Here is a 57,671-nt window from a genome sequence, read left to right as displayed (position 1 = left end):
ACGTCCGCGGTGCGGAGGACGAACACCGGCGCCTCACAGGGGTGTCCGGACTGGAGGCTCCCCACCGGGCCGGTGGGGAGCCTCCAGTCCGTCTCGTGGTGCGTCAGCCGGCCAGCGCGGCGTAGCGCTCGGCGACCGTCGCGCCGAGCGAGGCGCGGACGCTCCGCGTCAGCTCGTCCGCGAGGACCTCGTGCTCGCCGTGCTCGACGCCGTCCCAGATCGCGGTGACGACGGCCTCGGGGGTGTTCTTCGGCGCGTCGACGCCGGTCGCCATGGCCGTGTCGGTGTACCCGAGGTAGGCACCGAGCACCTGCACGCCGTCGCTCGCCAGCTCGAGCCGGATCGAGTCCGTCGCCGCCCACAGCCCCGCCTTCGAGACGCCGTACGCACCGCTGCCGCCGAGCCAGCTGAGCACCGAGGCGACGTTGACGACGGCTCCCTGCGCCACGCGGAGTGCCGGGGCGAAGGCGCGGGTGACGAGCAGCGGGCCGACCAGGTTCGTCTCGATCTGTGCGCGGACGTCCCCGAGGTCGCCGTCGACGAGCCCGCCCGGGCGCAGCAGTCCGGCGTTGTTGACGACGATCGTGACGTCCGGTGCCTCGGCGGCAGCGCGGGCGACGGAGGCCTCGTCGCTGACGTCGAGCACGAGCGGCACGATGCGGGCGTCGTCCCAGTCCTGCGGGCGTCGGGCGGCGGCGTAGACCTTCGTGGCGCCGCGTTCGAGGGCCTGGCGCACGAACTCGGTGCCGAGTCCGCCGTTCGCGCCGGTGACGAGCACGGTCTGTCCGCTGAGTCCGGTCATGGTGGATTCCTTCCGTCGGGCACCTGGTGGCACCGTGTTCTTTCGACAGCAATATGACCGGTCGTCTCATTCCCGCGGTGAGAGGATCGGTGCATGCCGAAAGCCAGCCTCCGCGATGCGATCGTCGACGCCGCCCTCGTCGAGTTCCACCAGCACGGGTACGCCGCCACCGGTGTGGCCGCGATCACCGGGTCCGCGGGGGCACCGAAGGGGTCGTTCTACAACCACTTCCGGTCGAAGGCGGACCTGGCGATGGAGGTCGCTGACCGCTTCGCCGCCGCGTCGCCGATCGGGGTGCTCGAGGACCCGTCCGTCCCCCGCGCGGTGGACCGGATCACGGGGTACTTCGACGTGATGCTCGAGCAGTTGGCTGGCATCGACTTCCGGTACGGCTGCCTGCTCGGCAACCTGGCCGTCGACACGGCGACCGACGAACCCACGGTGGCCGCGCACGTCGACGCGGTGTTCGACGTGTGGATCGCACGGCTGGCCACGGCGGTCCGGGCTGCGCAGGACGCCGGCGACGTGGACGCCGCGCTCAACGCCGACCTGGTCGCGGCCCAGCTCGTGGACCTGTGGGAGGGCGCGGCGCTCCGGGCGAAGGCCCGCCGGGACGGCGAGCTCACCCGCCGCGTGGTGACGGACGGGGTGCGCCGGCTGCTCGGGGTCTGAACCGCCCCGGGTCAGGGCGAGTCGAATCGCGCGCAGGAGGTCGAATCGCGCGTAGGGGGTCGTTCCTTCCGACCTCCCACGCGCGATCCCGCTTGCCATTGCGGGCGGTGTGGGTGGGAACCGACGGACAGGAGGCCCCCCACCGGACCGGTGCGGAGCCTCCAGTCCGTCTCGTCTGGACTCAGGCGGGGACGCCGGTGCGGCGGTGTGCTGCGGCCGGGTGCGATGCCGGGAGCCGTGCGGGGCCTCCGGTCACACGCTCGCGGAGGGTCTGGCCGGGCGTGTAGCGCTCGGGCAGGCGGCCGCGCTCCTGCAGCAGCGGTGTGACGTACCGGCCGAAGTCGCGGACGGTGTCGAACGAGTGGTACTGGCGCAGGTTGATGCCGTCGATCCCGTCGTCGTCGAGCCAGCCCTCGATCTGCTCCGTGACCGCCTCGGGGACGCCGGCTGCCCAGAACGCGCCGTGCCAGGCCTCGTTGACCCGGTCGAGCAGCTCGCCGACGGTGGCGTCGAGCGCGACTCGGCCGACCAGGCGTTCGCCGCCCTCGACCCCTTCGGCTTCGAGGGCGTCGCGCACCGTGCGGCTGCGCGGGTGGGAGAGCGCGTCGAAGGGGACGCTGCCGTGCACGAGCGGGCCCTCCTCGCTCGCGAAGGCGCGGTACTGCGCGACCTTGTCGTCGACCTCGCGCTGGGTCGGCGCCGTGATCACGGCGGCCTGCGTGACGAACCGGACGTCGCCGCGGTCCCGTCCGGCCGCCTGGGCTGCGTCGCGGACGGCGTCGGCGGTCCGCTGCACGCCGTGCCCACCGGTGAAGACGACCTCGGCGTGCTGGCCGGCGCGGGCGATGCCGGCGGGGGAGCCGGTCGCCAGGAACAGCGCCGGGGTGCGCTGCGGCGACGGCTCGGACAGGTGCGGGCCGGCGACGCGGAAGTGCTGGCCGACGTGGTCGATCGGGTGGACCTTGTCCGGGTCGGTGTAGATGCCGCGCTCGGCGTCGCGGAGGACGGCGTCGTCCTCCCACGAGCCCTCCCACAGCTGGTAGAGCACGTCGAGGTACTCGTCGGCGATCTCGTACCGGGTGTCGTGCGGGATCTCCGCGGCCAGGCCGAAGTTCCGCGCCGCGTTCGGCAGGTAGCTCGTGACGACGTTCCAGCCGACCCGGCCGTTCGTCAGGTGGTCGAGCGTGGACATGCGTCGGGCGAACGCGAAGGGCGGCTCGTAGCTCGTCGAGAAGGTGATGCCGAAGCCGAGGTGCTCGGTCACGGCGGCCATGGCGGGCACGACGAGCATCGGGTCGTTGTTCGGGATCTGCAGGCCCTCGCGCAGGGCCGGTGCGGCCGATCCGCCGTACACGTCGTAGGCGCCGAGCACATCGGCGATGAAGACGGCATCGAACTGTCCGGCCTCGGCCGACCGGGCGAGTTCGGTCCAGTAGCGGATGTCCGTGTAGCGGTGCCGGTTGTTCCCGGGCAGGCGCCACAGGCCGTGGGTGATGTGCCCGACGCAGTTCATCTCGAAGACGTTGAGCAGGAGTCGCTTCGGCATGCCTCCGACGGTACGGGGAAGGCCCACGAGGCACGCGTTCGTGACCTCGTGTTTCCCCGGGGGAGTGGCTAGCGCTCGTCCCGACGGTGTCGGCGGTCCTCGGGCTCCTCGGCGCCGACACGGCCGTCGTCCCCGTGGCCGGCGTCGCGGCGGGTGTCCTCGCCGGAGCGCTGCCGCTGGTCGTCGGAGACCCGACGCTGCTCGGGCTCGACCTCGCGGTGCTCCGTGCCCGCGGCCTCGTCGACGGCAGCGCGGTCACGGTCACGGTCGGCCGCCAGGCGCTCCTGCCAGACGATGCTGCGCGCGGCGCCCTCGAGCACATCCTCGACCGGACGACCCGTCTGGGCCGCCAGGGCGCCGCTGAGCCCGGCGGTCAGGGTGCCACCGGCGGAGGCGAGCCGTTCGACGACCTCCTCCTGCCGTGGGGTGAGGGGTTCGTCGATCAGGTCCTCGATGGTCTCGCGGATGTTCTCGACGCTCGCGTCCAGAGCAGCCTCGTCACCGGACTGCAGCGCTGCTGCTTCGCCGACGACGACGAGTCCCAGCCGCGCGGCGTCCTCTTCGGGGCGGTGGCGTGCGTTCTCGTCAGTCATGTCGCGGACCGTACGCCGGGGACTGCCGCGCCTCCTGGACATTCGGGGGACCTGCTGCTCGCGCTCGGCGTCTGCCCGGCCCAGCAGTGCGCCGAGACTCGGCCAGGCGGGCACTTCGCGCCGTCACCAGCGCGCAGGACGTCCGCCCCGACGAGACTCGGCCTGCCCATCCCGCGGCGGGTCAGACCGACCCGCGCCGCGCCAGACGTGTCGACCCGACCCCACACCGGACGGGAGGCTCGTGGCGGGGCCCGCCACGAGCCTCCCGTCCGGTCCGGTGCCAGCGCGCGCACGGTGCGCGGTCGTCCGCCCCGTGCGAGCTTGCGCTCCCCGTGCGCCCTCGCGCCCTCGCACCGAGTGCGCAGCCGCGCACCACACCATCGCGCGAGGTCACCCCGGAACGGCCGACGGGGGCGTGCCGTGGTCATGTGACCACTGCACGCCCCCGTCGGGCACTGCTCCTGCTGAGATCAGCGGCGCGAGCCCTTGCCCGCGAAGCGGGTGTAGAGGAACAGCACGATGATGGCGCCGATGACGGAGCCGATGATGCCGGCCGGCTGGAAGAAGCCGTCCATCGGGTCGTGCTGGAAGATCAGGAACCCGAGGAACCCGCCGACGAAGGAACCGACGATGCCGAGGACGATCGTCATGAGGATCGACAGGTTCTGCTTGCCGGGGATGATCAGGCGCGCGAGCGCACCGGCGATCAGTCCGACGATGATCAAGCTGATGATGAGACCGAGCACGGTGTCCTCCTGGTGGAACGAACGAATCGGCACCGACGGGATCGTCGGTGCCGAGGTCAACCCCAGAGTCAACACGGTGGAGCACATCGGTGCCCATTTCCGCGTCTTCTGGCTGTTTGGTCGTCCCGGAACAACCGGACCGAGGGGTCTCAGACCAGGTTCGAGGCCTCGAGCTCGGCCTGCAGCTCCGCGTCGGAGGGCTCCACGAAGTGCGTGCCGTTCGGCAGCACCACGACGGGGATGCTCTTGCGGCCGCTGATCTCCTCGGCACGGGCGGCTGCGGACAGGTCGGCCTCGACGTCCACGTACGTGTAGTCCACGCCGAGCCGGTCGAGCAGCGCCTTGGAACGGCGGCAGTCGCGGCACCAGTCCGCGCCGAACATGGTCACCTGGTCGTACGTCACGTCGGTCATGCCGGGGAGAACCACCGCGGCGGTCGTGGACATTCCCGGCCCGGTCCGCCCGTCCGCGGAGCACGATGGGCGCATGGCCCTGCCCTCTGCCGTCCCCGTGGACCACCCGCACCACCGCCGAGGCTGGTGGTGGAAGACCCTGCTCGTCGGCTTCCTGCTCTGGGCGGTGACGATCGTCGTGACGGTGTTCACCAGCAACACGAACCTCGTCCCGACGATCATCCTGCTGGGCAGCTTCCTGGTGCCCTTCACCGTGGTGCTCTTCGTGATCGAACGGGTGACGGGGACGGTCAGCACGATGCAGCTCGTCACGGCGTTCTTCGTCGGCGGGATCCTCGGCGTGCTCGGGGCGTCGCTGCTCGAGTCGGACCTCCGACAGGGCGCGCTCATCTACGTCGTGGTCGGCTTCGTGGAGGAGTTCGTCAAGGGCGTCCTGCTCGTCGTGGTGGGGTGGCGCGTCCGCCCGAAGACCGCCAGGCAGGGGGCGCTCCTCGGCGCGACCGTGGGTGCGGGGTTCGCGGCGTTCGAGTCGGCCGGGTACGCGTTCAACGCGGCGATCACCGCCCGCGGCATCGACCTGGTGTCCCTGCTGCAGACCGAGGTGATCCGCGCGATCCTGTCCCCGGTCGGCCACGTGCTCTGGACGGCGATCCTCGGTGCCGTGCTGTTCGGCGCGTCCCACGGGCGGCCCCGCTTCCGCTGGACCTGGACCGTCCTGGTGACCTACGTCGGGGTGTCGCTGCTGCACGGGCTGTACGACTCGAACGCGACGATCTCGACGCTGCTCGCCTTCGTGTTCACCGGCACGCCGCTGTCCGCCGCGCGGAACGGTGCCGTGCCCCTGGCGATCTCCGGGCTCGCGTCGACGCTCTACGTGGTGGGGCTCGCGCTCGTGTCGGCGATCGGGGTCGCGGTGCTCATCGGCGTGCAGGTGCACTTCCGGAACCGGGCACGACGTCAGGGCCTCGACCTGACCGGAGTCGGAGCGGCGGGATCCGGGTGGTACGACGCACCCCACCCGCGCCCACTCGACTGACGACGAGGACGCCGACGGCAGCGGCAGCGGCAGCGGCGGCGACAGGCCCCGCCCTACGATTGACGCATGCCGCCAGGACCCGACGTCGCGACGCGCTCCTGGGCCTCGGCGGCCGTGCGACGCTTCGCCGCCGCCACGAACCTGCTCGTCGCCGCCCGCCGCTTCCGCCTGGTCGGAGGTGATGCCCGCGACCGCCAGGCCCTCCACGCGCTGCTGACCGCCCTCGGTGCCCGCGCCGCCGCCGACCACGAACCCGTCGACCAGCTCTGGTGCCTGGGCGACCCCGAGGAGAGCACCGCCGCCGTCGAGCGCGAGGCCGACCGCCCCCGCGGCGCGACGCTCGTCGTGGTCGACGCCGGACGCCACCTCCCCGCGGTCGACGAGGACGCCTTCGGTCCGGTCACCCCCGCCCGACCCGGGGTGCTGGCCGTGCCGATGCTCTCGGACGACGTGTTCCTCGTCTCCACGGGCCGCGACCCCGAGGACGACCCCGCCGCCGACGCCCGGCTGCGCTGGGCGCGACGGTCGATGCCGGTCTCCCGCGCGGTCGCCGCCGAACTCCGCGACGGCGGCCTGCTCCGCGGCACCCGCGTCGGCGTCGCCATGGTCCTCGAACCGAAGACCGCCGTGCTGAGCCTGCTCCTCCGTGACGCCGGCGCCGAGGTCGTCGTCTACGCCCACGCCGACGAGACCGACGACGCCGTCGCCGACGCGCTCCGACGCGCTGGCCTGCCCGTGTTCGCCGAGTCCACCGCGACGACGGCCCGGCAGAAGGACCTCGCGCTGGCGATGCTCGACACCCGCCCGCACATCCTGCTCGACGACGGCGCGCACGTGATCCGCCTGGCCCACCAGGAGCGCCCGGACCTGCTGCCGACGATGCTCGGCGCGGCGGAGGAGACCACGAGCGGCCTCCGCCCCCTGCGCGTGATGGCCGCCCGGGGCGCGCTCGGCATCCCCGTGGTCGCCGTGAACGACGCCCGCACCAAGACCTTCTTCGACAACCGGTACGGCACCGGGCAGTCGACGGTGTTCGCGGTCCTCGACCTCGTCGACGGGCTCACGTCCGGCGCACATCGGATCCAGCCGGGAGGCTCGGCGGTCGTCGCCGGGTACGGGCACGTCGGCGAAGGGGTCGCCCTGGTGCTCCGTGCGCTCGGGTTCACCGTCACGGTCGCCGAGACCGACCCGGTCCGAGCCCTGCAGGCGCTGTTCGCCGGGTACGCCGTCGCCCCGCTCGTCGACGCCGTGCGCGAGGCCGAGGTGGTGATGAGCGCCACCGGGGTCACCGACACGATCAGCCTCGACGTGCTGCGTGCCTGCGCTCCCGACGCCGTGGTCGCGGTCGCCGGTGGGGTCGAGCACGAGGTCGCGCTCGACGCCGCCCTCGCCGCGGGAGCCACGCTGAGCACCGTCGGGCGGAAGGCCGAGCGCCTGACCTTCCCCAGGGCCGCGACCGGGCCGGTCGTGCTCGACCGCGGCGGGTGCATCAACATCACCGCCGCCGAGGGCAACCCGGTCGAGATCATGGACCTCTCCTTCGCGGCGCAGCTCGGTGCCGTGCGGATGCTCCTCGAGCACGGCGACGAGCTCGAGCGCGCCGTCGTGCCCCTCGACCCCGCGGTGGACGAGGCGACCGCCCGCGCGGCGCTCGCCGCGTTCGGGAGCCGAGCCGAGCCTCCCGTCCGGGTTGCCGAACACCCGTCGGACCGCGAGCCGGACGTCCGCACCAGCCGCTTCGGGGACCCCGCGTGAGCGAGCTGACGGCGGCGACCACCGTGCACTCGGCCCGCATCGTGGTGCCGATGACCGCGCCGCCCATCGCCGACGGCGCCGTCGCGGTGCGGGACGGGCGGATCCTGCACGTCGGCGAGCGGTCCTGGGTCGTCGACCAGCTCGACGGCTCCGCGTTCACCGAGCGGCGCTGGCGCGGTGCCCTGCTGCCGGGACTCGTGAACGCGCACTCGCACCTGCAGTACACCGGCATGGACAGTGTCGGCTCCGGTCAGTACGACGGGTTCGAGGACTGGGCCGCCGCGTTCAACCGCGACTACGCCGAACCGCACGACTGGCGGGCCGAAGCCGCGGAGGGCGCGCACCGCTCGATCGCCGCGGGGGTGACGAGCATCGCCGACGTCGTGACGGACATCGAGGCCGCGACCGCGCTCGAGGACGCCGGCCTCGGCGGGATCGCCTACTGGGCGGTGATGGACTGGGAGAACGCGGCCTGGCAGCAGCACGGCCGCGCCCAGGTCCTCGACGAACTCGCCCGGATCCCGACCACGCCAGGGGCCGGACTCTCCCCGCACGCGCCGTACTCGCTCGACGTCGCGCCCCTGCTGGAACTGCCCGACATCGTGCGACAGCGCGGGCTGCGGCTGCACCTGCACCTCGGCGAAGCGGCCTTCGAGGGGGAGCGGCTCGCGGGGGCCGACGGCACCGACCTGCACGGCACCGACTGGCACCTGGCGAACGTGCCGTCGTTCCGGGCCATGCGCGCGCTCGGGTTCGGTGCGAGCGCGACGGCCTTCGTGGACCGACTCGGCGTGCTCGGGCCGGACTGCCACATCGCGCACGGCGTCTACATGACGGCCGAGGACCGGGCGCTGCTCCGCGCCCGCGGGACGGCCGTGGCGCTGTGCCCACGGTCGAACGCGGTCATCGGCCTCGACCCGCCGCCCGTCGCCGACTACCTCCGCGAGGGCAGCCCGATCGCGATCGGCACCGACTCGCTGTCATCGTCCCCGTCGCTCGACCTGATGGCCGACGTCACCGCACTGCACCGGATCGCCCGCGCGCAGGGGTACGGCGACCGCGACCTGCACGGACGGCTGCTCGCGGCGGCGACCCTCGGCGGGGCGCACGCGATGGGGCTCGCCGTCGGGCAGGACCGGATCGGGCACCTCGCCGTCGGGGCCCGCGCCGACCTGGCCGTGTTCGACGTCGACAGCCGCACGGTGCCCGACGCGCTCGCCGAACTCGTGGAGGACGGGGCCGGGCGCGCGGTCGCCACGGTGATCCGCGGGAAGATGGTCGCATGACGAAGCAGATGGCGCGACGGACCGTCGACGGCGCGGTCATCGAGTGGCTCGACGTGCCCCAGCGCGCCGCGGCCCTCGGGATGGAGCCCCACCCGGAGGGCGGCTGGTACGTCCGCACCTGGACCTCCCCGGCGACCGTGACCACGTCCGCGGGTGAGCGTCCCGCCGCGACCCTCATCCACTTCCTGCTGCCGCCGGGGGAGTCCTCCGCGTGGCACCGGGTCACGAGCGACGAGATCTGGATGTGGCACGGACCGGACTCGGTCGTGCTCGAGCTCGGCGGGTCCGGCGACCAGCCCGAACCCGGGGCGCAGATCACCCTCGGGCCGGACGCCGGCCGTGACCGCGTGAACGACGCGCAGGCGTTCGTCCGCGGCGGCGTGTGGCAGCGGACCCTGCCCGGCGACGGCGAGGTCCTGGTGAGCTGCCTGGTCTCCCCGGGCTTCTCGTTCGAGGACTTCACGCTCTCGTCCTGACGCCTTCGTGACGGCTCCGGTCGCGGTGGTGTACCAGTTCCCCGTACGATTCTCCCTGCCCCCACGCCCCCGCACGAAGGCCCGACCGTGACCCGTCCTCTCCGCCTGTCCCTCGCCGTCGCGACCGCCGCCGTCGCCGCGATCGCCCTGTCCTCGTGCAGCGCCGGCAGCTCGGGCGGTGCCGACGGCACCGTGACCGACGGCAAGCTCACGATCGCGACCGGGCAGCCCGCGTACTCCCCGTGGGTGGAGGACGACAAGCCGCAGTCCGGCAAGGGGTTCGAGTCGGCCGTGGCCTACGCCGTCGCGAAGGAGATGGGCTACGCGAAGTCCGACGTCGTGTGGAAGCGCTCGACCTTCGACAGCGCGGTCGCCCCCGGCCCGAAGGACTGGGACCTCAACGTCCAGCAGTTCTCGATCTCGTCGCAGCGCAAGAAGGCCGTCGACATGTCGTCGCCGTACTACACGACGACCCAGGCCGTCGTGACGACGAAGAAGTCCAAGGCGGTCGACGACACCACGATCGCGGCGCTCAAGCAGGACACGATCGGCGTCGCCGCCGGCTCGACGAGCATCACCAGCGTCAAGGACACCCTCGGCGTCACCCCGCAGGTGTTCAACTCGAACGACGACGCCGTGCTGGCACTGAAGTCCGGCCAGATCGACGCCATCGTCACCGATCTGCCCACGGCGTTCTACATGTCCGCCGCGCAACTCGACGACGGCACCGTCTCGGCGCAGTTCCCCGCGGACGGCACGGGCGACCAGTTCGGGTTCGTGCTGCCGAAGGACTCCGAGCTCACCAAGAAGGTCGACTCGGCCGTCGAGAAGCTCGACGACGACGGCACGCTGCAGGACCTGCAGACCAAGTGGCTGTCGTCCGAGACGAACACCCCCGTCCTGAAGTAGCACGTGACCCTCCCAGCAGGAGCCGGCGCGGGCACCCCCGTCGCAGCACCGGCACCCAGCCAGATCGAGCTCGAACGCCGTCTCTGGCGTCGCCAGCGCGGCCGTCGCTCCGTCGTCCTGTCCGTCGTCTCGACGCTCGTCGTCCTGGCCGTCGCGTACTTCGGCGTCGTCAACACCCCGGGCTGGGCCGCCGTCCAGCAGTCGTTCTTCGACCCGGGCGTCGCCGCCTCGACGTTCCCCGACATCCTGCTCGGCCTGTGGCTGAACGTGCGGATCCTGTTCTTCGCCTCGATCGGCGTCGCGGTGTTCGGCACCGTGCTCGCCGTCGTCCGGGGCCTGCGCAGCCCGGTGTTCTTCCCGCTCCGGATGCTGGCGACCGCCTACACCGACCTGTTCCGTGGCCTGCCGCTCATCATCGTGCTCTACCTGGTCGGCTTCGGCCTGCCCGGGCTCGGCGTCTTCCCCCGGCTGCCGCCGGAGTTCTGGGGCACGATCGCGATCGTGCTGACGTACTCGTCGTACGTCGCCGAGGTGCTCCGCGCCGGCATGGAGGCCGTGCACCCGTCCCAGCGCCTGGCCGCGCGGTCGCTCGGCCTGTCCCACACCCAGACGCTGCGGCTGGTCGTGCTGCCGCAGGCGATCCGCAAGGTCACCCCCGCGCTGATGAACGACTTCGTCTCGATGCAGAAGGACGTCGGCCTGGTGTCGATCCTCGGCGCGGTCGACGCCGTGCGCTCCGCACAGATCGCCCAGGCGGGGACCTACAACTTCACGCCGTACCTGGTCGCCGGCCTGCTCTTCGTCGTGATCAGCCTGCCGCTCATCCGGGTCACGGACGCGATCGCCCGTCGGCAGCAGCGGCGCGAACAGATCGGCGGCACCGTATGACCGACGCACCCGTCCTCGAGCTCCGCGGGCTCCGGAAGTCGTTCGGCGAGCACGAGGTCCTGCGCGGCATCGACCTGACCGTCGACCAGCACCAGGTCATCTGCGTCATCGGCGCGTCCGGCTCGGGCAAGTCGACGCTGCTCAAGACGGTGAACCTGCTCGAGGGCATCGACGACGGCCAGGTCCTGCTGCAGGGCACCGACATCTCCGACCCCCGCGTGGACGTCGACGCCACCAGGGCCCGCATCGGCGTCGTGTTCCAGCAGTTCAACCTGTTCCCGCACATCACCGTGCTCGACAACGTGACGCTGGCGTCGCGGAAGGTGCACGGCGTCGACCGGGCGACCGCGGAGCAGACCGCCCGACGGCTGCTCGACCGGATCGGTCTCGCCGACTTCGCGGGGTCGTACCCGGACCGGCTCTCCGGCGGGCAGCAGCAGCGCGTCGCGATCGTCCGCGCGATCGCGTCCGACCCCGAGCTGCTGCTCCTCGACGAGGTCACGAGCGCCCTCGACCCGATGCTCGTCGGGGAGGTGCTCGACCTGGTCACCGAGCTCAAGCAGCAGGGCTCCACGATCCTGATGACCACGCACGAGATGCACTTCGCGCGGAACGTCGCCGACCGCATCGTGTTCCTGCACCGCGGCGAGGTCGTCGAGCAGGGTGCCCCGACCGCGGTCCTCGACGACCCGCAGCACCCGGCGCTCGTGGAGTTCCTCGCCCGCGTCGGCGCGTAGCGACCGCGGCAGCGTGGAGGGCCGGTGTCGGCCCGCCGACGCGCCCCGGGCCTCCAGGCGGTTCCGTCCGCGTCCGCACGACGGAGGTGGGCTCGCGCCGCCTCCGTGCGCGGTTCGAGCCGACACCGGTGGTGCGGCGTCGTCTCGCGCTACGGCGTGAGCAGCAGCTTCCCGATGACGTCGCCGGACGCGATGCGGCGGTGTGCCTCGGCGGCCTCGGCGAGCGGCAGCACGGCGTCGACGACCGGGCGGACCCGACCGTCGACCACGAACGGCCAGACGTTGTAGCGGACGGCCTCGACGATCGCGGCCTTCTCGGCGAGGGGCCGGGCGCGCAGGGTCGTGCCGCTGATCGTCGCGCGCTTGCGCATGAGCACGCCGAAGGGCAGCGTGGCCTCGGTGCCGCTGCCCGACGCGATGACGGCGATGTGGCCGTTCGGCGCGAGCACGTCGAGGTTCCGCTCCAGGTAGTCCGGGCCGACGACGTCGAGCACGACGTCCACACCGACGCCGTCCGTGAACTCCTTCGCACAGGCGACGAAGTCCTCGGTGCGGTGGTCGATCACCAGGTCCGCGCCGAGTTCCCGCGACGCCGCGACCTTGCGCTCCCCACCCGAGGTGGCGATCACGCGGGCGCCGAGGGCCTTCGCCCAGAGGACCGCGTGCGACCCCATCCCGCCCGTGCCGCCGTGCACCAGGAGCGTCTGCCCCGGGCGGAGGCCGGCGATCATGCCGAGGTTCGAGTACACCGTGCAGGCCGCCTCGGGCAGCGCGGCCGCCTCGACCAGGTCGAGCCCGTCCGGCACCGGGAGCAGCTGCGTCGCGGGGACGACCACGAGCGAGGCGTACCCGCCGCCGGCGAGCAGGGCGCACACGCGGTCGCCGACAGCCCACCCGGTGACGTCGGCACCGAGGGCGCGGATCGTGCCGGAGACCTCGAGGCCGAGCACGTCCGAGGCCCCGGGCGGCGGCGGGTAGTTCCCCTGGCGTTGCTGCAGGTCGGCGTTGTTGACCCCGGCGGCGGCGACCTCGACCAGCACTTCGCCGGCAGCCGGCGTGGGGTCGGGGAGTTCGGAGAGGGTGAGGACGCGCTCGTCGCCCGGGGCGTCGAAGGTGATGGCCTGCATGTCCTCGACCGTACGCGACCGGTGCACGGACGCGTCGCGGTTGGCCGCAGCACGTCGACCGTTCCCGTTCGGAGCCGCTGTGTACGCTCGGGCACGCTCCGTGGTCCCGGTCGGGCCCACGGCTCGCCACGCGACCCGGGGGACCACCATGAAGAAGACCGCCGCACTCACCACCGCCGTCGTCACGGCCCTGTTGCTCGCCGGCTGCGCCTCGGGCGGCTCCGGCGGCGACGCGGCCGCGCCCGAGGGACAGTCCAAGGCGGCCGCGTGCAAGTCGCTCGAAGGTGACATGAAGTCCGTCGCGAGCCAGCTGCAGGAGCAGTCGGCGAACCTGCAGAGCGACCCGGAGAAGGCCGTCTCCGAACTGCAGGAGTTCGACAGCAAGCTCAAGTCCGCCACCGACGCCGTGACGAACGAGCAGGTGCACGCGGCGGCGTCCGAGTTCGAGCAGTCGTTCTCGAAGCTCGTCGGCGAGCTCGAGACGTACGCGAAGGACCCGGGGTCGGCCGACGCGTCGAAGCTGCAGTCGGCCATCATGGACGCGCAGTCCTCGACGAAGTCGCTCAGCAAGGTCTGCGGCTGAGCCGAGCACGGCAGGTCAGCGGCTGACCCAGCCCACACGTGGGACGCGCCCCGGTCCTCCTGTCAGGAGGGTCGGGGCGCGTCCCGTTGGGAGGACGGACTAGGCGGTCGCCAGCGACCGGTCGAGTCGGTCGACGTCCTCCGGACGGAGGCGGATGGTGGCCGCGGTCACGGAGTCGAGGATCGACTGCGGGCGTGACGCACCGGGGATCGGGATGACGACGTCGCTCTTCGCCAGCTCCCACGCGAGCGCGATGACCTGCGGCGTGACCCCACGGTCCCGCGCCACGGTGGCGAAGTCCTGGTAGGTCGTGCCGAGGTCCGACGCGCCGGCGATGCCGCCGAGCGGGCTCCACGGCAGGAACGCGATGCTCATCTCGTCGCAGAGCTCGAGCTCGGCCTCGCTCGACCGGAACGCCGGCGAGTACTGGTTCTGCACGGAGACGAGGCGTCCGTCGAGGACCTCGTTCGCCTGTCGGATCTGGTCGACGTCGGCGTTCGAGATGCCCGCCATCCGGATGACGCCCTCGTCGAGGAGCTCCGCGAGCGCCCCGATCGAGTCCGCGTACGGCACGGCGGGGTCCGGGCGGTGGAACTGGTACAGGTCGATCGTCTCGACGCCGAGGCGCTTCGCTGACGCCTTCGCCGCCTCCTTGAGGTACGCGGGGTCGCCGTTCTGCGTCCAGTTGCCGGCCTCGGGCCGCAGGTGTCCGCCCTTCGTGGCGATGAGCACGCTGCCGGCGTCGCCGTGGAACTCGCGGACCGCGCGGCCGATCAGCTCCTCGTTGTGGCCGACCTCGTCGTGGCCGCCCAGGTGGTAGGCGTCCGCGGTGTCGATGAGGGTCACGCCCGCTTCGAGCGCGGCGTGGATGGTGGCGATGGAACGCCGTTCGTCGGGTCGTCCCTCGATGGACATCGGCATGCCGCCGAGTCCGATCGCGCTGACGTCGGTGTCACCGATGGTTCGCTGCTTCATGGGCCCAGCATGCGCTGTGCCGCGCGGCGGGGTTCAGGAACGGGTCGTGCGTGGTCCGCACCCACCGGCCTGGAGGCTCGTGGCGGCCCGGCACCGAGCCTCCCGGCCGGTGGGTGGCCGGGTCCAGGGCCCGCAGCCTGCGTCCGCATCTCGTGCGTCCGCATGCTGCGACATCGTCGAAGTCGAACGACAGCGACGGTGTCGTTCCGAGTCGGGCGACCCGACCGACCCCGCTCAGGCGACGCTGCTGCTCGACCCCGTCGCCGCGCCGTCGTCGGATGCATCCACGAACATGACCGCGCCGACCGTGATGCACACGATCGCGAGCACGAAGCCGACCGCCGCGATCCACCACGACGTCCGCCGCCGCACCCAGGCACCGACAGACAGCACGACCGTGGCGACGCCGATCACGAACGCCCCGCCGACCGCGATCGCCGCGCCGCCGAACCAGCCACCGGGGGTGCACCCGGCAGCCGCGTCGCACGACGCAGTGGCCGAGGCGATCGCGACGACCGCCACGATCGCGGCGACGACCGTCAGCAACGCCCCGAACACCAGCAGCAGCACGGTGGAGGTCCGGTCCGCGAGCTTGCCGGGCGGGAAGAGCGTCGAGCCACCACGAGCCCAGGCGGCGGCCGCGTCGTCGGGACGGTGGGCGGGGTCGGGTGCTGACCAGGTCATCGTGTCCTCAGCGTGCTTCGACGCCGAAGGCCTCGGCGAGTCGTTGGATCTTCTGGGCGCGCCCGAGCCTCGGCAGGTCGGAGCCGTCGCGGATGACGCGGCCGCGGGCCTCGAAGTCGTCGAGGAAGTCCTGCGCCCACGCCACGTCGGTCGGGGTGGGGGAGATGACCTCGTTGATCACGGGCAGCTGCTCGGTGTCCAGGCAGAGCTTGCCGGTGAGGCCGAGCGAGACCGCCACCTGCGACTGCTCGCGGAGGATCGGGTGTGACGAGCCCACCGTGGGGCCGTCGATCGGCCCGGGCAGGTCGCCCACACGGGACGCGACGACGAGCCGCGACCGCGGGTACGCCATCGCCAGGGTGTCGGCCGAGGTGCCGGTGTCGCGGCGGTAGTCACCGCTGCCGAACGCCAGGCGGAACGCCCCCTGCGCCTTGGCGATCGACACGGACTCCTCGATGCCCACGGCGGACTCGACCAGGGCGATCACGGGGGTGTGCCCGCCGAGACGGTGCCACGTGTCGGTGACCTGCGCCGGGCTCTCGGTCTTCGCGAGCATCACGCCCTGCAGCCCGGGCAGGCCGCGGAGCTCCTCGACGTCGTCCTCCCAGAAGTCGGTCGTGACGTCGTTGATCCGCACCCAGGCGTCACCGCCGCCGGTGAGCCACTCGGCCACGGTGGACCGGGCCGCGGGCTTCGCGGCGGGGTCGACGGCGTCCTCGATGTCGAGGATCACCTGGTCTGCGCGGGACCGGACCGAACTGTCGAAGCGCTCGGACGCAGTGCCCGAGACGAGCAGCCACGAGCGCGAGATCTCGGCGGGGACCGATCGACGCCGGGACGGAGCGGCGGTGGGCGGGGCGGGTCGGTCGTCGATGGCCATGCCACGTTGGTACCACAGACGACGCCGCCGGAACCTGTCCAGGACCCCGCCGATCTTGCCGAAACCACGGTTCATTGCCGGAGTGGTGCCGCGGTTCCGCTTACAGTGGGCGTTGTGTGGCGTGCGGACAGGGTGACCGACGGCGAGGACGACGAGAACGACGTCCCCGTCACGGGTTCCGACGCGCCCGGGGGCCAGGCGCACGACGACCACCGCGACGATCAGGACGACACGACGAGCACTCCGGACGCCACCACCGGCGCAGACACCGAGCACGACGGCGACGACCTGGGCCGGTCCCTCCAGCCCGAACTCCAGGTGACGAGCCCGCACGCGATCTCCCTCGGCGACCCGCGGCTCACCGCGACGAACGCCGCCGAGCCCGTCTGGGACGCCTGGCGCGAGCAGCTCGCGGGCGTCGGCGGCGCCAGCCCCCTCGTGCACTTCGCGGACCACCCCCGCGCCAGGATCGAGCTCTCGACGACCCACCCCGGTGGCCTCGCGCAGTTCATCACCGGCAAGACCACCCTGCTCTCGAGCCTGATCCGCGACGAGGTCGCCCTGCGCGCGGCCCGCATCGCCGCCGGGCACGTCGAGGCCAAGGGCACCGAGCTCGCCACCGTGCGCGGCATCGACGCCGTGAACCTCGGCATCGGCATGGCCGACTGGAAGCACGCCGACGAGCAGTTCCGCGGCCCGGTGCTCCTGCGCCCACTGGCCATCCGCCGCCACGGCCGCGACTTCGAGGTCCGTCTGCTCGGCGAACCCGTGCTGAACCCGGCGCTCGCCGACGCCCTCCGCGAGCAGTTCGGCGTGACGCTAGACGCCCAGTCCTTCGTCGCGCTCGCGCAGCAGGACGGCTCCTTCACCCCGAACCCCGTGATCGACCGCCTCCGCGGGCTCACGGCGCACATCCCCGGCTTCTCCGTCCACGCCCGGCTCGTCGTGTCGACGTTCGCCGAGGTCGCGGTCGGCCTGGTCGAGGACACGAAGGACCTGTCCCACCCGGTGCTCGACGCCCTCGCCGGCAACCCGAGCGCCAAGTGGCAGGTCGAGCAGTCGTACCACCCGGTCGAGCAGACCCCGTCGGACGAGCGCAGCCCCGACACGGACACGCTCCTCCTCGACGCCGACGACGAGCAGGAGAACGTGATCGCACAGATCACGGCCGGCAACTCGATCGTCGTGAAGACCCTGCCCGGCACCGGCGGCACGCAGACCATCGTGAACGCGCTCGGTGGCCTCGTCGCCGCGAACAAGCGCGTCCTCGTGGTCAGCCCGCGCCGTGCGACCCTGCGCGGGATCGCCGCTCGCTTCGGCGAGGTCCAGCTGCCCGGCGTCGCGGTCACCCCCGCAACCCTCCGCCGTGACGTCGTCCGCGCGATCGCCCGCAACGAGAAGGCGACCCGGCCGAACCTCCGCGAGGTCGACGACGCCCTGGTCCGGCTCCGCAAGGTCCTCACGGACTACCGCGGTGCCCTGAGTCGCACCGACGCCGACTTCGGCGTCAGCGTGCTCGACTGCCTCGTCGAGCTGTCCCGGCTCTCGCTCCTGCCCGTGCCGCCGTCGACGACCGCCCGACTGTCGAAGCAGTCCGTCAGCGCCATGGTCACCGGCCGGTCCCGCGTCGCCGAGACGATGGTCAGCGCCGCGAACCTCGGCGAGTTCCGCTACGGCCCGGACGACTCGCCCTGGTACGGGGCGAAGTTCTCCTCGAGCGACGGCGCCCAGCGTGCGCACCGCATCGCGAAGGAACTGCACGGCGGGTCCCTGCCGACGCTGCTCCAGCGCGCGCACGAGCTCATCGCGACGACCCGGATGCGCCAGTTCACGACGATCAACGAGCTCGGCATCTACCTCCGCCTGCTCACCGAGATCCGTGACACGCTCGACCGCTTCCTGCCCGTCGTGTTCGACCGTTCCGTGTCCGAGCTCGTCGCCGCAACCGCCCCGCGCGGCGAGGGCGCTCCGATGTCGAGCACCAACCGTCGTCGGCTCAAGAAGCTCGCGCGTGAGTACGTCCGACCGGGCGTGCACGTGTCCGACCTGCACGAGGCCCTGACCCGCGTGCAGCAGCAGCGCGTCCTGTGGCAGCGCTACGTCGCCGCCGGCGTCGCCCCCGAGGTGCCCACGGGCATCGCCGACGTGCAGGTGCTCTACTCGAACGTCACCGAGGACCTCGCGCGCCTCGACGAGCCGCTCGGCCGCAGCAGCCGCGACGAGCAGCTCGCGAACGTGCCCGTCGACCAGCTCCTGCCGTACATCGGCACCCTCGCCGAGGAGTCCGACGTCCTGCACAACCTGCAGGAGCGCACCGAGCTCATGCAGACCCTGCGCGACCTGCAGCTCGAGCCCCTCATCACCGACCTCGCGAACCGCCACGTGCCGGACACCCAGGTGCCCGCCGAGCTCGAGCTCGCCTGGTGGCAGTCCGCGCTGGAGACCATGCTCGAGTCCGACCGGGCACTGCTCGGCGCGAACACCGACATGCTCGACCGGGTCGAGGCCGACTTCCGCCTCGTCGACGACGCGCACGCGGCCGGCGTCTCGCAGGGCCTCGCGTGGCAGCTCGCCGAGAACTGGAAGGTCGGCCTCGTCGACTGGCCGGAAGAGGCGGCAGCGCTGAAGTCCCAGCTCAAGGACGGCGCGATCACCTCGCGGCTCCTGCAGGACTCCGCCCCGCACCTGTCCCGGTCGATCGCCCCGGTGTGGCTCGCATCGCCGTACGAGGTCCCGCACATCGCCGACACGATGCCGTTCGACACGGTCATCCTGGTCGACGCCGGCGCCGTGACCATCGCCGAGACGGTCGACGCCGTGCGCCGTGCCCGCCAGACCGTCGTCTTCGGCGACCCGGTCACGCAGACGCCCTCGCCGTTCCGCATCGCGGTGGACCCCGCGCACCGCGCACTCCAGGTGGACGAGGAGACGCTCGACGCCCTGCACGCCGACTCCGCGCTCGCCAAGCTCTCGACGCTCCTGCCGACCCTGTCGCTGACGCGGTCGTACCGCGCCGGCGGCGAGGACCTCGCCGAGCTGGTCAACCGTCGCTTCTACGGCGGCCGGATCGAGTCGCTGCCCTGGGCGGGCTCGTTCCTCGGGCACGGGTCCATCGCCCTCGACTACGTCAGCGAGGGCAAGGCCGTGCCGGACCCGGAGTCCGGCGCCGTGGAGAGCGTCGACGCCGAGGTGGACCGCGTGGTCCGGCTCGTCATCGACCACGCCCGCACCCGTCCGACCGAGTCGCTCATGGTCATCACCGCGTCGGCGAAGCACGCCGTGCGCGTCGAGCAGGCCGTGCTCACCGCGGCGCAGGGCCACAAGGACCTGACCGAGTTCGTCATCGGCGACCGTGCCGAGCCGTTCATCGTCGCCACGCTCGAGCAGTCCGTGGCCCAGAGCCGGGACCGCGTCGTGTTCTCCATCGGCTACGGCCGCACGCCCCACGGCCGGGTCCTCCGCGACTTCGGTCCGCTCGGCAAGCCGGGTGGCGTGCGCCTGCTCGCGGTCGCCATGACCCGTGCCCGCCGCTCGATGGTGATCGTCACGTGCTTCCAGCCGTCCGACATCGAGGCCGAACGCATGGGTCACGGCACCGTCGCCCTCGCCGAGATCCTAGCCGAGGTCCGCGCCCGCACCACCGCCGAGTACGTGCCGGACGACTCCGACCCGCTGCTCGTCGACCTGTCCCGCCGGCTCGAGATGCGCGGCATCCCGGTCGCGCTCGGACACCGCGGCAAGCTCGGCCTGGTCGCCGCGCACGGCGGGGTCTGCGTCACGATCGAGACCGACGCGTCGCTGGTCAAGGGGTCGCTGCGCGAGTCGCTGCGACTCCGGCCCGAGGTGCTCCGTCGACTCGGTTGGCACTACGTGCGCGTGCACGCGTTCCAGCTGTTCTCCGACCCGGACCGCGTGGCGAACACCGTCGCGGCCGTGCTCGGCGTCGACCGTGGGGCGACGCAGGAGATCTCGATCCCGCCGATCCCCGCCCGCCGATGAGCAGGCAGGATCTCGGTCCCCGCGTGCCCACGACGGGTCCTGCCCGCCGATGAGCAGGCGGGCCTCCCGGCCCACCGGTCCGGTCACGCCGGACACGGACCACCTGGTCGGGACGTGGACGCGAGCCGACGACGCGGGCCGAGCTGAGCCTCCCGTCGGTCCTGTGGTCACCACCGACCGGCCTGGGCCCACGCCGCCGGTTCCGGACCGACGCGCCAGCGGCGGGTCGGCCGTGCCGGTGGGGAGAGGCTCTGCTCGGCCGAGCAGACGGGTCACCACCCAGCCGGTGCCGGGCTCCGACCCGGCTCCCGCACCGGAGCCGGAGCGGCACGCCTCGGGCGAGAACGACGCCCGTCTGCTCGGGGACCGGCCTCCACACTGGTGATGGGTACGCTGGGGACCTCAGAACCCGATCGAAAGCACCCGATGACCGACGCCGCAGAGCGGACCCGCCCCGACTGGCAGACCTGGCCGAACCTCATCACGCTCGTTCGGTTCCTGCTCATCCCCGTCTTCGTGACCCTGGTCGTCCAGGACCACCCCGGGTGGGCGCTCGTCTCGCTGGTGGTGCTCGGTGTCTCGGACTGGGCGGACGGCTTCATCGCGCGGAAGTTCAACCAGACGTCCAAGCTCGGCAAGGCCCTCGACCCCGTCGCGGACCGCCTGGCGATCATCGCGATCGTGCTGTCGGTCGTGCTCGTCGGGCTGCTGCCGTGGATCGTCGTCGTCGTCATCGTGGTCGTCGACGCCGTGCTCGCCCTGCTGTCCAGCGTGTGGTTCAACGGCGACCCCGACCTCGACGTGTCCTGGACGGGCAAGATCCGGTCGGCGCTGTTGTTCGTGGGGCTGCCGGTGCTGCTGTTCTCGTCGACGTCGTGGGCGTCGGAGCACTCCTGGATCCGGGTCACGGCGCTCGTCTTCGTGTGGCTCGGCACCGCCGGACACGTCGTCGCCGGCACTCAGTACGTGATGGCCCTCGTGGCGAAGCGCCGGCGCGAGCGCGCGGTCGCCGCGTAGCCCACGCTGTCGGCCGGCCGCGGGTCTGGGCTGCAGAACACCGGCGTCTTGCGTTCGCGCCGCGGTTGTCCGCGGCGCCCCTGTCGCAAGACACCGGTGTCGTGCATTCGCGCCGCGGTTGTCCGCGGCGCGTCTGCAGAACACCGGTGTCTCGCGGCAGCGCGTCCCCGCGGAACACCGGTGTCGTGCGACGGCCGACTGTGTCGGCCGGGGCTACAGCTTCGTGGAGCCGCCGATGCCGGGGCCCTGGGGTGCGGTGCTCGGCGCGACGTGGGCACCCGAGCCGGTGTTCGACGGCTCCCCGTTCTGCGTGCGGAGCAGGTCGCGGATCTCGAGCAGCACCTCGACGTCGGTCGGCGGGACGTCCTGCGGCGTCTGCTCGATGTCGTTCTTCACCCGTTCGAAGGCGACCTTCTTGAGGTGGTTCACCGGCACGACGAGTGCGAAGTAGACGACCGCGGCGACGATGAGGAAGTTGATCACCGCGCCGATGACCGCCCCGAACAGGATCGAGGCGTGGCCGCCGGACACCGTCGGGATCTTCCAGACGAGCGCCTCGTCCAGGCTCGACGCGTTGAACACCGCACCGATCAGTGGGTTGATCAGGGCGCTGACGATGGTGGTGACGATCGCGGTGAACGCGGCACCGATCACCACGGCGACGGCCAGGTCGATCACGTTGCCGCGGAGCAGGAACTCCTTGAAGCCCTTCATGCGGGACTCCTTCCGGGTCGAGGACGGCCGCCGGTCGGCGACACCCTCAACCTATCGGCGCGGCGGAGACCCGGTCAGGACGCGGACGAGCCGGACGACGACGAGCCGGACGAGGAGGAGCCGGACGAGGACGAGCCCGACGAGGAGGAGCCAGACGACGACGACCCCGACGACGACCCGGACGCGGGCTTGGCCGCAGCCGGCTTGGCGTCCGACGACGACGACCCCGACGAGGACAATGACCCCGACCCCTCGCCCTTCGGCGTCGGCCGCGAGTCAGTCCGGTAGAAGCCGCCACCGTTGAACGTCACACCCACGGGGGAGAACACCTTGCGGAGCACCCCGCCGCACGTGGGGCACTCGGTGAGCGTGGCGTCGGAGAAGGACTGCTTGATGTCGAACGCGGTGCCGCACTCGGTGCAGCGGTACGAGTAGGTGGGCACGTCTAGCTCCGGAACGTGATGATGCGTGACGGCGTGATGATGCCGTCGACGGGTTCGTCGTGGGGTTCGCGCGGGACCTCGTCGAGGTACTCGGCGTCGAAGATCACAGCATAGACGGGCGGACGGTTCGCCATGGACCCGAGGGTCTTGTCGTAGTAGCCGCGTCCCCAGCCCATCCGGACGCCGTCGTGCCCGACCGCCGCGGCCGGGGCGAGGATCGCGTCGACGTCGTTGATCGCCAGCGGGGAGAGCACCTCACCGACGACCTCCGGCATGCCGAACAGGCCCTCGGTCTCGGAGGACCCGTCGCCGACCGCCCAGTCGAGCAGGCCGTCCTCGCGGGTGACGGGGAGGAGCACCCGGATGCCATGCTCGAGCGCCCAGTTCAGGAACGGTCGGACGTTCGGTTCGTCCGACGCCGACAGGTACAGCGCGACGGACCGGACCTGCCGCTCCTCGGCGAACCGCTGCAGGGTCGCGGTGAGGGCGGCGGTGTCGGTGTCCCGCTCGGTGGTGGTCCTGGTGCGTCGCCGCTGCCGGAGCTCGGCCCGCAGCGCGCGCTTCTCGTTGCCGAGATCGGGGATCATGCGCAGGAGTCTAACGACCGCGGTGCGAGCGGGTCGGTGCGGGAACCCGCCAGACCTCCGCGCAAAGCCCGTGTCCTCCGTTCCGGCGACATGACCCCGCAACCCCCATCGGATACGGTCATCGACATGGGCTTCCAGATTTCCAAGGCGGTGATCCCAGCTGCAGGGCTGGGCACTCGCTTCCTCCCCGCGACCAAGGCGATGCCGAAGGAGATGCTCCCCGTCGTCGACAAGCCAGCCATCCAGTACGTGGTGGAAGAGGCAGTCGACGCCGGTCTCACCGACGTGCTGATGATCACCGGGCGCAACAAGAACGCGCTCGAGAACCACTTCGACCACGTGTCGGAGCTCGAGGAGACCCTCCGCAAGAAGGGCGACCACGAGAAGCTCCAGAAGGTCAACCAGTCGACCGACCTCGCCGACATGCACTACGTCCGACAGGGCGACCCGCTCGGCCTCGGCCACGCGGTGCTCCGCGCCAAGATGCACGTCGGTCGTGAACCCTTCGCCGTCCTCCTCGGCGACGACATCATCGACGCCCGTGACCCGCTGCTCAAGCGCATGATCGAGGTCCAGGGCCAGAAGAACGCCACCGTCGTGGCCCTCCTCGAGGTCCCGGAGTCGCAGACCCACCTCTACGGCATCGCCACGGTCGAGCCGACCGACACCGACGACGTCGTGAAGATCACGGGCCTCGTCGAGAAGCCGGCGCAGGGCGAGGCGCCCTCGAACCTGGCCATCATCGGCCGCTACGTCATCCGTCCCGAGGTCTTCGACGTCCTCGAGAAGCAGGAGCCGGGCAAGGGCGGCGAGATCCAGCTCACCGACGCGCTCATGAAGATGGCGAGCGCCGAGGAGTGGACCGGCGGCGTGTACGGCGTCGTGTTCCGTGGACGCCGGTACGACACGGGTGACAAACTCGACTACATCAAGGCGATCGTGCAGCTCGCCTCGGACCGCGCGGACCTCGGACCCGACCTCAAGTCGTGGCTCAAGGAGTTCAACGCGGGCGAATGAGTCGACCCATCCCGTGCGGGCCCGGTGCAGCCGGACCCGCACGGGACACCCGTCCCGGTGACCGCCGGGGCACCGGAGGAACCGCCCGATGACGACCATCCCGACCCTGTCCCACGGACGGGTCACCATCCGCCCCCTCCGGCTCCGCGACTCGCGTGACCTCGACGTGGCCCTCGCGACGAACCGCTCCTGGCTCAGCACCTGGGAGGCGACCAACCCGTCCGGGCACGTCTCCACCGACGTCCGCGGCAGCATCCGTGCGCTCCAGGCCAACGCCCGCGCGGGACTCGGACTGCCCTTCGCGATGGAGCTCGACGGCCGCTTCGTCGGGCAGCTCAACGTCTCCGGTGTCAGCTACGGCTCGCTCGCCAGTGCGTCGATCGGGTACTGGGTGGTCGAGGGCGCAGCGGGCCACAACGTCACGCCGATCGCCGTCGCCCTGGCCACCGACCACTGCTTCCGCAACGTCGGCATCCACCGTCTCGAGATCTGCATCCGCCCGGAGAACGCCCCGTCGCTCCGCGTCGTCGAGAAGCTCGGGTTCCGGTACGAGGGCCTCCGTCGTCGCTACATCCACATCAACGGTGACTGGCGCGACCACTTCTGCTTCGCCCTCGTCGCGGAAGAGGTGCGCGAGGGCGTCCTCGAACGCTGGGTCGGCGGGCACGTCCCGCCCGGTGTCGGCAGCGTCCCGCTCGCAGCCCGCGACGAGGCCGCCGCCCCGATCGACACGGGTCGTCGCCACCACTGACGTCCGCCCCGTGGTGCGTGGGTCCGGCCGGGAGGCTCGCCCCGCCTCCCGTGGATCTGCTCGCGACTCGCGCAACACACGTCCCCCAATCACGGGTGCGGTGAACGGCCACCCCTAGCCTTCCCCCATGGGATTCGGGTCATGGGGCGGCGGCATCGTCCTGCTGGTCGCGGCGGTGCTGTGGCTCGTGTACCTGATGCCGTCCTGGGCCGCACGGCGTGAGTACCTCGCCACCGAGCGGAACGCCATCCGCCTCCAGCAGACCCTCCGCATCCTCGCGCAGACGGCCGAGCTGCCGGACGAGGTGCGCATCGAGATGAACGCGAAGTCCCTCGCCGAGGCGCAGAAGGTCGCCAAGTCGGAAGAAGCCAAGCGCGCCGCGATCGTCCGCGCGCACGAAGCTGCGCGGCAGCGCGAGATCACCCGTCGACTGGCCGAACAGGCCCCTGCGCTCGAGAAGGCGTCCTCCGTGCCAGCACTCACCGCCATGCGCATGCGTCGCTCCCGACTCGGCGCGACCCTGCTCGGCACCCTCGGCCTCGTCGTGGCGCTCGTCGTCCTCGTCGCCGCACCCTCGGCCTGGCTCATCGCCGTCGCCGGCGTCGTCGCCGCCGGTGGCTCGGCGGTCGTCCTCGCCCAGCTGCACCAGGTCGCCCAGGCGCGGAAGACCCGTGCCGCGGCGTCCGCGCCGGACGCCAGCCGAGCCTCCCGGCCGGCCAGCGCATGGACGGACCCGGCGCCGCCGCTGCGGACGGAGACCGTCGCCGAGCCGTCCGAGACCGACCGCAGCTGGACGCCGGCACGCGTGCCGAAGCCCCTCTACGTGGAGAAGCCCGCCGCTCCCGCCGCCGCGCCGGAGTCGTCGGCCGAGCTCGCTGCTCGGCTGAAGGAGCGCGTCGCGGCCGCCAAGGCCGAGGCGGACGCCGAGGTCGCCGCGATCCGGGCCGGACAGACGGACCCGTCGCTCGCGACCGTGTCGCGGATGCGTCCCGACGTCGACGAGGCGGCCACGGCCCTGTCGGCGCACGACCAGGGCACGCTCGCGGAGCGGCTCGGGCTGCGGGCCACGCCGGACCCCACCGCACCGGTCGCCCAGACACCGCCGAGCAAGTGGGCCGGCATGGGGGTCATCGGGGACGACGCCTACGAACAGGCCGACCTCGACGCGATCATGCGGCGCCGTCGCGCGGTCTGACCGACGGCACGCCCGAGGGCCGCGGACCGATTTCGGTTCCGCTCCACGACGGTGCTAGTGTGGTCGAGCACTTGGGGCTATGGCGCAGTTGGTAGCGCGTCTCGTTCGCAATGAGAAGGTCAGGGGTTCGAATCCCCTTAGCTCCACCACGTGACAGAACGGCCCGGAACCCCACGGTTCCGGGCCGTTCTGCTGTCCGGCGGTCATGCTGTGAGGTGACGTCACATCGTTGCGGCGCGCCCCCGCCCGTGCCACGCTGACGCTGAGCACCGGGCAGTGTCGCCCGGGCGGACAGAGGAGTCCCGCCATGACCTCGCACCTGAGCCCCTACCTGGGCTTCCGCGACGACGCCCGCCAGGCGATGGAGTTCTACCAGTCGGTGTTCGGCGGTGAACTGAGCCTCGGCACCTTCGGCGAGATGCACGCCTCCGACGACCCGGCCGAGGTCGACAAGATCATGCACGGCCAGCTGGTGACGCCGAACGGGTTCCTGCTCATGGGGTCCGACACCCCGAACGGCATGGAGCGCTCGTCGACGAGCAACATCTCGCTGTCGGTGTCCGGGGACGACGCCGAGGACCTCCGCCGGTTCTTCGCGGCGCTGTCCGAAGGCGGTACGGTCATCGAGCCGCTGACCGTCGCGCCGTGGGGCGACGAGTTCGGCATGCTGACCGACCGGTTCGGCGTGACCTGGATGGTGAACGTCACCGGTGCCAGCGCCGCGGTCTGAGCGCCCGCGCGTCCCGTCGTCTGTCGGAGGGCGTCCCGTACGCTGACGAGGTCATGACTTCCTCGTTCACACGTCGTTCGCTCCTGTCCCTCGCGGGTGTCGCCGGCATCGGCTTCGTCGCCGCGGCCTGCTCGTCCGACGCCCCGAAGGGCTCCGGCGCCTCCACGGCTGCGGCGGGTGGGTCGCGTGCGGCTGGTCAGGCGTCCGGCGCGGCCTCGGGTTCGGCTGCTGCCTCGGGTTCGGCTGCGGGCTCCGGCTCGGAGAAGGCCGCAGCGAAGGCCCTCACGCCAGCGCAGGTCCCGCTGACCGGCGGCGTCACGGTCACGGTGACCGGTGCCGGGCTCGCCGCGGTCCGTGGTGTGACCGTCGGGGGTGTCCCTGCCCGCGACGTCGAGGCCACGGCCACGAAGGTCACGTTCACGGCCCCGCACCAGGCGATGTACACGGCCGGCGACGCCGACGTCGCGCTCTTCGCCGACGCGATCGCCCCGGTGGCCTCGGCGAACCAGAGCTCGGACGGCAACGGCAGCGCGGCGAACGACGGGCAGAGCGGCGCGACCCAGAGCGACGCCGCGACGACCACGCCGGCAGCGCCGCCCACGCCCGACGCGTCCGCTGCTCTCGCGACGACGACGCTCGCGTACGCCACGCTCACCGCGGTCGACCGCCAGCTCGAGTACGCGATGCGGCACTGGAAGGACTACAACCTCGCCGAGTACGGCACCATGAACCCGATCGGCGGGGACTGCGCGAACTACGTCAACCAGACGCTCGTCGCCCGGGGTTGGAAGCAGCGCGACGACTGGTACAACCGCTCCGGCGGCGCCGCGCACTCGGCCACCTGGACGTACTGCCCGACGATGGACCCGTGGCTCGACGCCAACGCCGCGACGTTCGGCCTCACCCGGCGCTCCCTCGACGAGCGGGACAAGGTGAGGGTCGGGGACATCGTCTTCTTCGACTGGAACCACAACGACTCCCCGGACCACACCACCATCGTGTCCGAGGTCTTCACCGAGCCCGACGGCACCGTCCGGATCAATTCGGCCAGCCACAACCAGGACGGCCCCTACCGCGACCTCGACGAGATGATCACGGTGCAGCACCCGGGCGGCACCGCCTGGTTCCACACGTTCGACGCCTAGCGCGACCCAGCTCGCGAGCGTCCTGGCCCCCGTTGCCGGCGCCGATCGACACCGCACCACCAATGTCGGCTCGCGCCGCTGACGTTCATGGTTCGAGGCGATCCCGGTTGTGCGATGCCACCTCGCGCTCCGACCGCTGCTCGCCGCCACCGCCACCGCCACCGCCGCCGCCCGCCGCCCGCTCGATCCGCGCTTTCGCGTGCCGCGAGCCGCGAGCCTCAGGGGAACCCGAGGAACCAGAGCAGCACGACGGCCGCCGGCTGCAGGCCCACCCCGACGAGCAGCCACGTCACCGCCCGTCGCCGCGTCCGGACGAAGACGTCCGACCCGAGGAGCGGCGCCATCGGCATGAGCAACCGCGGCAGGCTCTGCTGCGGCAGGAACACCGCGACCAGGTAGAGCGCGTACGCCCCGGCGAACCCGACGACCTCCGGCCCGAGGGCCCGGACGTCCCGCCGCCGGAAGAACCACACCGCCCCGGCCAGGACGGCCACGACGAGCACGATGCCGATCGGCCCGAGCCACCGTCCCGCCATCAGGAACCACGGCGTCATCGGCGTGAAGTGCGGTCGGCCGACGAACCCCACCCACCACGACAGCTCCGTCGCCAGGTAGGCGTCCGACCGACCCGTCACCGCCCCGGCGACCACCGGCCACGCGAGCCCGGCCGCGGCGACGACGAGGCCCGCCACGACGATCGCCGCCCGCTCCCGCCACGGGAAGCCCCCGGCGTCCCGACCGGCACGCACCCAGGCGACCCACCGCACGACCAGGTGCACCGCGAGGGCGACGGCGAGCGCCAGGACCCCGGGCTTCGTGAACGCCGCGACGGTCCCGAGCACCGCGACGAGCCAGTACCGCCGCCGCACCAGCGCCAGCAGGCCACCGAAGAGCAGCAGCAGCACGGTGCTCTCCGCGTACGCGACCTGCAGCAGGAACCCCGTCGGCCCGAACGCGAACAGCGCCGTCGCCCAGCGCGCACGGTGCGAACAGCCGACGGCGAGCACCAGGCGGTACAACAGCACGCAGGCACCGGCTCCCGCGAGGGTCGCGACGACGACACCGGCGACCCAGAACGACCCACCGGTCACGGCCATCACCGCGCGCACGAGGGCCGGGAACACCGGCAGGAACGCCCATGGGTTGGGCAGCACGTTGCCGTCCCCGTCCGTCGGCAGCGTCCGTGGGTACCCGTGCTCGGCGATGGTCCGGTAGAACGACGCGTCCCACGAGCCGGAGAAGGTGGCGAAGGACGGGTCGCGCCGGTACGACGCGAAGTCCCACCCGTTCGCCGTCGCGACCACGAACATCGTCACCAGCAGCGCCGTGCTGACGATCCGGGAGCCGAGCCAGATCACGAGCGGCGCGGTCCACCCGCTGTGTCGTCCCGTCAGCAGTGTCCGCAGGAGCGGCCGGGAGGACCGGGTCGTCTCCGCCACGCTCGTCACCCGCACGATCCTCGCAGACCAGGGCCACTGTCCGGTCCGCGTACACCGCGATCGGGCGCAGAGGCGTCGATGGAGCAGCAATGGTCGGGTCCAGTTCGTGGACCCGACCATTCCTGCTCCCTGGGGCGGGCCTCCCGGCTAGTGCCCGGTGACCGCGCGCCGGATCTGCTCGATCGGGACCTTCGGGGTGCGGTCGGCGTTCAGCAGGCCGTTGGTCTCCTGCATCGTGTCCGTCAGCTGCGTGTAGCAGGACCCGGCGAGGAACGAGCTCGCGCGGATCGCGTCGTAGAGCGCGGTGATGCGGGTGATCCAGTCGTCGCCGTCGGTGGCCGAGGTGTAGCCCCAGGCGTCATCGCGCTTCGACCCTGGCTGGTAGTTGACGCCCCCGAACTCAGTCAGCATCACCGGCTGGCCGAGGTCCTCCGCCCCGCCGACGAGCACGCGCCGGTCGGCCGGGCCCATGCCGTGGAACAGCTCGGTGCGCGCGGCGTCGTCGGCGTAGGTGGCCGCGAGTCGGGTTCCGTCGCCCTCGTAGTCGTGGACGGTGATGATGTCGGAGTCGGGGTGCTCCCACCCGTCGTTGGAGATGACCGGACGGGTCGGGTCGATCGCTCGTGTCACGTCGGCGAGTGACCGGGCGTAGGCCTGCTGCGCCGGGTCCGTGGCGATGTGCTGCACGCCCCAGCTCTCGTTCGCGGGGACCCAGGTGACGATCGAGGGGTGTGAGGCGTCGCGCTCGACGGCGTCCATCCACTCCCGCATCAGCCGCTGGACCGCGCGCGGGGAGAACTCGTAGGCGCCGGGCGCCTCGCCCCAGACCAGCAGCCCGAGGCGGTCTGCCCAGTACAGGAACCGCGGGTCCTCGATCTTCTGGTGGTTCCGGGCCGCGTTGAAGCCGAGCTCCTTGATGAGCTCGACCTCACGGCGCAGTGCCTCGCGCGACGGGGCCGCGAGGTGCGAGTCCGGCCAGTAGCCCTGGTTGAGGACACTGCGGACGTCGTGGCTGCGCCCGTTGAGCAGGAACGCGCCGCCGTCGATCCCGACCGTGCGGACGCCGAAGTACGACGCCACGGTGTCGATCGGCTCGCCGTCGCGGGAGAGCAGGGCGACGGTGGCATCCACCAAGCGGGGGTGCTCCGGCGACCAGTGCAGTTCGTCCTCGGCCTGCCCGTTCGCCTGGCGGGTGAGGGGCACGAGGACGTCGAACTCGGTGGCGGTGTCGCCGACGGTGGACTCGATCGTCGCGAGGTGCTCGTCGTGCTCGTCCCAGCGGGCCTCGACGCGCAGCCGCTCCCCGCCCGCCCGGACCCCGGCGAAGCGGACCGTCAGCCGGAGCGTCGCGTGGTCGACGTTCGTCCAACGGAGGTACGCGATGGACGCGCTCGGGACGGCCTCGAGCCAGACGGTCTGCCAGATGCCGGTGGTGCGGCGGTACCAGATGGTGTGCGGGTCCTCGTGCCAGTCCTGCTTGCCGCGGGGCTGGGTCAGGTCGTGCGGGTCGTCCTCCGCGCGGACGACCAGGGTGTGCTCGGCGTCCGGGTCCGTGCCGAGGGCGTCGGTGACGTCGAAGGCGAAGGGCGTGTGACCGCCCTCGTGCTCGCCGATGAACTGGCCGTCGATCCAGACCCGCGCGCGGTTGTCGACCGCGCCGAAGTGCAGCACGAGCCGGGGCGCGGCGTCGCCGAGGCCGGCGGCGTCGAGGTCTGCTCGGGTGAGCGTGCGGGAGTACCAGACGACGGGGTGGAAGCCGGGCTCGTCGATGCCCGACGCCACGGACTCGGGCGGGAACGGCACGCTGATGTCCCGCGCGTCGGGGAAGCCCGATCGCCAGGCGCTGTCGTCGCCCTGGTTCCGGAACGACCACGTCCCGTCGAGGTCGGCCCAGTGCTCGCGGAGCATCTGGGGCCGGGGGTACGAGCCGTCCTGTCGAGTGGCGAGGGGGAGGCCTGCTGATGCGCTGGTGGGTGCGGCGACGGTGCCGTCGAGCGTGCTCATGCACCCATGCTGACGCATCGGTACATCGTTGTAAACCGTGATGCGAGCCGTCAGGAGGACGATCCGCACATCGTCACGCGCCGATCGGCTGCACCGGCACCGGCACCGGCACCGGCACCGGCATCGGCTCCAGGCTCGGCCCGGGCTCGCGTCAGCTGATCGCAGCGGCGCGCGTCAGGACCATGACGTCCATGCGCCCCTGCTGGACGACCTCGGCGTGCTGGTTGCGCAGCGTGACGAGGCGCTCGACGATGCCGGTCGTGCCCGAGCTGGTCAGGCGGGTCGACAGGATCTCGACCTGACACGTGACGGTGTCCCCGATGAAGACCGGAGCCGTGAAGCGCCACTGGTCGATCCCGAGCAGCGCGACCGCGGAGCCCTCGAACACACCGGTCCGTGCGATGAGCCCCACGCAGAGCGAGGCGCCGAGCATCCCGTGCACGATCCGCTGGCCGTACCGGGTGCGCGCGGCGAACTCGACGTCCGTGTGCACCTGGTTGTTGTCGTTCGTCCACGAGGCGAACGACACCACGTCGGCCTCGGTGATCGTGCGACCAGGGGTCGTGAAGGTCTGTCCGGCGGCGAGGTCCTCGAGGTAGTGCGGCACACGCTCATCCTCGCAGAGCGGCGCCGAGCCCGGTGAGCAGCCGGCGGCCCTCGGCGACCTGCCGCTCGACGACCAGGCGCTCGGTCGTCGCGAGTACCCCGAGCACGAACGCGCCGGAGTCGGACCCCGCACCCGTACCCGCACGCCCACCCGTACCCGCATCGCGCGCCGCGGCCGAGCGGTAGGCCTCGGCAGCGTGCGCGGCGTCGAGGGCGTCCCCGAGCGTGTCCTGCACCCGCCGCAGCCGTCCGAGTCGCCGCTTCCCGACGTCTGCCGTGTCACCGGCGGCCTGCAGCGCGTACCGCAGGCGGCGCGCTCCCTTCCGCTGTCCGTGCAGCACTGCGAGGTCCTCGTCGCCGGCACCCGCACCCGTGACGGAGTCCTCGATCAGCGCCAGGACCCGCCGACGCTCGCGCCGGATGCGCTTCGCCACGAAGACGGTGGCGGCGTCGGTGGCGTGCGGCCCCGGGGGAGCGGTCTCGACCAGGTCGTCCAGTGCATCGAGCGCCGCGAACCACACAGCGGAGCCCATCACCCGCCGGAGCTCGGCCGCCGTCGTCCTGCGGTGGTCCTCGAACTGCGCACCGAGCCGGTCGAGCGTGTCGGCGTCGACGTAGCCCTGCGGTGCCCGCGATGCCGAGCGGAGCAGCCGGTCGCGGAGCACCTCGGCGTCCCGTGCTGTGCCGGCCACCCCGCTGACCTCGGCCAGCCGACCGCGGAGATGCTCGGTGGCGTCCCGGTCGAGCGCCCCACGGAACACCGCCAACACGCTGCGCAGACGGCGCAGCACCTTCCGCAGGTCGTGCACGGCCTCCCGCTCGTCGGCCCGCACCCGTGGGTCGATCGTGACGAGCTCGGCGCGGAGGTCCGCCACCACCCCGCGCACGAACGCCGCCGCCGTGCCCGGACGGGGTCGTCGGGCCGTGTCCACCGCCGGACGACGGACAGGCGCCAGCCGCGGGACGGGGTCGTTCGGTCCGCGGCCGGGGTCCTCGGCCGCGTCGAGGAGTGCCCGCTCGACCGCTCGGGAGACGGAGCCCGGGTCCCCGTCGTCCGTCAGCGCCCACCACCGCGCGCTGCGGAGCAGTGCCGTGTCCGGGTCGCCCTCGTCCACGCGCACGTCGGCGACCTCGGCTCGGACCCGGCCGTCCTTGCCACGCAGGACCACGAGCGTGGTCGCGGTGTCCCGGACCCGGACGACCTGCAGGGGCTGCCCGCGCAGGAACACCTCGACGGCGTCCCGCGGCGGCCTCGGTTCGCCCCCGCTGTCCCACGGCAGCGGCACCGGCCCGTCCCCGCGGTCGATCGACCAGGCGCCATCCCCACCCGCCGCCGTGCCCCCGCCCGCCGGCCCCTCCGCCCGCAGGAGCTCGACGCCCGCGAACGCCAGGGTCCGTCCCGCAGTGTCCCACAGGGTCTCGCGGACCGTGAGGGGTGGCGTCCGCTCGACGGCGTGGGCGTAGGGCTCGAGCGCGGGGAGCCGCCGGTCGTCGGGGATGCGCCAGGACCGCCGGGGCTCGGCGAGTGCTCCGGCGGTGGTGTCGCTGGGTGCGTTCTGCGTGTCCATGGCGACAGTGTCGTCCGCCGCGACTCGGTCGGCACCGGGGGAGCCGCAGCCTGTGGAGAGCGAGACGGTGGGCACGCGTTGTGGAGGACCTGTGACGGCCGGTGCCGCCGTCGCGTAGCGTCCTGAGGCATGACCGACGTCGCACAGTGGATGGCTCAGCAGCGCTGGTACGCGGCGAAGGGTGGTGTCCCCGACCTCCGCACGATCGCCGAGATCGACGAGACCACCGACGAAGCGCGGGTGGCCACGCGGTTCGTCATCGACGACGCCGCCACCGGAGCGGTGCTCTACCAGGTGCCCGTCACCGAGCACAGCGCACCCGTCCCCGAACTCGAGTCCGCGCGCATCGACCCCGAGGGCACGCAGTACGACGGCCCCCACGACCCGGCCTACGCGCGCTGGCTCCTCGGGCGCATCGACGCCGGCGAGGAGTCCCTGCGACCCATCGGCCGCGTCACGAGCGCCCGCGTGCTGCGCGGCGAACAGTCCAACACCTCCGTCATCTGCGAGACCGAGGACAACGGCACCGTCATCGTCAAGGTGTTCCGCGTGCTCCACCACGGCGACAACCCGGACGTCACGACCCAGCAGGCGCTCTCGGCAGCCGGGTCCGCGCGGGTCCCGAAGGTCTTCGGCGCACTGCACGGCGAGTGGCCCGACACCGGGCGCGACGACGGCATCGCGAGCGGACACCTCGCGTTCGCCCAGGAGTTCCTGCCCGGTCTCGACGACGCCTGGCGCGTCGCGCTCGACGACGCCCGCCGTGGCGACTCGTTCGCGGCCGGGGCCGACCGGCTCGGTGCCGCGCTCGCCGAGATCCACGTGACACTCGCGGGCGTGATGCCGACGGTGCCCGCCACCCCGGACCGCGTCGCCGCCGCGATCGAGACCATGCGCAGCCGACTCGACACCGCCGCCGCCGAGGTCCCCGCGATCGCCGAGCACGCCGACGCCGTCCGCGCCGTCTACGAGCGCGCCGCGGCGGTCGAGTGGCCGGCACTCCAGCGCATCCACGGCGACCTGCACCTCGGCCAGGTGCTCTCGGCACCGGAGCCCCGCGGATGGGTCTTCCTCGACTTCGAGGGCGAGCCCCTGCGCCCGCTCGACGAACGCTCCCTGCCCGACGTGCCCCTGCGCGACGTCGCCGGCATGCTCCGCTCGTTCGACTACGTCGCCGGCGCTCTCGCGCGCGACGACGACCCGGTGGACGCAGCCGACTGGGCCCGCGAGGCCCGCGCCGCCTTCCTCGACGGCTACCAGCGCGGGATCGGCGCCGACCTGAGCGCACACCACGCCGTGCTCGACGCGTTCGAGGTCGACAAGGCCGTCTACGAGGTGGTCTACGAAGCGCGCAACCGGCCGACCTGGGTCGGCATCCCGGTGGCAGCGGTGGAGCGCCTCGTCACGTCCTGAGGGTGCTGGTCGCGACACCGTGACGGACGGGAGGCTCGGTGCCAGCTGGCACCGAGCCTCCCGTCCGTCATCTGGTGGCGTCCCGACCCGTCAGTTGACGGGACCGGTGTACTTCTCGCCGGGGCCGGCTCCCGGCGCGTCCGGGATGGCGGACGCCTCGCGGAACGCGAGCTGCACCGAGCGCAGACCGTCGCGCAGCGGACGGGCGTGGTGGTCGCCGATCTCGGTCGCTGCCGCGGTGACCAGGCCGGCCAGGGCGGTGATGAGCTTGCGCGCCTCGTCCAGGTCGGTCTGCTGCTGCGGGTCGTCCGCGAGCCCGACCTTCACGGCTGCGGCGCTGAGCAGGTGCACGGCCACGGTGTTGATGAGCTCGACCGCGGGGACCTCTGCGATGTCGCGGGCGGCGTCGATGTCGTCGATGGAGGCCTCGGTGGCGAGGTCGTTGGGCGGGGTGTCGGTCACGGTGCTCCTCTGCTAGACTCTCCGCGGCAGATGCTGTCCGCGTGCCCGGTGCGTTCTCGAACGAACCGGACCTGCAGATCGCATCACGAAGAGGAGTCACTCCCACCCGCGGCCACGAACCACCAGGCTACCGGGTCACCACCGCTCCACCGGAGTCCATGCAGCCACTGCACGGGCACCGGCAGTCCGGATCACTGATCCGGAGTCGGGCGGCTGCCGAACGGGTCGTGTACCCGTGCGTCAGATCTCCTCTCTCGTGCCGTCGTCCAGGCGAATGTCTTGGACGGCCACCACCAGATTGAAGGAGCTCCGCATCACCGATCCCCGTACCAACGACCGAATCCGCGTCCCCGAAGTCCGCCTCGTCGGACCCCAGGGCGAGCAGGTCGGCGTTGTCCCCATCGCCGTTGCACTGCGCCTCGCGCAGGATGCCGAGCTGGATCTGGTCGAGGTCGCGCCGAACTCGAAGCCGCCCGTGGCCAAGATCATGGACTACGGCAAGTTCAAGTACGAAGCCGCTCAGAAGGCCAAGGAAGCCCGCCGCAACCAGGTCAACACCGACCTGAAAGAGGTCCGCTTCCGCCTGAAGATCGACGTGCACGACTACGAGACGAAGCGCAAGCGCGCCGAGGGCTTCCTCCTCGGTGGCGACAAGGTGAAGGCGATGATCCTCTTCCGTGGCCGCGAGCAGTCGCGTCCGGAGCAGGGTGTCCGACTGCTGCACAAGTTCGCCGAGGAGATCGCCGAGTTCGGCGTCGTCGAGTCGCGGCCCACGCAGGACGGCCGCAACATGACGATGATCATCGCGCCGCTCAAGAACAAGTCCGACGTCAAGGGCGAGCAGAACGCCAAGCGTGCAGCCGAGAAGGCCGAGCGCCGCGCGACGGAGCACGCCACGAAGACCAAGTCGGACGACGAAGCCCCGGCTGCGTCGCAGGAGACGGCCCAGGCCGAGTCCACGACTGAATAGGTCCCCCCAGACCGACCCCGCAACGAACGCGGTCCCCCATCCATCCCACGGAAAGGCACCACCATGCCCAAGCAGAAGACCCACTCCGGGTCGAAGAAGCGCTTCAAGGTCACCGGTACCGGCAAGATCATGAAGCAGCAGGCCGGTATGCGTCACAACCTCGAGGTCAAGTCCTCCAAGCGCAAGGCGCGCCTGAACGAGGACCAGGTCCTCTCGAAGGCCGACGCCAAGAACGTCAAGAAGCTCCTCGGCCACTGAGCCGCCCCGGATCGTAAAGGAACAGACCAATGGCAAGAGTCAAGAGAGCGGTCAACGCCGCCAAGAAGCGCCGCGTCATCCTCGAACGCGCCGAGGGCTACCGCGGCCAGCGTTCGCGCCTGTACCGCAAGGCCAAGGAGCAGGTCACCCACTCCCTCGTCTACGCGTACCGTGACCGTCACGCGAAGAAGGGCGAGTTCCGTCGCCTCTGGATCCAGCGCATCAACGCTGCGTCCCGCGCGAACGGCCTGACCTACAACCGCCTCATCCAGGGCCTCGCCCTGGCCGGCATCGAGGTCGACCGTCGCATCCTCGCGGACCTCGCCGTGAACAACCCGGAGACCTTCGCCGCGCTCGTCGAGTCGGCCAAGAAGGCCCTCCCGGCCGACACCTCGGCCCCCAAGGCCGCAGCGTAGTCAGCAGCACTGCGACAGCAGCTCCCGTGCCCGTCAGGGCCGACGACGCCCCCGTTCCGTCCGCGGAACGGGGGCGTCGTGCATCCGGCGGACCGGGCGCCTGCGAGACTGTGTCCGTGACTGATCTCCTGGAGAACCCCCGTGCCGGACGCGTCAAGGCCGTCGCCGCGCTGACGAAGAAGGACGTGCGCGCCGAGACGGGGCTGTTCCTGCTGGAGGGTCCCCAGGCCGTCCGCGAGGCCCTCGAGTACCGGCCGGAGCTCCTCCGCGAGCTCTACGTGACGCCGACCGCCGCCGAGCGCTACGGGCTCGCCGACACCCAGGTCGACACCTGGTTCGTGACCGAACAGGTCCTCGACGCGATGGCCGACACGGTCACCCCGCAGGGCGTCGTCGCGGTCTGCGAGCAGTTCCCGACGTCGGTGCGGCAGGTCTTCCCCGACCGCGCCAGCCAGGAGGCCCCCGACGCGTCCGCCTCGGAGGGTGCGCTCCCGGGACTGGTCGCGATCCTCGAGGAGGTCCGTGACCCGGGCAACGCCGGCACGATCATCCGCGCCGCCGACTCGGCGGGTGCCGACGCGGTGGTCCTGACCGGACGCAGCGTCGACCCGTACAACCCCAAGGTCGTCCGCTCGACCACGGGCTCGCTGTTCCACGTCCCGGTGTCGGTCGGCGTCGGGCTGGCGGACACGATCGAGCGCGCGAAGTCGCTCGGGTACACGGTGCTCGCGGCGGACGTGTCCGGTGACGACCTGCCTGACGTCCGCGCCGCGGGGCTGCTCGACGGCCCGACCGTCTGGGTCTTCGGGAACGAGGCCCGCGGGCTCACGTCCGAGGACCTCGCCATGGTCGACCGTGCCGTGAAGGTGCCGATCTACGGCCGCGCCGAGTCGATGAACCTGGCGACGGCTGCGTCGGTGTGCCTGTACGAGTCCGCGTTCGCCCAGCGTTCGGTCTGACTCCTCCCTCCACAGGCGGCGCTTGTCCGGACTCCTCCACAGTCCGTTCGGTACAGAACGGCGGTATCCCAGGGGCCGGTAGGCTCTGGTGCTGTGTCAGAACCTCTCGAGATCAGCGAATCGGCCGTCGCCGACGCGGTCGACGCGGCCCTCGCCGCAGTCCGTGCCGCCACGACGGTCGCCGAGCTCAAGCAGGCCAGGGCGGAGCACACCGGCGAGCAGTCGACGCTCGCGCGCATGAACGCGTCGATGCGCAGTGTGCCGCCGGAGCAGAAGGCCCAGGCGGGCAAGCTCGTCGGGCAGGCCCGCGGTCGGGTCAACGGTGCGGTCGCCGAGCAGGAGTCCGTGCTCGCCGAGGCCGAGGAGCGCGCACGCCTCGACGCCGAGCGCGTCGACGTCACCGCGCTGCCGTCCACCCGCACCCCGGGCTCCCGGCACCCGCTCTCGCTGTTGAACGAGACCGTCGCCGACATCTTCGTCGGCATGGGGTGGGAAGTGGCGGAAGGCCCCGAGCTCGAGCACGAGTGGTTCAACTTCGACGCGCTGAACTTCGACCAGGACCACCCCGCGCGGGCGATGGCGGACACCGTCTTCGTCGAGCCGGTCGAGCGCCACCTGGTCATGCGCACGCACACGTCGCCGGTGCAGATCCGGTCGCTGCTGTCGCGGGAGCTGCCCCTCTACGTCATCGCGCCCGGCCGGGTCTACCGCGCCGACGAGCTCGACGCCACGCACCTGCCGGTCTTCACCCAGGTCGAGGGCATCGCGATCGACAAGGGCCTGACGATGGCGCACCTGCGCGGCACCCTGGAGCACTTCGCCCGGCAGATGTTCGGCGACGAAGCCCAGATCCGGCTGCGCCCGAACTACTTCCCGTTCACCGAGCCCTCCGCCGAGATGGACGTCTGGCAGCCGAACGCCAAGGGCGGCGCGCGCTGGGTCGAGTGGGGCGGGTGCGGCATGGTGAACCAGAACGTCCTGCGGTCGGCCGGCATCGACCCCGACGAGTACCAGGGCTTCGCGTTCGGCATGGGCATCGAGCGGACGCTCCAGTTCCGCAACGGCCTGAACGACATGCGTGACTTCCTCGAGGGCGACATCCGCTTCTCGCAGCAGTTCGGAACGGTGGTCTGATGCGCGTCCCACTCCGCTGGCTCGGTGAGTCGGTCGACCTGCCCGACGACGTCAGCCTCGAGCACGTCCACGCGGCGCTCGTGTCGGTCGGCTTCGAGGAAGAAGCGGTCCACGCCAACGACCTGACCGGACCCGTCGTGGTCGGTCGGGTGCTCGAGCGCGTCCCGGAGCCGCAGAAGAACGGCAAGACGATCAACTGGTGCCAGGTGGACGTCGGCGAGTCCGAGCCCCGCGGCATCGTCTGCGGCGCGCACAACTTCGACGTCGGCGACCTCGTCGTGGTGACGTTGCCCGGCGCCGTGCTGCCCGGACCGTTCCCGATCGCCGCGCGCAAGACCTACGGGCACGTGTCGGACGGCATGATCGCCTCGGCACGCGAGCTCGGGCTCGGGGACGAGCACGACGGCATCCTCCGCTTCGCCGACCTCGGCATGGAGCCCACCGTCGGCCAGGACGCCATCGCGCTCCTCGGCCTCGACGACGCCGCGGTCGAGATCAACGTCACCCCGGACCGCGGCTACGCGCTGAGCATGCGCGGCGTCGCCCGCGAGTACGCCCACGCCACCGGCGCCTCGTTCCACGACCCGGTCGACCGTGTCGCTCCCCGGTCCGGCGACGCGTTCTCCGTGACCATCGACGACGGGGCACCGATCCGCGGCCGCGTGGGTTCGTCCACCTTCGTGACGCGGGTCGTCCGCGGCATCGACGCCTCGCTGCCGACACCGGCGTGGATGGTGTCCCGCCTGTCACTGGTCGGCGTCCGCTCGATCTCGCTGCCGGTCGACATCACGAACTACGTCATGTTCGAGCTCGGGCAGCCCCTGCACGGGTACGACCTCGCCACCGTGCGGGGCGGACTCGGCGTCCGTCGCGCGGCCCCGGGGGAGAACCTGACGACGCTCGACGACGTCACCCGGAAGCTCCACCCCGAGGACCTCGTCATCACCGATGACGAGGGCCCCGTCGGGCTCGCCGGCGTGATGGGCGGTGCCCGCACCGAGATCTCCCCGAGCACCTCGGACGTCCTGATCGAGGCCGCCGGCTTCGACCAGGTCTCCATCGCCCGCACTGCCCGCCGCCACAAGCTCCCGAGCGAGGCCTCCCGTCGCTTCGAGCGCGGCGTGGACCCGCTCGTGGCCGAGGCCGCGGCCAACCGTGCGGTGGAGCTCCTCGTCGAGCTCGCCGGCGGCAAGGGCGACACCCTCGGGTCGACGCTGGTGGACACCACCCCGCGCCCCGTCGTGGCGATGCGCGTGTCCCGTCCGACCGAGCTGATCGGCGTCGAGTACTCCGACGCCGAGGTCATCGACACCCTGCGCGCCCTCGGTGCGACGGTGGACGTCGACGGCGAGCAGCTCGCAGTCACGCCGCCCACCTGGCGCCCCGACCTGACCGACGACACCACCCTGGTCGAGGAAGTGGCCCGCATCGTCGGGTACGACCGGATCCCGAGCGTCCTGCCCGTCGCACCGCCCGGCCGGGGCCTAACCGTGCACCAGCGGGCACTCCGGCGCGTGGCAGCAGCCCTAGCGGCCGACGGACTGACCGAGGTCGTCACGGCGCCGTTCGTGTCGGCGGCGACCGCTGCGGCGTACCCGGGCATCGACGCCGAGGGCGGCCCGAGCGTCGTGCTCGCGAACGCGCTCGACAGCGAGCAGGACCTCCTCCGGCGCAGCGGGCTGCCCGCGCTCGTCGACGTCGCCCGCCGCAACGTCTCCCGCGGTCTGGTCGACCTGGCCGTGTACGAGACCTCGCGGGTGTTCCTGCCCGTGGCCGACGCCGAACTCGGGACCACCGAGGTCCCCGTCGGCGCCGAGCACCCCGGCGCCGAGACGCTCCTCGCGCTCGACGCGGCGCTGCCGGCGCAGCCGTTCCACGTGTCGGCGCTCCTGACGGGCAACCGCCTCGTGAAGCAGCCCGGCGTGCTCCCGCAGCCCTTCGGCATCGCGGACGCGCTCGACGTCGCCCGGACCGTGGCCTGGGCCGCCGGCGTCGAGCTCACCGTCGCGCAGACCACCCACCCGTCGCTGCACCCCGGACGCGCCGCGTCGCTCCTGGTCGGCGACACCGTGGTCGGCGTCGCGGGGGAACTGCTGCCCGAGCTGACGGACGCCGCGGACCTGCCGCGGGTCGTCGCCGTCGTGGAGATCGACCTCGACGCGGTGGTCGCCGCGGTCCCGGACGCCGTGCACGTGGCGCCGATCGTGTCCTACCCGGCGGCGACGCAGGACCTCTCCCTGGTGGTCGGCGTCGACGTCCCGGCGGGTGCGGTGCTCGAGGTCGTCCGCGCTGGCGCGGGAGAGCTGTTGGAGTATGCTCGCCTCGTGGATGACTACCGGGGCTCCGGCGTGGACGAGGGACAGAAGTCCCTGACGTTCGCGCTGCGCTTCCGCGCCACGGACCGCACCCTGACCGCTGCCGAGGCCTCCGTGGCCCGTGACGGCGCCGTCCGACGTGCCGGCGAGCGATTCGGGGCGACCCTGCGCGACTGATCCCACTGGGACCAGCACCGCCCGGGGCCGCCGCCTCAGATCCTCGACGAACAGTCCGACCGAAGGTGGAATCCCATGTCCGTATCCGTCGCCGTGGCGGGAGCCAGTGGCTACGCGGGTGGTGAGCTGCTGCGCATCCTCTCCGCCCATCCCGAGTTCGACGTCAGGACGGTCACCGCGTTCTCGAACGCCGGGCAGCCGCTCGTCGCGACGCAGCCGCACCTCCGGTCGCTGTCGCACCTGACCCTGGTCGAGACGACGGCCGAGACGCTGCGTGGACACGACGTCGTCTTCCTGGCGCTGCCGCACGGGCAGTCCGGAGCCATCACGGCCGAGCTCGACGCCGACACCCTCGTGGTGGACTGCGGCGCCGACCACCGGCTGACGGACCCGGCAGCGTGGGACACCTTCTACGGTGGCGAGTACCACGGGGCGTGGACCTACGGGCTGCCCGAGCTCCTGCACGCGGCACCGACCCCGGGTTCGGCGGACGAGTGGCGCGACGTCGACGACATCGTCGCGCAGAGCCGGCAGCGGACCGAACTCGCGTCGACCAAGCGCATCGCGGTCCCCGGGTGCAACGTGACGGCGATCACGCTCGGCATCCAGCCGGGCATCCAGGCCGGGCTCGTGCACGGCGACGACATCGTCGCGGTGCTCAGCGTCGGGCCGTCCGGTGCCGGCAAGAAGCTCGAGCCGACCTACCTGGCGGCCGAGATCATGGGCTCCGCCAGCGCCTACGCCGTCGGTGGGAAGCACCGGCACGTCCCGGAGATCCAGCAGAACCTGCGGGTCGCGGGCGCTCCGGACGTCACGATCTCCTTCACCCCGGTCCTCGTGCCGATGTCGCGTGGCATCCTCGCGACCACCACCGCCAAGCTCGCGCCGGGCGTCAGCGCTCGAGACGTCCGCCTCGCCTGGGAGCAGGCCTACGCGGACGAGCCCTTCGTGCACCTCTTGCCAGAGGGCCAGTTCCCCCGGGTCGCGGACACAATCGGCGCGAACACGGCGCTCATCGGCGTGACCGTCGACGAAGCGGCCGGACGCGTCGTCGCGGTGACGGCGCTCGACAACCTCGCCAAGGGCACCGGCGGTGCAGCCGTCCAGTCGGCGAACATCGCACTCGGACTGCCGGAGACCCTCGGCCTCAGCGTGGACGGAGTCGCACCGTGACCGAAGCGAACCAGCAGGACCAGGCCGCACCGAGCCTCCAGGCCCCGACCGACGGCCAGGGCGTCACCGCAGCAGCGGGCTTCCGTGCCGCCGGCGCCACCGCCGGGCTGAAGGCGAGCGGCACGCCCGACGTGGCCCTCGTCGTGAACGACGGCCCCGAGTCCGCGGTCGCCGCCGTCTTCACCAGCAACCGCGCCCAGGCGCACCCCGTCATCTGGTCGCGCCAGGTCGTCGGCGACGGGGTGGCACGGGCGGTCTTCCTGAACTCGGGCGGCGCGAACTGCTTCACCGGCGCGTTCGGGTTCCAGACGACCCACATGACGGCCGAGGCCGTGGGTGACGCGCTCGGCATCGGTGCCGGGGACGTCGTCGTCTGTTCGACCGGTCTCATCGGCCGCGGTGACCAGACGTTCCGCGACCACGTCCTGCACGGCGTCGCACTCACCACCGACGCGCTGTCCGAGACCGGCGGCCCGGACGCGGCCGCCGCGATCATGACGACGGACACCCGGGCCAAGCAGTCGGTGGTGACCGAGGACGGCTGGACCGTCGGCGGCATGGCCAAGGGCGCGGGCATGCTCGCGCCGGGGCTCGCGACGATGCTCGTCGTGATCACGACCGACGCGCTCCTCACCTCCGACGAGCTCGACCAGGCCCTCCGGGCAGCCACCCGGGTCACCTTCGACCGCGTCGACTCCGACGGCTGCATGTCGACGAACGACACCGTGGTGCTGATGTCCTCCGGTGCGTCCGGCGTGACGCCGGAGGTCGGCGACTTCCAGGAGGCCCTCACCGTCGTCTGCGCCGACCTGGCCCGCCAGCTGCAGCAGGACGCCGAGGGCGCCAGCCACGACATCGCGATCCACGTCGTGAACGCCGCGACCGAGGACGACGCCGTCACGGTCGGCCGCAGCGTCGCCCGGAACAACCTGTTCAAGGCGGCCGTGTTCGGCAACGACCCCAACTGGGGCCGGGTGCTCGCGGCGATCGGCACGACCGACGCCGAGTTCGACCCCTACGCGGTGGACGTCTCGATGAACGGCGTGCGGGTGTGCCACGCGGGTGCACCCGACCGTCCGATCGACGAGGTCGACCTCACCCCGCGCGACACCGACGTGCTCATCGACCTCGGGGTGGGGCCGTACTCGGCGACCATCCTGACGAACGACCTGACGCACGACTACGTCCACGAGAACAGCGCGTACTCCAGCTGATGGCCGACGACACCCAGACCAAGCAGCACGAGCACGAGCTCGCCGCCGTCAAGGCCGCGACGCTCATCGAGTCCCTGCCCTGGCTGAAGCGCTTCTCCGGCAAGATCGTCGTCGTCAAGTTCGGCGGCAACGCCATGGTCAACGACGACCTCAAGCGGGCCTTCGCCGAGGACATGGTCTACCTCCGCTACGCGGGCCTGCATCCCGTCGTGGTGCACGGCGGCGGTCCGCAGATCTCCGCCGCGCTGAAGGAACAGGGCATCGAGTCCGAGTTCCGCGGTGGCTACCGCGTCACCACGACCGAGGCGATCACGGTCGTCCGCGACGTCCTGGCCGGCGAGGTCAACCGCGAGATCGTCGACCTGATGAACGAGCACGGCGACGGCATCGGTGTCGGCGTGTTCGGTGACGGCGGCTCGCTGTTCACCGGCGAGCAGAAGGGCGTGGTCGTCGACGGCGAGCACTTCGACCTCGGCCACGTCGGTGACATCACGCACGTCGACCCGTCCGGTGTCCTCGCGGCCATCCGGGCGAACCAGATCCCGGTCGTGTCGAGCATCGCGATCGACGACGCCGACCACGACCAGGCGCTGAACGTGAACGCCGACGCCGCGGCAGCCGCACTCGCGATCGCCCTGGGCGCGTCGAAGCTGCTGATGCTGACTGACGTCCCCGGGCTGTACCGCAACTGGCCCGACCGCGACTCGCTCATCGACCTCATCGCGGTCGAGGAACTCCGCGAGCTCCTGCCCTCGCTCGAGTCGGGGATGATCCCGAAGATGACCGCGTGCCTCGACGCCGTGGTCGGTGGGGTCGGCGGCGCGACGATCATCGACGGCCGCATCCCGCACTCGATCCTGCTCGAGGTCTTCACCCTGCGCGGCGCGGGCACCGAGGTCATCCCGGACCCGAGCAGGCGCACCGAGAACCAGAACACGCACGCCGAGATCGGCCGACGCGGTCCGGCAGTGACCCACGACACCACGCAGACGAAGGGAACCGCACGGTGAGCACCGAGACGCAGACCGAGACCTGGAACGACCGGTTCGGGGCGTCGCTCATGCGATCCCTGACCCCGCCGAAGATCATGCTCGAGCGCGGTCAGGGCTGCCGTGTCTGGGACGTGGACGGCAACGAGTACCTCGACTTCCTCGCCGGCATCGCCGTGAACTCCCTCGGCCACGCCCACCCGGCCCTGGTCGAGGCCATCAGCGACCAGGCAGCGAAGCTCGTGCACGTCTCGAACTACTTCGCGACCCCGCCCCAGCTCGAGCTCGCCGAACGCCTCAAGCGCATCTCCGGTGCCGGTGACGCCGGCCGCGTGTACTTCGGCAACTCCGGAGCAGAAGCGAACGAGGCCGCCTTCAAGCTCGCGCGCCTGAACCGCGGTGCCGACGGCCGGAAGACCCGCATCCTCGCGCTGAAGCAGGCCTTCCACGGCCGCACGATGGGGTCGCTCGCGCTCACCGGCAAGCCCGCGCTGCAGGAGGACTTCCTGCCGATGATCCCGGGCGTCGAGCACATCGACACCTCGATCGACGCACTCGAGCACGCGATCGACGACACCGTCGCGGCGCTGTTCATCGAGCCGATCAAGGGCGAGGCCGGCGTGGTCGACCTGCCCGAGGGCTTCCTCGCCGCCGCCCGGCGCCTGACCGAGCAGCACGGTGCGCTCCTCGTCCTCGACGAGATCCAGACCGGCGTCGGTCGGACCGGTTCGTGGTTCGCCTTCCAGCAGTACGGCATCGTCCCGGACGCCATCACGGTCGCCAAGGGCATCGCCGGTGGCTTCCCGATCGGTGCGCTCGTGACCTTCGGGTGGGCGTCCGACCTGTTCTCCGCGGGCCAGCACGGCTCGACCTTCGGCGGCAACCCGCTCGGCACCCGCGTCGCGAACGCCGTGCTCACCGAGATCGAGTCCGCCGGGCTCGTCGAGGGGGCCGTCACCAAGGGCGAGCGGATCCGCAGTGGCATCAGTGCGCTCCACTCGCCGCTCGTGGAAGAGGTCCGGGGGACCGGGCTCCTCATCGGCGTCGGGCTGCACCTGCCCGTCGCAGCCGCGATCGCCGCGGCCGCGCTCGAACGCGGCCTCATCGTCAACGCCCCGAACGAGTCGAGCCTGCGCATCGCGCCGCCGCTCATCGTCACCGACGCCGAGATCGACGAGTTCCTCGCGATCCTCGCCCAGAGCATGGCGTCCGTCGAGGGCGCCCACCAGGAGACCCCCGCATGACCCGCCACTTCCTCCGCGACGACGACCTGACCCAGGCCGAGCAGTCCGCGATCCTCGACCTCGCCGTCGAGATGAAGCGTGACCGCTGGGGCGCGAAGCCCCTCGCCGGCCCGCAGAGCGTCGCCGTGATCTTCGACAAGTCGTCGACCCGCACGCGGGTGTCCTTCCACGTCGGCATCAGCGACCTCGGCGGCAGCCCGCTCATCATCTCGACCGCCAACAGCCAGCTCGGCGGCAAGGAGACCCCGTCCGACACCGCCCGGGTGCTGGAGCGCATGGTGTCCGCGATCGTGTGGCGCACCTACGGCCAGGCCGGGCTCGAGGAGATGGCCGCGAGCACGTCCGTGCCCGTCGTGAACGCGCTCTCCGACGACTTCCACCCGTGCCAGCTCCTCGCGGACCTGCTCACCATCCGCGAGCACCGCGGCGCCCTCGCCGGACAGACCATCGCGTTCGTCGGCGACGGTGCGAGCAACATGGCGCACTCGTACCTGCTGGCCTGCGCGACGGCTGGCATGCACGTGCGCGTCGGCTCCCCGAGCGCGTTCTCGCCCACCCCGCAGGTGGTCACGGACGCCGAGCAGCGCGCCGCCGAGACCGGCGGTTCGGTGCTCGTCGTGACCGACCCGGTCGCCGCGGTCGCCGGCGCCGACGTGGTCGTCACCGACACGTGGGTCTCGATGGGCAAGGAGGACGAGAAGCAGCAGCGCCTCGACACCTTCGCGGACTACCGCGTCGACGACGCGATGATGGCCCACGCCGCCGACGACGCCGTGTTCATGCACTGCCTGCCGGCCGACCGCGGCTACGAGGTGACCGCCGACGTGATCGACGGCCCGCGCAGCATCATCTGGGACGAGGCGGAGAACCGTCTCCACGCCCAGAAGGCCCTGCTCGCCTGGCTCCTCGCCGCCAACACCGCGAGCGCGGCCACCGCGAGCGCGGCCACCGCGAGCGCGGCCACCGCCGCGAACACCGCGAGCGCGGCCACCGCCGCGGACAACTGACCCCCCAACACCCCTAGGAGACATCACATGGCAGACCGCGTCGTACTGGCGTACTCCGGAGGACTCGACACCTCCGTCGGCATCGGCTGGCTCAAGGACGCCACCGGCAAAGAGGTCGTCGCGCTGGCGGTGGACGTCGGCCAGGGTGGCGAGGACATGGAGGCCATCCGGCAGCGCGCGCTCGACTGCGGCGCGGTGGAGTCGGTGGTCATCGACGCGAAGGACGAGTTCGCCGACGACTACCTCGTGCCCGCCCTCAAGGCGAACGCGCTCTACCAGAAGCGCTACCCCCTGGTCTCCGCGCTGAGCCGCCCGCTCATCGCGAAGCACCTGGCCCTCACCGCCAAGCAGCTCGGCGCCGACAGCGTCGCGCACGGCTGCACCGGCAAGGGCAACGACCAGGTCCGCTTCGAGGCCGCCGTCGCCGCGATCGCCCCCGACCTGACGAGCGTCGCCCCGGTCCGCGACCTCGCGCTCACCCGCGACAAGGCGATCATCTACGCGCAGGAGCACGACCTGCCGATCCTCCAGAGCAAGAAGTCGCCGTACTCGATCGACCAGAACGTCTGGGGTCGCGCGGTGGAGACCGGGTTCCTCGAGGACCCGTGGAACGCCCCGATCGAGGACCTCTACGCCTACACGCAGGACCCGGCGATCGCTCGCGACGCCGACGAGGTCACGATCACGTTCGAGCAGGGCATCCCGGTGGCGCTCGACGGCCAGCGGTTCAGCGTCCTGCGCATCGTGCAGGAGCTCAACGCCCTCGCCGGCAAGCACGGCGTCGGCCGCATCGACGTCGTCGAGGACCGTCTCGTCGGCATCAAGTCGCGTGAGGTCTACGAGGCCCCGGCCGCGATGGCGCTCATCGCCGCGCACGAGGAGCTCGAGAGCCTGACCCTCGAGCGCGACGTGAACCGCTACAAGCGCGGTGTCGAGTCCGAGTGGGCCGACCTGGTCTACGACGGGCTCTGGTTCGGTGGGCTCAAGCGCTCGCTCGACGCCTTCATCAACGACACCCAGCAGTACGTCTCGGGCGACATCCGCATGCAGCTGCACGGCGGTCGCGCGACGGTCACCGGTCGCCGCAGCGAGCAGTCGCTGTACGACTTCGACCTCGCGACCTACGACACCGGCGACACGTTCGACCAGTCGCTGTCGAAGGGCTTCATCGAGATCTGGTCGCTCCCGTCCAAGATCTCCGCCCGCCGCGACCTGGCGAACTGACCCGCTCCGGACGGCGCGACCAGTCGGTCGCGCCGTCCGGACCGCTCGGGAGGCCCGGCGCACCTCCGCCCCGCGCCGCACCGACCCACGACACGACGCAGGACGACATGACGGACGCACGCGGAGCCTCCCGGCCGGAGACGCACCCCACCAAGACCGACGGCACCAACGCCGGCGCCCTCTGGGGTGCCCGGTTCGCGGACGGGCCGAGCGCTGAGCTGGCCGCCCTGTCGAAGTCGACGCACTTCGACTGGCAGCTCGCGCCGTACGACCTCGCCGGCTCACGGGCGCACGCCAGGGCCCTGCACACCGCGGGGTACCTGACCGCGGACGAGCTCGAGGCCATGACCGCCGGGCTCGACCGCCTCGACGCCGCCCACGCCGACGGCTCCCTCCAGCCGGACGACGCGGACGAGGACGTCCACGGTGCCCTCGAACGCCTGCTCATCGCCGACCTCGGCCCGGTCCTCGGCGGCAAGCTCCGCGCGGGTCGCAGCCGGAACGACCAGATCGCCACGCTCGGCCGCATGCACATGCTCGACCACGGGCGGCGCATCGGCCGGATGGTCATCGACCTCGTCGACGCGATCAGCCAGCAGGCGAGCGAGCACGAGGGCGCGATCATGCCGGGGCGCACGCACCTGCAGCACGCGCAACCGGTCCTCCTCGCCCATCACCTGCTCGCCCACGCGTGGCCGCTGGTGCGGGACCTCGAACGCCTCCGCGACTGGTCCGGCCGCGCCAGTGTGAGCCCGTACGGTGCCGGGGCCCTCGCAGGCAGTTCCCTGGGTCTCGACCCGGCGGCGATCGCCCTCGAGCTCGGCTTCGACCGCCCCGCGGAGAACTCGATCGACGCCACCGCCGCACGGGACACCGTCGCCGAGTTCGCCTACGTCCTCGCGCAGATCGGCATCGACGTCTCGCGCCTGGCGGAAGAGGTGATCCTGTGGAACACGAAGGAGTTCGGCTTCGTCCGGCTCCACGACGCGTTCTCCACCGGGTCGAGCATCATGCCGCAGAAGAAGAACCCCGACATCGCGGAGCTCGCTCGGGGCAAGTCCGGCCGGCTCCTCGGCAACCTCACGGGGCTGCTCGCGACCTTCAAGGGCCTCCCGCTGGCGTACAACCGCGACCTGCAAGAGGACAAGGAGCCCGTCTTCGACTCCGTCGCGACGCTCGAGGTCCTGCTGCCCGCGTTCACCGGCATGGTCGCGACACTGTCCTTCGACACCGACCGGATGGCGGAGCTCGCGCCGCAGGGCTTCTCCCTCGCCACCGACGTGGCGGAGTGGCTCGTCCGACAGGGCGTGCCGTTCCGCGACGCCCACGAGGTCTCGGGCGCGCTCGTCCGGTACTGCGAGGAGCGCGGCATCGAGCTCGACGACCCGACCGACGAGGAGTACGCCGCCGTCTCGGAGCACCTCACGCCCGAGGTCCGGGCCGTGCTCACCATCGAGGGCAGCGTCGCGTCGCGCTCGGGGGTCGGCGGGACCGCGCCCGATCGTGTCGTCGAACAGCTCGCGACGCTCACGGAGCGGGTCCGCGACCTGGCGGCGGGAGCGCCCTTCACCCGATGACGCGTGCTGCGCTCGCGGTCCTCGCGGCACCGGCTCCGATGTCGGCGCCCGCTCTGCTCGGTGCCACGCTGACCGGCAAGGGCGTCACGCTCCGCATCACCGAGGTCGAGGCCTACTTCGGCCCCACCGACCCCGGTTCACACGGGCACCGCGGGATGACGGACCGCAACCGCAACCTGTTCGGGCCGGCCGGGACGCTCTACGCCTACCGCTCGTACGGCATCCACACCTGCGTCAACGTGGTCAGCGGTGACACGGGGACGTCCTCCGGGGCACTGCTCCGCGGCGCCGAGGTGCTCGACGGCGTCGACGTCGCCCGAGGGCGACGGGGCGTGACCGTCTCGGACGTCCAGCTCGCTCGGGGCCCCGGCAACCTCGGTGCGGCGCTCGGCGCGGTCCTCGGCACCGACGACGGCACGTCCGTCCTCGACGGGTCCGGTCCGTACGTGCTCGCCCTGGCTCGCGGCCTGGAGGCGCGGATCACCGCCGACGGTCCCGCTGCGGTCCTCGACCAGCTCGCCTCCGATTCGGGGATCCACCGGGGGCCGCGGACGGGTGTCGCCGGCCTCGCCGGAGGCGGGGGCTTCCCGTGGCGGTTCTGGCTGCCCGGTGAACCGACCGTCTCGACGTACCGACGGCACAAGGGCGCGGTCGACTGACCAAGCCGAACCGAGCCTCCCGGCTGGGCTCCTCGTCGACCCGACGGCGTCGGTGACCGCCGCTACGATGGACCGGTGTCCAGTGATCCCGCTCCCGACGTCCTGACGCGCCAGCAGAACGACCCCACCTTCGCCTCGGTGTGGGACGAGCTGCAGTGGCGTGGTCTGGTGCAGGTCTCGACCGACGAGACCGCCCTGCAAGCAGCCCTCGACGGCGAGCCGATCACCTACTACTGCGGGTTCGACCCCACGGCACCGTCCCTCCACTGCGGCAACCTGTTGCAGCTCCTGACCATGCGGCGGTTGCAGCTCGCGGGGCACCGACCACTCGCGCTCGTCGGGGGATCGACGGGGTTGATCGGGGATCCTCGACCGACTGCCGAGCGCACGCTGAACACCCGCGAGACGGTGTCGAACTGGGTGAGCCGCCTGCAAGAGCAGGTCTCACGGTTCCTCAGTCCGGACGGCGACAACGGCGTGCGGCTCGTGAACAACCTCGACTGGACGTCGCCGCTGTCGGCGATCGACTTCCTCCGGGACATCGGCAAGTACTTCCGCGTCAACGCGATGCTCAAGAAGGACGCCGTCGCGGCACGGCTCAACTCGGACGCGGGGATCAGCTACACGGAGTTCAGCTACCAGATCCTGCAGGGGCTCGACTACCGGGAGCTCTTCCTGCAGTACGGGTGCACGCTGCAGACCGGTGGTTCCGACCAGTGGGGCAACCTGACGTCGGGAACGGAGCTGATCCGACGTGCCGAGGGTGCCACCGTGCACGCGCTCGGCACCCCGCTGATCACGAACTCCGACGGCACCAAGTTCGGCAAGAGCGAGGGCAACGCGATCTGGCTCGACGCCGAGATGACGTCGCCGTACGCGCTGTACCAGTTCTGGCTCAACACCGCGGACGCTGACGTCATCGCCCGACTGCGCGAGTTCACGTTCCTGCCCAGGGCGGAGATCGAACGGCTCGAGCGGGCGGTGGCCGACGAGCCCTTCCGGCGAGAGGCCCAGCGGACCCTGGCGTTCGAGGTCACCTCGCTCGTGCACGGGGTCGATGCCACCCAGGCGGCGATCGCTGCGTCGGCGGCGCTGTTCGGCAACGGGGACCTCGAGGCCCTCGATGCCCAGACCCTGCGGTCCGCGATCGCCGAGCTCCCGGGGTCGGTGTCGCTCGACCCGGGTGACGACCTGGCGAAGGCCCTCGTCGAGACCGAGCTGGTGAAGTCCCTCGGGGAAGCCCGACGTGCGATCGACCAGGGCGGGGTCTACGTGAACAACGCCCGAGCCGAGGACCCGACCGCGGTGCTGGCCGATCTCGCTCTGCCCGGGGGAGTGCTCGTCGTCCGCCGAGGCAAGAAGACCCTCGCCGGCGTGACGCTCACCGCCTGACCACCAGCCGTCCGAAGCCCGGTTCTCCCTTGCGGAGACCGGGCTTCGTCGCGTTCCGGCGCCCGTGTTGCACGATGCGACACGCCCGGGATCTGGCCTGGCTTGGCGCTCTGGCCGATCCGCCCGTAATGTTTCCTCTCGTCACCCCAAAGGTGCGGCGGAGCGGCTGGAGCGAAAGCCCAGAGCACGTCGGCCCTCAAGCGGGACCATCCTCCACAGGAGTTCGGAACTGGCCTTGCGCCAACCGGCTCCGACGCCTAGGATGACTACTCCACCGGTTCTCTCCTACGGGATGAGCCACAGAACCTGCTGGTACGACAGGTACCTCAGGGTTCGACGACACCGGTGGTCAAACCAAGAACGAATGCCTCTCTGGCGGAATCCTTCACGGGTCGAGCGGGGAGTGCGTCTGGTCCTTGAGAACTCAACAGCGTGCACATTGTCAATGCCAATTTATTGACCTCGTCGCCGAGCTTGCTCGGTGTCGGAGACAATTCCTTTTGGATTGAAGATTGTCAGTAGACAGTCAACAGTCAGAATCAACTCGCTGACACTTCGGTGTTGGTTGTAATTTTTTACGGAGAGTTTGATCCTGGCTCAGGACGAACGCTGGCGGCGTGCTTAACACATGCAAGTCGAACGATGATGCCCAGCTTGCTGGGTTGATTAGTGGCGAACGGGTGAGTAACACGTGAGTAACCTGCCCCTGACTCTGGGATAAGCGTTGGAAACGACGTCTAATACTGGATATGATCGCCGGCCGCATGGTCTGGTGGTGGAAAGATTTTTTGGTTGGGGATGGACTCGCGGCCTATCAGCTTGTTGGTGAGGTAATGGCTCACCAAGGCGACGACGGGTAGCCGGCCTGAGAGGGTGACCGGCCACACTGGGACTGAGACACGGCCCAGACTCCTACGGGAGGCAGCAGTGGGGAATATTGCACAATGGGCGAAAGCCTGATGCAGCAACGCCGCGTGAGGGATGACGGCCTTCGGGTTGTAAACCTCTTTTAGTAGGGAAGAAGCGAAAGTGACGGTACCTGCAGAAAAAGCACCGGCTAACTACGTGCCAGCAGCCGCGGTAATACGTAGGGTGCAAGCGTTGTCCGGAATTATTGGGCGTAAAGAGCTCGTAGGCGGTTTGTCGCGTCTGCTGTGAAATCCCGAGGCTCAACCTCGGGCTTGCAGTGGGTACGGGCAGACTAGAGTGCGGTAGGGGAGATTGGAATTCCTGGTGTAGCGGTGGAATGCGCAGATATCAGGAGGAACACCGATGGCGAAGGCAGATCTCTGGGCCGTAACTGACGCTGAGGAGCGAAAGCATGGGGAGCGAACAGGATTAGATACCCTGGTAGTCCATGCCGTAAACGTTGGGCGCTAGATGTAGGGACCTTTCCACGGTTTCTGTGTCGTAGCTAACGCATTAAGCGCCCCGCCTGGGGAGTACGGCCGCAAGGCTAAAACTCAAAGGAATTGACGGGGGCCCGCACAAGCGGCGGAGCATGCGGATTAATTCGATGCAACGCGAAGAACCTTACCAAGGCTTGACATACACCGGAAACGGCCAGAGATGGTCGCCCCCTTGTGGTCGGTGTACAGGTGGTGCATGGTTGTCGTCAGCTCGTGTCGTGAGATGTTGGGTTAAGTCCCGCAACGAGCGCAACCCTCGTTCTATGTTGCCAGCGGGTTATGCCGGGGACTCATAGGAGACTGCCGGGGTCAACTCGGAGGAAGGTGGGGATGACGTCAAATCATCATGCCCCTTTATGTCTTGGGCTTCACGCATGCTACAATGGCCGGTACAAAGGGCTGCGATACCGTAAGGTGGAGCGAATCCCAAAAAGCCGGTCTCAGTTCGGATTGAGGTCTGCAACTCGACCTCATGAAGTCGGAGTCGCTAGTAATCGCAGATCAGCAACGCTGCGGTGAATACGTTCCCGGGCCTTGTACACACCGCCCGTCAAGTCATGAAAGTCGGTAACACCCGAAGCCGGTGGCCTAACCCTTGTGGAAGGAGCCGTCGAAGGTGGGATCGGTGATTAGGACTAAGTCGTAACAAGGTAGCCGTACCGGAAGGTGCGGCTGGATCACCTCCTTTCTAAGGAGCATCTGGTCAGTGCTGGTCACCGCATGGTGGTCCGGTTCACTGGTCCAGGCGCCCGATTCGGACCGAACGTGTCCGACGGGTAGCTCATGGGTGGAACATTGACAGTGCAGTTGGGAGTGATGCTCTCGATCTTCAGTACACCGGGCTTGCCTGGTTGGAACGGGTCGGGGTGGAGCGAGCAGCTGGTGCACGTTGTTGGGTCCTGAGGGACCAGGCTTCCTACCGGGTGTGGGTCGCGTCTTCCGATTCGGGAGGTGTGGACCTACGGCACGGTGGGGGTTGGGCCTACGGGTCCTTCGTTGGGCCGCATGAAGCTGGAGGGTTACCTCTGGGGGAGTGTGGTGCCGATCGTATGTTGAGAACTACACAGTGGACGCGAGCATCTTTAGATTCGCGTGATGAGCAGCACGGGCCTTCTCGGTTCGTGTGTGGCTTGTGACGTTGGATCGCAATTTTAATCTTTGTGGTCAAGTTTCTAAGAGCAAACGGTGGATGCCTTGGCATCTGGAGCCGAAGAAGGACGTAGAAATCTGCGATAAGCCTCGGGGAGCTGATAATCGAGCTTTGATCCGAGGATTTCCGAATGGGGAAACCCCGCCAGGCGTTTTGCGACCTGGTGACTCCCGCCTGAATATATAGGGCGGGTAGAGGGAACGTGGGGAAGTGAAACATCTCAGTACCCACAGGAAGAGAAAACAACATGTGATTCCGTGAGTAGTGGCGAGCGAAAGCGGATGAGGCTAAACCGATCATGTGTGATAGCCGGCGGGCGTTGCATGGTCGGGGTTGTGGGACACGTCACTCAGTTCTGCCGGACTGGGACGGTTACAGCGCATCATAGTCGAACCGGTTTGAAAGCCGGGCCGTAGTGGGTGCCAGCCCCGTAGACGAAATGGTGTTATGGCCGGATGTGTATCCCAAGTAGCACGGGGCCCGAGAAATCCCGTGTGAATCTGTCAGGACCACCTGATAAGCCTAAATACTCCCAGATGACCGATAGCGGACAAGTACCGTGAGGGAAAGGTGAAAAGTACCCCGGGAGGGGAGTGAAATAGTACCTGAAACCGTTTGCTTACAAACCGTCGGAGCCTCCTTAGTAGGGGTGACGGCGTGCCTTTTGAAGAATGAGCCTGCGAGTTAGTGATATGTGGCGAGGTTAACCCGTGTGGGGCAGCCGTAGCGAAAGCGAGTCTGAATAGGGCGATTCAGTCGCATGTCCTAGACCCGAAGCGAAGTGATCTATCCATGGCCAGGTTGAAGCGACGGTAAGACGTCGTGGAGGACCGAACCCACTTCAGTTGAAAATGGAGGGGATGAGCTGTGGATAGGGGTGAAAGGCCAATCAAACTTCGTGATAGCTGGTTCTCTCCGAAATGCATTTAGGTGCAGCGTTGCGTGTTTCTCGCCGGAGGTAGAGCTACTGGATGGCCGATGGGCCTCAACAGGTTACTGACGTCAGCCAAACTCCGAATGCCGGTGAGTGAGAGCGCAGCAGTGAGACGGTGGGGGATAAGCTTCATCGTCGAGAGGGAAACAACCCAGACTACCAACTAAGGTCCCTAAGCGTGTGCTAAGTGGGAAAGGATGTGGAGTTGCACAGACAACCAGGAGGTTGGCTTAGAAGCAGCCACCCTTGAAAGAGTGCGTAATAGCTCACTGGTCAAGTGATTCCGCGCCGACAATGTAACGGGGCTCAAGCACACCACCGAAGTTGTAGATTTCGCACTATAGACAAGCCTTCGTGGTTCAGTCGTGCGGAGTGGTAGGAGAGCGTCGTGTGGCGAGTGAAGCGGCGGAGTGATCCAGCCGTGGACGCTACACGAGTGAGAATGCAGGCATGAGTAGCGAAAGACGGGTGAGAAACCCGTCCTCCGAAAGACCAAGGGTTCCAGGGCCAGGTTAATCCGCCCTGGGTAAGTCGGGACCTAAGGCGAGGCCGACAGGCGTAGTCGATGGACAACGGGTTGATATTCCCGTACCGGCGAACAACCGCCCAAGCTAATCCAGTGGTGCTAAGAGTCCTAACCCGGATCAACCGGATCCCTTCGGGGTGATGGTGGCCGGTCTAACGCTCGACCCCATGCTGGTGCGGTTAGCGTATGAACAGGTGTGACGCAGGAAGGTAGCTGAGCCAGGCGATGGTATCCGTAAGGTGATCCTGGTGTAAGGATGTAGGGCTGACGATAGGCAAATCCGTCGTCTGTATGCCTGAGATCCGACGCGTACCCGTGAGGGGAAATCAGTGATCCTATGCTGCCGAGAAAAGCATCGACGCGAGGTTGCAGCCGCCCGTACCCGAAACCGACTCAGGTGGTCAGGTAGAGAATACCAAGGAGATCGAGATAATCATGGTTAAGGAACTCGGCAAAATGCCCCCGTAACTTCGGGAGAAGGGGGGCCGGACGCGTGACCGGATTTACTCCGTGAGCGTTGAAGGCCGCAGAGACCAGTGGGAAGCGACTGTTTACTAAAAACACAGGTCCGTGCGAAGTCGCAAGACGATGTATACGGACTGACGCCTGCCCGGTGCTGGAAGGTTAAGAGGAGGGGTTAGCCTTTGGGCGAAGCTCTGAATTTAAGCCCCAGTAAACGGCGGTGGTAACTATAACCATCCTAAGGTAGCGAAATTCCTTGTCGGGTAAGTTCCGACCTGCACGAATGGCGTAACGACTTCCCAGCTGTCTCAACCGTGAACTCGGCGAAATTGCACTACGAGTAAAGATGCTCGTTACGCGCAGCAGGACGGAAAGACCCCGTGACCTTTACTACAGTTTGGTATTGGTGTTCGGAGTGGCTTGTGTAGGATAGGTGGGAGACTGTGAAGCGGGCACGCTAGTGTTCGTGGAGTCATTGTTGAAATACCACTCTGGTCACTTTGGATGTCTAACGTAGGACCCTGATCGGGTTCATGGACAGTGCCTGATGGGTAGTTTAACTGGGGCGGTTGCCTCCTAAAGAGTAACGGAGGCGCCCAAAGGTTCCCTCAACCTGGTTGGCAATCAGGTGGCGAGTGTAAGTGCACAAGGGAGCTTGACTGTGAGACTGACAGGTCGAGCAGGGACGAAAGTCGGGACTAGTGATCCGGCAGTGGCTTGTGGAAGCGCTGTCGCTCAACGGATAAAAGGTACCTCGGGGATAACAGGCTGATCTTGCCCAAGAGTCCATATCGACGGCATGGTTTGGCACCTCGATGTCGGCTCGTCGCATCCTGGGGCTGGAGTAGGTCCCAAGGGTTGGGCTGTTCGCCCATTAAAGCGGTACGCGAGCTGGGTTTAGAACGTCGTGAGACAGTTCGGTCCCTATCCGCTGCGCGCGTTGGAAATTTGAGAAGATCTATCCCTAGTACGAGAGGACCGGGATGGACGAACCTCTGGTGTGTCAGTTGTTCTGCCAAGGGCACCGCTGATTAGCTACGTTCGGACCGGATAACCGCTGAAAGCATCTAAGCGGGAAGCCGTCTTCGAGATGAGATTTCCATGCACCTTGAGTGTGAGAGGCTCCCAGCAGACTACTGGGTTGATAGGCCGGATGTGGAAGCGGGGACTAACGACCCGTGGAGCTGACCGGTACTAATAAGCCGAAGACTTGACACCAACTATTTCCCCACCTCGGTGGGGGCTCGCGTCCACTTTGTGGTTCCCGACAGATGATCGGGAATC

At 70.3% G+C, this 57,671-nt stretch carries 48 protein-coding genes, 1 tRNA gene, 2 rRNA genes and 1 pseudogene; 35 read left to right on the top strand and 17 right to left on the bottom strand.

What is annotated here, in order from left to right:
• Positions 1-103 precede the first annotated feature (103 nt).
• Positions 104-802: an SDR family oxidoreductase gene (locus tag OVA28_RS01535; RefSeq protein ID WP_268095514.1), complete on the bottom strand. Its 699-nt coding sequence runs from the start codon at positions 800-802 to the stop codon at positions 104-106.
• A gap of 93 nt (positions 803-895) precedes the next feature.
• Here OVA28_RS01535 and OVA28_RS01530 point away from each other — a divergent pair, with 93 nt between their 5' ends.
• Positions 896-1,474, top strand: a complete 579-nt coding sequence (locus tag OVA28_RS01530; RefSeq protein WP_268095513.1) for a TetR/AcrR family transcriptional regulator — start codon at positions 896-898, stop codon at positions 1,472-1,474.
• A gap of 181 nt (positions 1,475-1,655) precedes the next feature.
• Here OVA28_RS01530 and OVA28_RS01525 read toward each other — a convergent pair whose 3' ends face one another.
• The 4 genes from OVA28_RS01525 to OVA28_RS01510 form a co-directional block, all read right to left on the bottom strand.
• Positions 1,656-3,020 (bottom strand): NtaA/DmoA family FMN-dependent monooxygenase, encoded by a 1,365-nt coding sequence (locus tag OVA28_RS01525; RefSeq protein WP_268095512.1) that lies wholly within the window; start codon positions 3,018-3,020, stop codon positions 1,656-1,658.
• A gap of 68 nt (positions 3,021-3,088) precedes the next feature.
• The gene (locus OVA28_RS01520; RefSeq protein ID WP_268095511.1) at positions 3,089-3,613 is read right to left on the bottom strand and encodes a hypothetical protein; all 525 of its coding nucleotides are present in this window, start codon (positions 3,611-3,613) and stop codon (positions 3,089-3,091) included.
• 470 nt (positions 3,614-4,083) lie between these two features.
• Entirely contained in the window at positions 4,084-4,359 is a 276-nt protein-coding gene (locus OVA28_RS01515; protein ID WP_194663423.1) for a GlsB/YeaQ/YmgE family stress response membrane protein, read from the bottom strand.
• A gap of 149 nt (positions 4,360-4,508) precedes the next feature.
• Positions 4,509-4,772 carry a glutaredoxin family protein gene (locus tag OVA28_RS01510; RefSeq protein ID WP_194663355.1) on the bottom strand — a complete coding sequence of 88 codons (264 nt, stop codon included), beginning with the start codon at positions 4,770-4,772 and terminating at the stop codon, positions 4,509-4,511.
• Between the two features lie 73 nt (positions 4,773-4,845).
• On the opposite strand from OVA28_RS01510, the gene OVA28_RS01505 reads away from it, so the two are divergent.
• The 7 genes from OVA28_RS01505 to OVA28_RS01475 all read left to right on the top strand — a co-directional run bounded on the left by OVA28_RS01505 (position 4,846) and on the right by OVA28_RS01475 (position 11,859).
• On the top strand, positions 4,846-5,808 hold the full coding sequence (locus OVA28_RS01505) for a PrsW family glutamic-type intramembrane protease (RefSeq protein WP_268095510.1): 963 nt from the start codon (positions 4,846-4,848) through the stop codon (positions 5,806-5,808).
• Positions 5,809-5,874: 66 nt separating this feature from the next.
• Entirely contained in the window at positions 5,875-7,563 is a 1,689-nt protein-coding gene (locus tag OVA28_RS01500; RefSeq protein ID WP_268095508.1) for an adenosylhomocysteinase, read from the top strand.
• Between the two features lie 50 nt (positions 7,564-7,613).
• A complete protein-coding gene (locus OVA28_RS01495; RefSeq protein ID WP_268098136.1) occupies positions 7,614-8,849 on the top strand; it encodes an amidohydrolase family protein in 1,236 nt (411 codons plus the stop codon).
• The gene (locus tag OVA28_RS01490) at positions 8,846-9,325 is read left to right on the top strand and encodes a cupin domain-containing protein (protein ID WP_268095507.1); all 480 of its coding nucleotides are present in this window, start codon (positions 8,846-8,848) and stop codon (positions 9,323-9,325) included. Before OVA28_RS01495 ends, OVA28_RS01490 begins: the two co-directional genes overlap by 4 nt.
• An 87-nt stretch (positions 9,326-9,412) precedes the next feature.
• Positions 9,413-10,234 (top strand): ABC transporter substrate-binding protein, encoded by an 822-nt coding sequence (locus tag OVA28_RS01485; protein ID WP_268095506.1) that lies wholly within the window; start codon positions 9,413-9,415, stop codon positions 10,232-10,234.
• A gap of 3 nt (positions 10,235-10,237) precedes the next feature.
• Entirely contained in the window at positions 10,238-11,122 is an 885-nt protein-coding gene (locus tag OVA28_RS01480; protein WP_268095505.1) for an amino acid ABC transporter permease, read from the top strand.
• Positions 11,119-11,859: an amino acid ABC transporter ATP-binding protein gene (locus OVA28_RS01475; protein WP_268095504.1), complete on the top strand. Its 741-nt coding sequence runs from the start codon at positions 11,119-11,121 to the stop codon at positions 11,857-11,859. Before OVA28_RS01480 ends, OVA28_RS01475 begins: the two co-directional genes overlap by 4 nt.
• A gap of 149 nt (positions 11,860-12,008) precedes the next feature.
• Here the strand turns inward: OVA28_RS01475 and OVA28_RS01470 are convergent, their stop codons facing one another.
• The gene (locus OVA28_RS01470) at positions 12,009-12,986 is read right to left on the bottom strand and encodes an NAD(P)H-quinone oxidoreductase (RefSeq protein ID WP_268095502.1); all 978 of its coding nucleotides are present in this window, start codon (positions 12,984-12,986) and stop codon (positions 12,009-12,011) included.
• Between the two features lie 148 nt (positions 12,987-13,134).
• Here OVA28_RS01470 and OVA28_RS01465 point away from each other — a divergent pair, with 148 nt between their 5' ends.
• Entirely contained in the window at positions 13,135-13,569 is a 435-nt protein-coding gene (locus OVA28_RS01465) for a hypothetical protein (protein ID WP_268095501.1), read from the top strand.
• A gap of 99 nt (positions 13,570-13,668) precedes the next feature.
• On the opposite strand, the gene OVA28_RS01460 is transcribed toward OVA28_RS01465, so the two are convergent.
• From OVA28_RS01460 to OVA28_RS01450, 3 genes and pseudogenes are all read right to left on the bottom strand, one after another.
• Positions 13,669-14,544, bottom strand: coding sequence for an aldo/keto reductase (locus OVA28_RS01460; protein WP_194663339.1), 876 nt, complete (start codon positions 14,542-14,544; stop codon positions 13,669-13,671).
• Between the two features lie 234 nt (positions 14,545-14,778).
• Positions 14,779-15,246: pseudogene (locus OVA28_RS01455) on the bottom strand (DUF6264 family protein); the annotation flags it as partial.
• On the bottom strand, positions 15,236-16,108 hold the full coding sequence (locus tag OVA28_RS01450) for an HpcH/HpaI aldolase/citrate lyase family protein (RefSeq protein WP_268095500.1): 873 nt from the start codon (positions 16,106-16,108) through the stop codon (positions 15,236-15,238). The gene OVA28_RS01450 and the pseudogene OVA28_RS01455, both read right to left, overlap by 11 nt.
• A 132-nt stretch (positions 16,109-16,240) precedes the next feature.
• On the opposite strand from OVA28_RS01450, the gene OVA28_RS01445 reads away from it, so the two are divergent.
• Entirely contained in the window at positions 16,241-20,107 is a 3,867-nt protein-coding gene (locus OVA28_RS01445; protein WP_268095499.1) for an AAA family ATPase, read from the top strand.
• Between the two features lie 426 nt (positions 20,108-20,533).
• Complete coding sequence (locus tag OVA28_RS01440; protein WP_268095497.1) at positions 20,534-21,124, top strand: CDP-alcohol phosphatidyltransferase family protein; 591 nt, start codon at positions 20,534-20,536, stop codon at positions 21,122-21,124.
• Positions 21,125-21,337: 213 nt separating this feature from the next.
• On the opposite strand, the gene mscL is transcribed toward OVA28_RS01440, so the two are convergent.
• From mscL to OVA28_RS01425, 3 genes are all read right to left on the bottom strand, one after another.
• Positions 21,338-21,838: a large conductance mechanosensitive channel protein MscL gene (gene mscL, locus OVA28_RS01435; RefSeq protein WP_194663331.1), complete on the bottom strand. Its 501-nt coding sequence runs from the start codon at positions 21,836-21,838 to the stop codon at positions 21,338-21,340.
• A gap of 74 nt (positions 21,839-21,912) precedes the next feature.
• Positions 21,913-22,281, bottom strand: a complete 369-nt coding sequence (locus tag OVA28_RS01430; RefSeq protein ID WP_194663329.1) for an FmdB family zinc ribbon protein — start codon at positions 22,279-22,281, stop codon at positions 21,913-21,915.
• Positions 22,282-22,283: 2 nt separating this feature from the next.
• Complete coding sequence (locus OVA28_RS01425) at positions 22,284-22,868, bottom strand: 5-formyltetrahydrofolate cyclo-ligase (RefSeq protein ID WP_268095496.1); 585 nt, start codon at positions 22,866-22,868, stop codon at positions 22,284-22,286.
• Between the two features lie 126 nt (positions 22,869-22,994).
• Here OVA28_RS01425 and galU point away from each other — a divergent pair, with 126 nt between their 5' ends.
• The 6 genes from galU to OVA28_RS01395 all read left to right on the top strand — a co-directional run bounded on the left by galU (position 22,995) and on the right by OVA28_RS01395 (position 27,706).
• The gene (galU, locus tag OVA28_RS01420) at positions 22,995-23,885 is read left to right on the top strand and encodes a UTP--glucose-1-phosphate uridylyltransferase GalU (protein ID WP_194663325.1); all 891 of its coding nucleotides are present in this window, start codon (positions 22,995-22,997) and stop codon (positions 23,883-23,885) included.
• 88 nt (positions 23,886-23,973) lie between these two features.
• Positions 23,974-24,636, top strand: a complete 663-nt coding sequence (locus OVA28_RS01415) for a GNAT family N-acetyltransferase (protein ID WP_268095494.1) — start codon at positions 23,974-23,976, stop codon at positions 24,634-24,636.
• Positions 24,637-24,763: 127 nt separating this feature from the next.
• Positions 24,764-25,831 (top strand): hypothetical protein, encoded by a 1,068-nt coding sequence (locus OVA28_RS01410; protein ID WP_268095493.1) that lies wholly within the window; start codon positions 24,764-24,766, stop codon positions 25,829-25,831.
• A 73-nt stretch (positions 25,832-25,904) separates the two neighbouring features.
• A tRNA-Ala gene (locus tag OVA28_RS01405) sits at positions 25,905-25,980 on the top strand.
• 158 nt (positions 25,981-26,138) lie between these two features.
• Complete coding sequence (locus OVA28_RS01400; RefSeq protein ID WP_194663320.1) at positions 26,139-26,561, top strand: VOC family protein; 423 nt, start codon at positions 26,139-26,141, stop codon at positions 26,559-26,561.
• Between the two features lie 53 nt (positions 26,562-26,614).
• On the top strand, positions 26,615-27,706 hold the full coding sequence (locus OVA28_RS01395; RefSeq protein WP_268095492.1) for an amidase domain-containing protein: 1,092 nt from the start codon (positions 26,615-26,617) through the stop codon (positions 27,704-27,706).
• Between the two features lie 218 nt (positions 27,707-27,924).
• Here the strand turns inward: OVA28_RS01395 and OVA28_RS01390 are convergent, their stop codons facing one another.
• The 4 genes from OVA28_RS01390 to OVA28_RS01375 all read right to left on the bottom strand — a co-directional run bounded on the left by OVA28_RS01390 (position 27,925) and on the right by OVA28_RS01375 (position 33,323).
• Entirely contained in the window at positions 27,925-29,154 is a 1,230-nt protein-coding gene (locus OVA28_RS01390) for a hypothetical protein (RefSeq protein WP_268095491.1), read from the bottom strand.
• Between the two features lie 138 nt (positions 29,155-29,292).
• Entirely contained in the window at positions 29,293-31,149 is a 1,857-nt protein-coding gene (locus OVA28_RS01385; protein WP_268095490.1) for a glycoside hydrolase family 2 protein, read from the bottom strand.
• A gap of 151 nt (positions 31,150-31,300) precedes the next feature.
• Positions 31,301-31,756 (bottom strand): MaoC/PaaZ C-terminal domain-containing protein, encoded by a 456-nt coding sequence (locus tag OVA28_RS01380; protein WP_268095489.1) that lies wholly within the window; start codon positions 31,754-31,756, stop codon positions 31,301-31,303.
• A 4-nt stretch (positions 31,757-31,760) separates the two neighbouring features.
• Positions 31,761-33,323 (bottom strand): CHAD domain-containing protein, encoded by a 1,563-nt coding sequence (locus OVA28_RS01375; protein WP_268095488.1) that lies wholly within the window; start codon positions 33,321-33,323, stop codon positions 31,761-31,763.
• A gap of 129 nt (positions 33,324-33,452) precedes the next feature.
• Between OVA28_RS01375 and OVA28_RS01370 the strand changes: the two genes are divergently transcribed.
• Positions 33,453-34,736 carry a maltokinase N-terminal cap-like domain-containing protein gene (locus tag OVA28_RS01370; RefSeq protein ID WP_268095487.1) on the top strand — a complete coding sequence of 428 codons (1,284 nt, stop codon included), beginning with the start codon at positions 33,453-33,455 and terminating at the stop codon, positions 34,734-34,736.
• Between the two features lie 90 nt (positions 34,737-34,826).
• Here OVA28_RS01370 and OVA28_RS01365 read toward each other — a convergent pair whose 3' ends face one another.
• Positions 34,827-35,198 carry a DUF1844 domain-containing protein gene (locus OVA28_RS01365; RefSeq protein ID WP_194663307.1) on the bottom strand — a complete coding sequence of 124 codons (372 nt, stop codon included), beginning with the start codon at positions 35,196-35,198 and terminating at the stop codon, positions 34,827-34,829.
• A gap of 274 nt (positions 35,199-35,472) precedes the next feature.
• On the opposite strand from OVA28_RS01365, the gene infC reads away from it, so the two are divergent.
• The 17 genes from infC to OVA28_RS01280 all read left to right on the top strand — a co-directional run bounded on the left by infC (position 35,473) and on the right by OVA28_RS01280 (position 57,605).
• A complete protein-coding gene (gene infC / locus OVA28_RS01360) occupies positions 35,473-36,168 on the top strand; it encodes a translation initiation factor IF-3 (RefSeq protein WP_268095486.1) in 696 nt (231 codons plus the stop codon).
• 63 nt (positions 36,169-36,231) lie between these two features.
• Positions 36,232-36,426: a 50S ribosomal protein L35 gene (rpmI, locus tag OVA28_RS01355; RefSeq protein WP_071273122.1), complete on the top strand. Its 195-nt coding sequence runs from the start codon at positions 36,232-36,234 to the stop codon at positions 36,424-36,426.
• A 29-nt stretch (positions 36,427-36,455) separates the two neighbouring features.
• Positions 36,456-36,842, top strand: coding sequence for a 50S ribosomal protein L20 (rplT, locus tag OVA28_RS01350; RefSeq protein WP_194663302.1), 387 nt, complete (start codon positions 36,456-36,458; stop codon positions 36,840-36,842).
• A 116-nt stretch (positions 36,843-36,958) separates the two neighbouring features.
• Positions 36,959-37,801, top strand: coding sequence for a TrmH family RNA methyltransferase (locus OVA28_RS01345; protein WP_268095485.1), 843 nt, complete (start codon positions 36,959-36,961; stop codon positions 37,799-37,801).
• Positions 37,802-37,894: 93 nt separating this feature from the next.
• On the top strand, positions 37,895-38,935 hold the full coding sequence (gene pheS / locus OVA28_RS01340) for a phenylalanine--tRNA ligase subunit alpha (RefSeq protein WP_194630587.1): 1,041 nt from the start codon (positions 37,895-37,897) through the stop codon (positions 38,933-38,935).
• Positions 38,935-41,427 (top strand): phenylalanine--tRNA ligase subunit beta, encoded by a 2,493-nt coding sequence (pheT, locus tag OVA28_RS01335; RefSeq protein ID WP_268095484.1) that lies wholly within the window; start codon positions 38,935-38,937, stop codon positions 41,425-41,427. Before pheS ends, pheT begins: the two co-directional genes overlap by 1 nt.
• Before the next feature lie 75 nt (positions 41,428-41,502).
• The gene (locus OVA28_RS01330; protein WP_268095483.1) at positions 41,503-42,600 is read left to right on the top strand and encodes an N-acetyl-gamma-glutamyl-phosphate reductase; all 1,098 of its coding nucleotides are present in this window, start codon (positions 41,503-41,505) and stop codon (positions 42,598-42,600) included.
• A 107-nt stretch (positions 42,601-42,707) separates the two neighbouring features.
• Positions 42,708-43,814, top strand: coding sequence for a bifunctional glutamate N-acetyltransferase/amino-acid acetyltransferase ArgJ (gene argJ, locus OVA28_RS01325; protein WP_442780816.1), 1,107 nt, complete (start codon positions 42,708-42,710; stop codon positions 43,812-43,814).
• A complete protein-coding gene (gene argB, locus OVA28_RS01320) occupies positions 43,814-44,824 on the top strand; it encodes an acetylglutamate kinase (protein ID WP_194663292.1) in 1,011 nt (336 codons plus the stop codon). The genes argJ and argB overlap by 1 nt, the downstream gene beginning before the upstream one ends.
• Complete coding sequence (locus tag OVA28_RS01315) at positions 44,821-46,047, top strand: acetylornithine transaminase (protein WP_194663290.1); 1,227 nt, start codon at positions 44,821-44,823, stop codon at positions 46,045-46,047. Before argB ends, OVA28_RS01315 begins: the two co-directional genes overlap by 4 nt.
• The gene (gene argF / locus OVA28_RS01310; RefSeq protein WP_268095481.1) at positions 46,044-47,054 is read left to right on the top strand and encodes an ornithine carbamoyltransferase; all 1,011 of its coding nucleotides are present in this window, start codon (positions 46,044-46,046) and stop codon (positions 47,052-47,054) included. Before OVA28_RS01315 ends, argF begins: the two co-directional genes overlap by 4 nt.
• Positions 47,055-47,081: 27 nt before the next feature.
• Positions 47,082-48,278 carry an argininosuccinate synthase gene (locus OVA28_RS01305; RefSeq protein ID WP_071273098.1) on the top strand — a complete coding sequence of 399 codons (1,197 nt, stop codon included), beginning with the start codon at positions 47,082-47,084 and terminating at the stop codon, positions 48,276-48,278.
• 107 nt (positions 48,279-48,385) lie between these two features.
• Positions 48,386-49,855, top strand: coding sequence for an argininosuccinate lyase (argH, locus tag OVA28_RS01300; protein WP_268095479.1), 1,470 nt, complete (start codon positions 48,386-48,388; stop codon positions 49,853-49,855).
• Complete coding sequence (locus tag OVA28_RS01295; protein WP_268095478.1) at positions 49,852-50,514, top strand: DNA-3-methyladenine glycosylase; 663 nt, start codon at positions 49,852-49,854, stop codon at positions 50,512-50,514. The genes argH and OVA28_RS01295 overlap by 4 nt, the downstream gene beginning before the upstream one ends.
• 75 nt (positions 50,515-50,589) lie before the next feature.
• Positions 50,590-51,906: a tyrosine--tRNA ligase gene (gene tyrS, locus OVA28_RS01290; protein WP_268095476.1), complete on the top strand. Its 1,317-nt coding sequence runs from the start codon at positions 50,590-50,592 to the stop codon at positions 51,904-51,906.
• Positions 51,907-52,480: 574 nt separating this feature from the next.
• A 16S ribosomal RNA gene (locus OVA28_RS01285) occupies positions 52,481-54,003 on the top strand.
• A gap of 474 nt (positions 54,004-54,477) precedes the next feature.
• Positions 54,478-57,605, top strand: a 23S ribosomal RNA gene (locus OVA28_RS01280).
• The 16S and 23S rRNA genes sit together here, the layout of an rRNA operon.
• Positions 57,606-57,671 lie beyond the last annotated feature (66 nt).

This window comes from Curtobacterium sp. SL109 (assembly GCF_026672405.1).
Taxonomy (GTDB): Bacteria; Actinomycetota; Actinomycetes; order Actinomycetales; family Microbacteriaceae; genus Curtobacterium.
Note: the sequence above shows the minus strand (reverse complement) of the source record. Positions and strands in the feature narration are given on the sequence as shown.

Bases quoted from the DNA above. Each gene is read 5' to 3' on its own strand.
- rplT (WP_194663302.1), top strand. From the start codon at position 36,456: ATGGCAAGAGTCAAGAGAGCGGTCAACGCCGCCAAGAAGCGCCGCGTC.
- pheT (WP_268095484.1), top strand. From the start codon at position 38,935: ATGCGCGTCCCACTCCGCTGGCTCGGTGAGTCGGTCGACCTGCCCGAC.
- OVA28_RS01450 (WP_268095500.1), bottom strand. From the start codon at position 16,108: ATGGCCATCGACGACCGACCCGCCCCGCCCACCGCCGCTCCGTCCCGG.
- OVA28_RS01395 (WP_268095492.1), top strand. From the start codon at position 26,615: ATGACTTCCTCGTTCACACGTCGTTCGCTCCTGTCCCTCGCGGGTGTC.
- OVA28_RS01415 (WP_268095494.1), top strand. From the start codon at position 23,974: ATGACGACCATCCCGACCCTGTCCCACGGACGGGTCACCATCCGCCCC.
- OVA28_RS01295 (WP_268095478.1), top strand. From the start codon at position 49,852: ATGACGCGTGCTGCGCTCGCGGTCCTCGCGGCACCGGCTCCGATGTCG.
- OVA28_RS01305 (WP_071273098.1), top strand. From the start codon at position 47,082: ATGGCAGACCGCGTCGTACTGGCGTACTCCGGAGGACTCGACACCTCC.
- OVA28_RS01500 (WP_268095508.1), top strand. From the start codon at position 5,875: ATGCCGCCAGGACCCGACGTCGCGACGCGCTCCTGGGCCTCGGCGGCC.
- OVA28_RS01370 (WP_268095487.1), top strand. From the start codon at position 33,453: ATGACCGACGTCGCACAGTGGATGGCTCAGCAGCGCTGGTACGCGGCG.
- OVA28_RS01470 (WP_268095502.1), bottom strand. From the start codon at position 12,986: ATGCAGGCCATCACCTTCGACGCCCCGGGCGACGAGCGCGTCCTCACC.
- argF (WP_268095481.1), top strand. From the start codon at position 46,044: ATGACCCGCCACTTCCTCCGCGACGACGACCTGACCCAGGCCGAGCAG.
- OVA28_RS01510 (WP_194663355.1), bottom strand. From the start codon at position 4,772: ATGACCGACGTGACGTACGACCAGGTGACCATGTTCGGCGCGGACTGG.
- OVA28_RS01385 (WP_268095490.1), bottom strand. From the start codon at position 31,149: ATGAGCACGCTCGACGGCACCGTCGCCGCACCCACCAGCGCATCAGCA.
- OVA28_RS01465 (WP_268095501.1), top strand. From the start codon at position 13,135: ATGAAGAAGACCGCCGCACTCACCACCGCCGTCGTCACGGCCCTGTTG.
- OVA28_RS01530 (WP_268095513.1), top strand. From the start codon at position 896: ATGCCGAAAGCCAGCCTCCGCGATGCGATCGTCGACGCCGCCCTCGTC.
- OVA28_RS01460 (WP_194663339.1), bottom strand. From the start codon at position 14,544: ATGAAGCAGCGAACCATCGGTGACACCGACGTCAGCGCGATCGGACTC.
- rpmI (WP_071273122.1), top strand. From the start codon at position 36,232: ATGCCCAAGCAGAAGACCCACTCCGGGTCGAAGAAGCGCTTCAAGGTC.
- OVA28_RS01440 (WP_268095497.1), top strand. From the start codon at position 20,534: ATGACCGACGCCGCAGAGCGGACCCGCCCCGACTGGCAGACCTGGCCG.
- OVA28_RS01375 (WP_268095488.1), bottom strand. From the start codon at position 33,323: ATGGACACGCAGAACGCACCCAGCGACACCACCGCCGGAGCACTCGCC.
- OVA28_RS01520 (WP_268095511.1), bottom strand. From the start codon at position 3,613: ATGACTGACGAGAACGCACGCCACCGCCCCGAAGAGGACGCCGCGCGG.
- infC (WP_268095486.1), top strand. From the start codon at position 35,473: ATGTCTTGGACGGCCACCACCAGATTGAAGGAGCTCCGCATCACCGAT.
- OVA28_RS01425 (WP_268095496.1), bottom strand. From the start codon at position 22,868: ATGATCCCCGATCTCGGCAACGAGAAGCGCGCGCTGCGGGCCGAGCTC.
- galU (WP_194663325.1), top strand. From the start codon at position 22,995: ATGGGCTTCCAGATTTCCAAGGCGGTGATCCCAGCTGCAGGGCTGGGC.
- OVA28_RS01495 (WP_268098136.1), top strand. From the start codon at position 7,614: ATGACCGCGCCGCCCATCGCCGACGGCGCCGTCGCGGTGCGGGACGGG.
- OVA28_RS01475 (WP_268095504.1), top strand. From the start codon at position 11,119: ATGACCGACGCACCCGTCCTCGAGCTCCGCGGGCTCCGGAAGTCGTTC.
- OVA28_RS01410 (WP_268095493.1), top strand. From the start codon at position 24,764: ATGGGATTCGGGTCATGGGGCGGCGGCATCGTCCTGCTGGTCGCGGCG.
- argH (WP_268095479.1), top strand. From the start codon at position 48,386: ATGACGGACGCACGCGGAGCCTCCCGGCCGGAGACGCACCCCACCAAG.
- OVA28_RS01505 (WP_268095510.1), top strand. From the start codon at position 4,846: ATGGCCCTGCCCTCTGCCGTCCCCGTGGACCACCCGCACCACCGCCGA.
- OVA28_RS01535 (WP_268095514.1), bottom strand. From the start codon at position 802: ATGACCGGACTCAGCGGACAGACCGTGCTCGTCACCGGCGCGAACGGC.
- OVA28_RS01330 (WP_268095483.1), top strand. From the start codon at position 41,503: ATGTCCGTATCCGTCGCCGTGGCGGGAGCCAGTGGCTACGCGGGTGGT.
- mscL (WP_194663331.1), bottom strand. From the start codon at position 21,838: ATGAAGGGCTTCAAGGAGTTCCTGCTCCGCGGCAACGTGATCGACCTG.
- argB (WP_194663292.1), top strand. From the start codon at position 43,814: ATGGCCGACGACACCCAGACCAAGCAGCACGAGCACGAGCTCGCCGCC.
- OVA28_RS01525 (WP_268095512.1), bottom strand. From the start codon at position 3,020: ATGCCGAAGCGACTCCTGCTCAACGTCTTCGAGATGAACTGCGTCGGG.
- OVA28_RS01490 (WP_268095507.1), top strand. From the start codon at position 8,846: ATGACGAAGCAGATGGCGCGACGGACCGTCGACGGCGCGGTCATCGAG.
- OVA28_RS01400 (WP_194663320.1), top strand. From the start codon at position 26,139: ATGACCTCGCACCTGAGCCCCTACCTGGGCTTCCGCGACGACGCCCGC.